This window comes from Allobosea sp. 10N428 (genome assembly GCF_056394545.1).
The window spans coordinates 1,353,037-1,408,332 of sequence record NZ_JBFTIC010000001.1; the positions used below are offsets into that span (position 1 = coordinate 1,353,037).

The window sequence follows — 55,296 nt, forward strand, 5'->3', positions numbered from 1 at the left end:
CGGGCTCCCGTATCGAACCCGCCGAACGAACGCGCAGCAGATAGGCGCGGACAGCGCGAGGACGCGCCTCGATTTCAGCCACCGTCTTGCCGATGAACTGCTCGTTCGTAACGCGATATGTCCTTACGTCGAACAGACGCGCCGCCGAGACCACGCCTTCGACCTCGGCAACGGGCCCGGATGATTGCGAAGCCATCTCTGCGGCGGCTGCCTTGAGATCGATGCCCATCAGCTTTGGACCGATCTTCGGCAGGAACCAGACCAGGGATGCGGTGCCGACGAGATAAGTGACGGCATAGGCAACGGGGATGTTGTTGATCAGCGCAGTCCGTTCGGACTGGGGAAGGTCGAGCCGCTGGATCGCCTCACCTGCGGTCCCGATCACGGTCGATTCCGAAAAGGCGCCGGCGAGCAGGCCGGCGGCTGTGCCGATGTCGTAGCCGAGGAGCTTTGCGAACACCAAAGCCGTGAGAAGACAGGCCACGCAAAGCAGGACCGTCAGGGCGACCTGCGGGACCGCATCGCGCTTCAGGGCGCGAAAGAACTGAGGGCCGACCTTGTAGCCGGTGGTGAACAGGAACAGGTCGAAGAACACCGCTTTCACGGCCGTGGGCACCTTGACGTCGAGCTGGCCGATCAGGACGCCGGCCAACAGGCAGCCGACGACCGTTCCGAGACTGAAGCTGCCGAACTTGAACCGGCCGATCAGGAAGCCGAGTGCGATGGTCAGGAAGATCGCGAGCTCGGGATTGCCGCGCAACGCATCGACGACGAAACTCATGCTCGCCTCCCCGCAGATGCGCTCTCGCATTCAGCGGAGCGACTCGATGGCGCCGATCGGCCTTCAAGCCCGCGCCGCAGCACGGTCAGGCCTTCTCCTTGAGCGCGAGATTGTAAGCTTCGAAGGCCTGCCGATATCCGCGCGCCACCGCACGCGTCGCGCGGCCGATCTGGCCGTAGACCTCGTCGTCGAGATTGGCGAAGGAGACGCGCACCGACCAGTCCGGCGCATGGAAGCCGCCCCCATTGAGCAGCACGATGCCGTGGTCCTCGGCCAGCCTGAACACGATGTCGAGCGGGTGGATGTGCTGCTTCATATAGGCCACGACCTCGGGGCCGACATATTTGTTGGCCCAGAACTCGAAATCGACCAGCCCGTAATAGCGGTCGTGAAGCGGATTGTCGGGCACCTCGATGCCCAACCCCTCGATCATCCTGTCGGCCCGGGACCTGACGATGTCCATGCAGGTCTTCTGATAGAGCTTGGCCTCGTCCATCATCTCGGACAGCGAGAACAGCGACATCATCACCTGCTGCGGTAGCGAGAGACCAGCGGTGTGATTGAGCGCGATGTCGCGGCTGTCGGCGACGATGCGGTCGATCAGCCGCATCTCCCGCGGCTTCAGCGTCAGCGGCCCGTAGCGCTTGTCGAGCACCGTCAGGATCTTCTCGGGATGGTTCGCGATCGCCTTGTCGAAGATGTTGTCGCGGTGGATGGCGATGACGCCGAGCCGCCAGCCGGTGCAGCCGAAATATTTGGAGTAGGAATAGACGCCGATCGTATTGCGCGGGAGAGCACCGAGCAGGCCGCGGAAGCCTTTCACGAAGGTTCCATAGACATCGTCGGTCAGGAGCAGCAAATCGGGGCGCTTCGTGGTGACGAGCTTGACGATCTTGGCGATCGTCTCCTCGCTCAGCGCGACAGCGGAGGGATTGCCGGGATTGACCACGAAGAAGGCCTTGACCTTCGGGTCCTCGAGCTTCTTCAGCTCCTCGTCGGTGAACTGGAAACGGTTCTCCTGCGGCGCCGCCACGGTGACGACGTTGAGGCCGTAATCCTCGAGATGCGGCATTTCGAGGTAGGGGGTGAAGATCGGCGTTGCCAGAGCGATCGTATCGCCGGGGTTCAGCAGCCTATTGGCCTTGAGCGACTTGAAGATGTAGCACATCGCCGCCGTGCCGCCCTCGACGGCATAGAGGTCGAACTGGCCGGGAGGGCGCGGCTCGCCGCACATCGCCCACATCAGATATTCGTGCACGATGCGCTCGTTGTGGACGAGCATGCGGTCCGGCACCGGGTAGTTGTCGCCGATGATCGAGTCGACGAGTTCGTGCACGAACGCATCGGGCCTGAAATCGAATTTCTTGACAGCGAAGGCGACCATCTCGCGGAGAAAGGTGGCGCCAGGAGAATCCTTGTGCCCGACCAGCCATTCCTCGAGGCGCGCGGCGATTCCGTCTGCCTTGGGCATGCCGCCGATGCCGGCGGGCTTGTTCATCACGCGCCGGCTCTCGGTGATCGCGAATTGCCCGAGCAGGAAGAAGCCCTCGCGCGGCGTCATCGCCACCCAGTTCGGGTTGCCGCGGCCGGCGTTGAGCATCGCGATGGACGAATTCTGCGACGTCAGCTTGGCAAGGCGGATGAGCTCGTCCTTGATCTCGAAGGGGCTGAGTTTCTCGAAGCTCCGCAGAGTGACAGGATCCATGGCAAACCCCTGATATGAGCCTGAAATCGGATGGTTTCGTCTCGTTTGGTCAAGTCATCAGAATGATGATCACCATGCCCCAGATCGTCAGAAGCGTGTTCCCGACCGCATAGGTGACGGTGTAGCCGAGCGCCGGAACCTGGCTGCCTGCGGTCTCGCAGATCATTCCGAGAGCGGCCGTCGTGGTGCGGGCGCCAGCACAGGCGCCCAGCAGGATCGCCGGATCGAACCGGAAGACGTATTTGCCGGCGAACATCGCCAGGATCAGCGGGATGGCAGTCGCCAATGCGCCCCAGAGAAAGAGGCCGACGCCCTGCGTCTGCAGGCCTTTGACGAAGCCCGGCCCTGCCGAGATGCCGACGACGGCGATGAACATGTTGAGGCCGACCGAATTCATGAACCAGACGGTCGAACTCGGGATCCGGCCAAAAGTCGGGTGCACCGAACGCAGCCAGCCGAAGACGAGGCCGGAGATCAGCGCGCCGCCGGCGGTCGACAGCGTCAGCGGGACGCCTCCGACCTTGAACACCAGGGCTCCGATGAGCGCGCCCAATACGATCGCCCCACAAATAAAGGCGACGTCGGCGACGTCGCTCGGCCGGTCGGCGTGGCCCAGGGTCTTGGCGACCGCGGCGATGTCCTGGGTGCGGCCGACCACGGTCAGAATGTCGCCGCGATGGATCGGGGTTTCCGGCAGGATCGGGATGCTGACGGCGGTCGCCCCGCGGACGACCTTGCGGAGGAAGACGCCGCGCGCGGTCGGCATCCGGGAGAGCTCGGTCAGCGTCTTGCCGTCGGCCTCCTTGCTGGTGACATAGATATCGACGCCTTCGGCCTTCAGATCGAGCAGTTCGGGGTCCTCGACCTCTTCGGCATTCTGGCCGATCAGGTTGACCAGCGTCTCGCGCGGGCCGGCGAGAGCGATGATGTCACCCTCCCGCAGGATCGTGTCTGCGGTCGCGTCCTCGATGACGCCGTTGCGGCGGATGCGTTCGACGAAGACGCGTGCGTCCGGCACGAGCGCCTCGGCTTCCGCCGCGCGCATGCCGGCGACCCTGGCGCCCTCGCGCAGGCGAAAAGCCCGTAGTTCGAAGCGCCGCCACACCGAGCCCGGGCCGCCGATCTCCTTGCCGCCGCCAAGCCGGGCCTCGTAGTCCAGGCAGGCCTTGGCGATATCGATACCGAGCAGCTTGGGACCGAGCTGGGCGAGGATGACGGCCGAACCGACGGTGCCGAAGATGTAGGTCACCGCATAGGCGACGGGCATCGCATCGAGGTATTCCTTGGTCTGCTCGGGTGACAGCCCGAGGCGATTGATGGCGTCGGTCGCCAGACCCATCGAGGCCGAGATCGTCTGAGAACCGGCATAAAGGCCAGCGGCGTAGCCCGGATGATAGCCTGCGATCTTCGCGATCGCGACGGGAGCCGCGAGGCAGAAGACGGTGACGACGACCGCAAAGATCGCCTGCGGCGCGCCGTCCTTGGCAATGCCGCGGACGAACTGCGGCCCGACGCCGTAGCCGACGGCGAACAGGAACATCAGGAAGAAGGTCGATTTCACATTGGGCGAGATCGTGATGCCGAGCTGTCCAATGATCACCGCGGCGATCAAGGTCGAGGTCACCGCGCCGAGGCTGAAGCCCTTATAGGCGAAGCCGCCGACATAGTATCCGATCGCCAGCGACAGGAAGAGCGAGATCTCCGGGTAGCTTCTCAGGGTGGCAGCGAACCAGTCGAACATTTCACTCCCCCAATTGCTGGCGTTCAGGCGCGGCCGTCCCTCAGGCCGCCCGCGCCTTCTTGTTTCCCTTCTCGGAATTCACATCCTGTTTGGCGGAAAGCGCGTCCGGTCTCAGCAATTTGAGACCCTTTGCTTTCTCGTATCCGTGGATCTCCTTCACATCGAGCTTGCGCATGAAGGTGATCGTTTCATGCGTAACAACCTGGCCCGGCACCAGGATCGGGAAGCCGGGTGGGTAGGGGATGACGAAATTGGCCGAGATCAGCGCCGGGCCCTTGTCGATGCGACGATCGCATTCTGGGCTGTCGATCGGCAGATACTCGCATTTGTCCTCGGCATAGGCGCAGAAGAACGCCGTGCGGATATCGCCTTCCGGCGTATTCTTGCCGGCATCGCCGCGAAAGGCTTCATGGAAGCGGCTGAAGTCGGGGAGCTCGGGCACATCCTTCATCAGGCTGCGCACACGGGCTTCGAAGGCGCGTTGTTCGCCTTCGCCGCCCTGACGCAGGCGCGTCTCGATCTCGTTGCAGATCTTGAGCAGGACGCTGATCAGCAGTGCGACGTCGCTGCGTGTATTGTTGATATTGGACTGGAGGAGCACCGAGTTGCGCGAGGTCTTGTTGACCTGAATGTTGTACTCGGAAGCCAGCAAGCCCTTGAACGACGTGCCATCGAAGCCCGCCGTGCCGCAAACCAGGGTCATGCGCGTCGGGTCGAGGCAGAATTCATCCTCGCGCATGCTGCGCAACTGATCGTCCCAGCGCGTCTCGGGAGCGAGGAAATCGACGAAGCCGCTTGTGCGGTATTGGGCGGGCACCATCCCATCGGCGCCGACGACCTTGAAATATTTGGAGATCAACGGGTGGATGGCGATCTCCCGCCTGATGTCGAGCGCCACCTCGATGGCGTTCATCACCAGCCCGTAACCCTCGAGCTCCATCTGCCGGCGGGCGACATCGAGACTGGCGATCAATTGCTGGTTCGGGCTGGTCGAGGCATGGGTGAAAACCGCCTCGTGAAACTGCGCCTCGATCTTGTGGAAGTCGACGTCCTTGACCAGCACCATCGATCCCTGCCGGATCGCCGACATGGATTTGTGGGTCGAACTGGTCTGGTAGACACGCAGCCGTATGGCGCGCGGATCGGGAATGAGGCGCGTGTCCAGCAGGGTTTCCACGGACGGTGCCGCGCCGAGTTCCTTGCGCTGCCGCTCATGGCGGTCGACGGCCTCGGGATCCTCCATCCAGGCTTCGATGTCGGCCGCCGCCCCCATCGCCGTCCGCGGCCTGAGGAAGGGCGACCAGCGTGCGAAGCCGAACCAGGCCTCGTCCCAGAGGAAGATCAGGTCCGGCTTGATGGCGAGGCATTCCTCCATCACGCGCCGGGTGTTGTAGATATGGCCGTCGAAGGTGCAGTTGGTCAGGTCGACCATCTTGACGCGATCCAGGCGCCCCTCCGCCTTCAGGTCGAGCAGCGCCTTCTTGATGGTGCGTAGCGGCACTGCGCCGTACATCGAGTATTCCGCCATCGGGAAGGCCTCGACATAGAAGGGCTGCGCGCCGTTCAGCACCAGGCCGTAATGGTGCGACTTGTGGCAGTTCCGATCGAGGATGACGATGTCGCCGGGCGCGATCAGCGCCTGCAGAACCATCTTGTTCGACGTGCTGGTGCCGTTGGTGACGAAGAAGACGTGGTCGGCACCGAAGGCGCGCGCCGCCATGTCCTGGGCGCGCTTGATGTTGCCGGTAGGCTCCAGCAGGCTGTCCAGGCCGCCCGTGGTGGCACTGCTCTCCGCCAGGAAGAGATTGATGCCGTAGAACTGGCCCATGTCGCGGATCCAGGGCGAGCGGAACACCGACTTACCGCGCGCGATGGGAAGCGCATGGAAGGTGGCGATCGGCCTCTGCGCATAGAGCTTGAGATTGTCGAAGAAGGGCGTGTCGTAGCGCGCCTTGATGCCCTCCAGCACCGACAAATGCAGCTCCAGCGGTTCCTCGACCTGATACATCACGCGCCGGATCATCGCGGCACGCGGATCGCCCGCCAGCTTCTCGACGCGCCGATCGGAGAGCAGGTAGATGTCGAGCTCGGGCCGGATCGCCTTCAGCCCGGCGGCGAGGCGCAAGGCCATATCAGCCTCCTCCGCGTTACGGAGCAGGGGCTGCTGGGCAGCGAGCACGCTGCGCAGGATCGGGGCGTCATGCCGGGACCTGAGTGCGAAGCCTTCATAGATGGCCACCGCGGCGATATTCGTGTTCAGCACGGCCGCACAGATCGCATCTTCAAGACTGCCGACCAGCACCACTTCGTAGACGAACGCATCCTCGGGACGTCTCAGGCGGCGAAACTCCGCGGCGATATGCGGCCAGCGCCCCGCAGGCGCGGGCGTCACCATCAACATCTCGAAATACGGACGTTGCGCCGCGCTGTCTCCGAGCGATGACGGGATGACATCCACCGGCTCCGCCAGCGACAGGTCGGCCGACTGCCATTCCTTCGGATCATGCTTGTAATTGCTCGTGATGATGGCGAGCGAAATGCGCTTGGCCAGCGACAGGAAACCAGTGGCGTCGTCATTCTGCAGGAGGCCCCGCAGCGCGGCGAGCAGCTCCGCCCCCGGGAATGCATGAAACTCCTCGATGACGCCGAGCTCATTCAGCGCAACCTCAACCGCCCGGCGGCTCTTGCCACCTGTCGACCAGGAGCGCGCGGCGGAATGGAGATCCCGCCAGCGGTCGGCCCGGCCCGAGGGAGCCGAAAAGAAGTGGTCGATGGTGTGCGGTTCCTGAACTGGAGAGGCCATCGTGAATCCTTCCCTCAGGTTGCACGATCCGTGAGGCGCCAGCCGGCCGCCAAATTCAGCACAATGAGAGAGGGCGGCGTATTGTCCTTGGGGACAGGTTCCGGCTTCTCAAGATCGGAGTATTCGTTAGGCCAATCGATGTTTTCAGCGCGCGTGACGAGAAGCCGCGGCACGCGTTCAAGTCGTGCGCGAGCACCGGCGGAACGGACTTGCCTTTGCCGTGTTCAATGCCTCGGCGTGGAGCCCGCCACATGGATAGAAAAATCCTCACCCTTGCCGGGATAGCGGCGGCTGGCGCGGCGATTTACCTGACCGTCGGTTCCCCGCCGGCGAGGGCCTGCAATCGCACTGCCGGCTGCACCATGGATGTGCTGCAGGAGGGCCACGACATGATGCAGGACGGGCGCGCAGCCGAAAACATGCGTGCGGGTCAGGAGAACATCGCCGCCTTCAAGCGCCAGCAGGCCGCCGACGAGGCCGCGATCCGGGCCCGCGCGGCGAGACAATGAGCAGCGGCGCAGCGTGATAAGCGGGCGAACCGCCAGATACGAAAAAACCGGCCGCTTTGGCCGGTTTCTGAATGCCGGCGAGCGCCAGCGGATATGAAAGTGGTGCCGCTTGAGGGATTCGAACCCCCGACCCCCTCATTACGAATGAGGTGCTCTACCAGCTGAGCTAAAGCGGCAATGGGTGGCGCTGTACCAGCAGGCGCCGGCCTTGGCAAGCCAATCTCGACGTCATGCACAGTGCCTCCACACGGCATCGTGCGGCAGACGTCAATCCTTGCGCAGCTTCTCCGTCTCCGGCTTCTCCTGACCGAGCGCGACGATGCCGCGGCGGATCGCGCGGGTGCGGGTGAAGTGCTTGTGCAAGGTCTCGCCGTCGCCATAGCGGATCGCGCGGGTGAGCAGAGCGAGGTCCTCGTTGAAGCGGCCGAGCATCTCCAGCACCGCCTCCTTGTTGTGCAGGAAGACGTCGCGCCACATCGTCGGGTCGGATGCCGCGATGCGAGTGAAGTCGCGGAAGCCGCCAGCCGAGAACTTGATCACTTCGGACTGCGTCACCGCCTCCAGATCCTCGGCCGTGCCGACGATGTTGTAGGCGATCAGATGCGGCAGGTGGCTGGTGACGGCGAGCACGAGGTCATGATGCTGGGCGCTCATCACCTCGACCAGCGCGCCCATGCCCTCCCAGAGCTGGCGGGTCTTGGCGGTCGCGCTCGGATCGGTGCCCTCGGGCGGGGTCAGGATGCACCAGCGGTTGAGGAAGAGGCTGGGGAAGCCGGCATCGGGGCCGGAATTCTCGGTGCCCGCGACCGGATGGGCCGGCACGAAGGAGACGCCCTCCGGCAGATGTGGCAGGACGGCGTCGACGACCGAGCCCTTGACCGAGCCGACATCAGAGAGAACTGTGCCCGGCTTCAGAACCGGCGCGATCTCCTCGGCAACCGCTCCGCAGGCACCGACGGGCACGCAGAGGATGATGTGATCGGCGTCGGCAGCTGCTTCGGCCGCCGTCTCGACGACGGCATGGCCGAGATCGAGTTCGCGCGCCCGCGTCCGCACCGCCTCATCCCGATCCGACAGCACGATCGTTCCGGCGAGGTTCAGCTCCTTCGCCGCCCGCGCGATGGAAGAGCCGATCAGCCCGATGCCGATGATGGCGAGGCGGGCGAAGATCGGCTCGGACCGACGCGGGGCGAAGCTTTCCGCCATCTGCGTCACGCCTTGGCCGCGACGAAGTCGGCGAGCGCGGCGACGACGAGACGGTTCGCCTCCTCGGAACCGATGGTCATGCGCAGCGCGTCCGGCAGGCCATAGCCGCCGACCGCACGCAGGATGAGGCCACGTTGGGTCAGGAAGGCGTCGGCCTCCTTCGCGGTCTTGCCTGGCGTCTTCGGGAAGTGGATGAGAATGAAATTGCCGACCGAAGGCGTGACGATGAGGCCGAGCTTCTCGACCTCCGCCGTCGTCCAGGCCAGCCATTTCTCGTTGTGCTCGAGCGCGGCAGCGACATGAGCCTCGTCGGTGACGGCGGCGGCGCCCGCCTCGATCGCGGCACCATTGACGTTGAACGGGCCGCGGATGCGCTCGAGCGCATCGATGATATGAGCCGGCGCATAGATCCAGCCGATGCGCAGATTGGCGAGGCCGTAGATCTTCGAGAAGGTGCGGGTCATCACGACATTCTCGCTCTCGGCGACGAGCTCGATGCCGGAAGCGTAGTCGTTCCGGCGGACATATTCGGCATAGGCCGCGTCGAGCACGAGCAGGACATGCGGCGGCAGGCCGGCCTGCAGGCGCTTGACCTCGTCGAAGGGCAGATAGGTGCCGGTCGGGTTGTTGGGATTGGCGAGGAAGACGATCTTGGTCTTCGGCGTCACCGCGGCGAGAATGCCATCGACATCGGCGGTGTAATTTTTCTCGGGCACGATGACCGGCTTGCCACCGGCGGCGAGGATGGCGATGCGGTAAACCAGGAAGCCGTACTGGCTGTAGATGCCCTCGTCGCCCGCCCCGAGATAGGCCTTGGTGACGAGTTCGAGCAGTTCATCAGAGCCGTTGCCACAGATGATGCGCGCGGGATCGAGGCCGTAGCGGCCGGCGATCGCCTGCTTGAGCTTGGTCGACGTGCCATCGGGATAGAGTTCCAGCTTGGCGGCGAGGCCTTCGAAGGCTGCTATGGCCTTGGGGCTCGGGCCGAGCGGCGTCTCGTTGGAGGACAGCTTATGCAGTTTCACACCGGCAGGCGCAGCGGATTTGCCGGGGACGTAGGCCTCGATGTCGAGGACGCCGGGACGGGGAACGGGGCGGGAGGCGGTCGCCATGATGATTGACCTTGCAGCGGGAAGCGGTTCGGGCCCGTTCAGCGGGCAGATTTGACGGCGAAACGGGCGGCGTGGCTGCCGACCTCTGAGAAATCGCTGAGGCCGGCGGGCACAAGGGCCTCGCGGATCACGGCCTGGTCGACCTCGCCGGAGGCAGCGACCAGCAGCGACAGATGCGAGCCGTCGGCGGCGGAGGCCGAGACCTCGGCCAGATGCTCGGCGAGACCGTGTCGCAGGTTCTCGGACCAGCGCTCGACGCGGGCGGCATAGAGCACGATCTCGCGCACGGCGGCATCGGTCAGCGGCTTGGCGATGCAGTAGACCGGCGTGCCGGCGGGATGATCCGGCCGCTCGATAAAGGGCAGACGTGCGATGATCTTGGGCTTGTCCGCCCCGATCAGATCGCGCCACCAGATGCCGGCGCTGGCGCCCTGATCCATGCGGAAGATGCCGAGATCGCCGGCCGACTCGGCGACGGCGTGAATGACCGCGCGCGCATCCTCATGCGGGACGAAAGGCACGGTGAAGCCGAAATGGAAGCGGGCGGAATCACGCATTGCCGGGTCGCCGCCGGAGACATCGGCGTGGACCGAGTAGTTCGCCTGCACATAGGTGAAGGTCGCGATGATGATGCGCCAGATGCTCTCGACCGTGTCGAGTGGCAGAAGCCCCTTATGGCGCAGCGCGAGGCGCTTCATCATGTCGGCCTCGCGGCCGGGGCGGAAGGCGGAGCCGGAGGCCTGCGTCTTCTTGACCGAGATCAGCGTCTCGATGATCTGCGAGCGCTCCATCAGCAGCGCATGCATCTCGCTGTCGATGCGATCGATCTCGGAGCGCAGATCGGCGAGGGTCGTGGGGGCGGCTTCGGTCATGGCAGCAGGGTGCGCTTCTCGACGAGGACCTGTGAACCCTCACCTGAGGAGCAGCCGCAAGGCTGCGTCGCGAAGGATGCTCCAGGAGGTGCCGGAACCCGCTGGATCATCCTTCGAGACGCCGCGTTCCGCGGCTCCTCAGGATGAGGGCTTTAGGAGTTGCCACGCTCCTTAGCGCTCCCGCTACGCCTTGGCAAAGCCGGCTGCGCAGTCCCGCGTTGACAGACGCGTCAGGGCACGGCATCGCTAGGGTTCGATTTTCCGAACACTTGGACCGGCAAGACAAATCATTCTGCCGAAACGGACGATATGAGCGACCTTTCCCCCAGCTTGGCCGACCCGCTGAAGGAGGCGAACGAGCCTTCGAGCCCGGTCGCGCGCTTCGGGCCCGACACGCCGCTGCTGATGGATTGCGGCGTGGTGCTCGACCACTGGCAGATCGCCTATCAGACCTATGGTGAGTTGAATGCGTCTCGGTCGAACGCGATCCTGGTCTGCCATGCCCTGACCGGCGACCAATATGTGGCGAGCCGTAACCCGATCACCGGAAAGGGCGGCTGGTGGACCGCGATGATCGGGCCGGGCAAGCCTGTTGATACCGACCGCTTCTTCGTGATCTCAGCCAATGTGATCGGCGGCTGCACCGGCACGACCGGCCCGGCCTCGACCAATCCAGCGACGGGCAAGCCCTGGGGCCTGTCCTTCCCGGTCGTCACCATCCGCGACATGGTGCGGGCGCAAGCCGCCCTGGTCGACTCGCTTGGCATCGACACGCTGTTCTGCGTCGCGGGCGGTTCGATGGGCGGCATGCAAGTGCTGCAATGGGCGGCGAGCTATCCGGGCCGCGTGTTCTCGGCGCTGCCGCTGGCGACCGGCGCCAAGCATTCGGCCCAGAACATCGCCTTCCACGAAGTCGGCCGGCAGGCGGTGATGGCCGATCCTGACTGGCGACAGGGACGCTATCTCGAAGAGGGCACACGGCCCTCCAAGGGGCTCTCGGTCGCCCGCATGGGCGCGCACATCACCTATCTCTCCGAGCAGGCGCTGCACCGCAAATTCGGCCGCAAGCTGCAGGACCGGGAGGCGCCGACCTTCTCCTTCGACGCGGATTTTCAGGTCGAAAGCTATCTGCGCCATCAGGGCTTGAGCTTCGTCGAGCGCTTCGACGCCAATTCCTATCTCTACGTCACGCGCGCGATGGACTACTTCGACCTCGCTGCCGACCATGACGGCGTGCTGGCACGCGCGTTCACCGGCACCAAGACGCGCTTTTGCGTGGCCTCCTTCACCTCGGACTGGCTGTTCCCGACGGCTGATTCCCGGGCCATCGTGCACGCGCTGAACGCGTCCGGTGCCTCGGTTTCCTTCGTCGAGCTGGAAAGCGACAAGGGGCACGACGCCTTCCTTTTGGAAGAGCCTAATCTCTTCGCCACGACGCGCGGCTTCATCGGTGCGGCCGCCCGGGCACGGGGCCTGTGATGAGTGCCGCCCTCTGTCATTCCGGGGCGGCCCCGAAGGCCGAACCCGGAACCCACAACCGGGTGAGCCCTCTCCCGTTGCAGCTGCATAAGACCGAGCCCAGCCGTGGGTTCCGGGTTCTTCGCTACGCGAAGCCCCGGAATGACGAGGGGCGAGCCCGAGCATGACGAGCTGACCGCCATGACCCTCCCCGACAACCAGACCAACCGCATCGACCTGAAGCTCGTCGCCGAGATGGTGCAGCCGGGCACGCGCGTGCTCGATGTCGGCTGCGGCGACGGCGCGCTGCTGGCGCTGCTCGCCGAAACCCGGAGAGTCGATGCGCGCGGCATCGAACTCTCCCGCGAGGGCGTGGCCGATTGCGTGGCACGAGGGTTGTCGGTGATCCAGGGCGACGCCGACACCGACCTCGCCGACTATCCCGACGACAGCTTCGACTACGTCATCCTCTCCCAGACGATCCAGGCGACGCGCAATCCCCGGCTTGTGCTGGAGCAGATGCTGCGCATCGGCCGGCACGCCATCGTCTCCTTCCCGAATTTCGGACATTGGCGCATGCGTGGCCAGGTGTTCTTCCAGGGGCGGATGCCGGTGACAGACGCCCTGCCCTATTCATGGTGGGACACGCCCAACATCCATTTCTGCACGATCCGGGACTTCGTCGCGCTCTGCGAAGTGATCGGCGCCAAGAAGGAGCGCGCCGTCGCGCTCGACGCCGCCGGCGGCAAGGTCGGCGTCAACGCCCCCTGGTGGTTCTGGAACCTGTTCGGCGCGCAGGCCGTGTTCCTGCTGAAGCGGGGGTGAATCCTTCTCCCCATCAAAGTCGGCTGTTGCCGACTTTGACATCTTAAGCTGCCCATCTCGGGCAAGCCCGAGATGGGGCGGGAGAAGGTGGCGCGCGCAGCGCTGACGGATGAGGGCAGCGCTTCGACCAAAAGAAAAGGGCCGCTTGCGCGACCCTTCCCTCATCCGTGTGTTCTGCAGGCACCTTCTCCCCCCATCTCGGGCTTGCCCGAGATGCGCAATCTTGGGTGTCAAAGTCGGCAACAGCCGACTTTGATGGGGAGAAGGAAGCCAACCACGTCAGTTCAGCGCGACGCCCGCAGGCCGCTTCTCCTTCACGGCGGGGACCTCGCCGAGCATCAGCGAGCCCGGCCCGACGGTGACAGGCACCGTCTCGCCGTCGACGATCTCGCCGGCCAGGATGGCCTCGGCAAGAGGGTCCTGCACCGACTTCTGGATCACGCGCTTGAGCGGGCGCGCGCCATAGGCGGGGTCGTAGCCCTTGTCCGCCAGCCACTCGCGCGCCTCCTTGGAGAGCTCGAGCGTGATCTTGCGGTCGGTGAGCAGCTTCGCGAGGCGGGCCATCTGGATGTCGACGATCGCGCCCATGTCCTGCCGCCGCAGGCGGTGGAACAGGATGATGTCGTCGATCCGGTTCAGGAACTCCGGCCGGAAGGCGTGGCGGACCACCCCCATGACCTCGTCGCGAACCGCATCACTGTCCTGCCCCTCGGGCTGGTTCACCAGATACTCCGAACCGAGGTTCGAGGTCATGATGATCAGCACGTTGCGGAAGTCGACCGTGCGGCCCTGCCCGTCGGTCAGGCGTCCGTCGTCGAGAACCTGCAGCAGGACGTTGAAGACATCCGGATGCGCCTTTTCGACTTCGTCGAAGAGCACGACCTGATAGGGCCGGCGCCGCACGGCTTCCGTCAGCGCTCCGCCCTCCTCATAGCCGACATAGCCGGGAGGCGCGCCGATGAGACGGGCGACCGAATGCTTCTCCATGTATTCGGACATGTCGATGCGCACGAGCGCGCTGTCGTCGTCGAACAGGAACGCGGCCAGCGCCTTGGTCAGCTCGGTCTTGCCGACGCCCGTGGGGCCGAGGAACATGAAGGAGCCGATGGGGCGGTTCGGATCCTGCAAGCCGGCGCGCGCGCGACGGACCGCGGTCGAGACCGCTTCCACCGCCTCGCGCTGCCCGACGACGCGGGAGCCCAAGACCTCCTCCATGCGCAGCAGCTTCTCCTTCTCGCCCTCGAGCATGCGATCGACCGGCACGCCGGTCCAGCGGCTGACGACCTGCGCGACATGGTCCGGCGTCACGGCTTCTTCGACCATGCCGGTGCTCTCGCCCTTCTCCTCGATCTCGGCCAGCCGCTTCTCGAGCTGCGGGATCTCGCCATAGGCAAGCTCGCCCGCCCGCTGGTATTCGCCCTTGCGCTGGGCCTGGGCGAGCTCGTTGCGGGCGTTGTCGAGCTTGGTCTTGATCTCAGCCGCCTGCCCGAGCTTGTCCTTCTCGGCCTTCCACTTGGTGGTGATCGCGTCGGAGCGCGCCTCCAGATCGGCCAGTTCGGATTCAAGCCGCTTCAACCGCTCCTTCGAACCGGCGTCGTTCTCCTTCTTGAGCGCCTCCTGCTCGATCTTGAGCCGGACGATCTCGCGGTCGATCGAATCCAGCTCCTCGGGCTTGGAATCGACCTGCATGCGCAAACGCGCCGAGGCTTCATCGACGAGGTCGATCGCCTTGTCGGGCAGGAAGCGGTCAGTGATGTAGCGGTTCGAGAGCGTCGCGGCCGAGACCAGTGCCGAGTCGCTGATGCGGACGCGGTGGTGCTGCTCGTATTTCTCCTTCAGGCCGCGCAAGATCGAGATGGTATCCTCGACCGTCGGCTCGTCGACGAAGACGGGCTGGAAGCGCCGCGCCAGCGCGGCGTCCTTCTCGACATACTTGCGATACTCGTCGAGCGTGGTCGCGCCGATGCAGTGCAGTTCGCCGCGGGCGAGCGCCGGCTTCAGCAGGTTGGACGCATCCATCGCGCCGTCGGTTTTACCGGCGCCGACGAGGGTGTGCATCTCGTCGATAAACAGGATGACGCCGCCATCCGAGGACGAAACCTCGGTCAGCACAGCCTTCAGCCGCTCCTCGAACTCGCCGCGATACTTCGCGCCGGCGATCAGCGAGCCCATGTCGAGGGCGAGCAGTTCCTTGTCCTTGAGGCTCTCGGGCACGTCGCCATTGACGATGCGCAGGGCAAGGCCCTCGGCGATGGCGGTCTTGCCGACGCCGGGTTCGCCGATCAGGACGGGGTTGTTCTTGGTCCGACGCGACAGCACCTGGATGGTGCGGCGGATTTCCTCGTCACGGCCGATCACCGGATCGAGCTTGCCCTCACGCGCCGCAGCGGTCAGGTCGCGGGCATATTTCTTCAGCGCGTCATAGGCCTGCTCGGCGGACGCGGAATCGGCGGTGCGGCCCTTGCGGATCGCCTCGACGGCGGCGTTCAGCGCCTGCGGCGTCACGCCGGCCTTGGACAGGGCCTTGCCGGCCTCGGTGTCCTTCTCGATCGCGAGAGCGAGCAAAAGCCGCTCAACCGTGACGAAGCTATCGCCGGCCTTCTCGGCCGCTTTCTCGGCGGTGTCGAAGACGCGGGCCAAGCCCGGCGTCAGGTTGAGGCCGCCCGAGCCGCCCGACACCTTCGGCAGCTTCGCCAGCGCCTGATCGACAAGCTGCAACGCGACGCGCGACTGGCCGCCGGCCCGATCGATCAGGCCCGCCGCCATGCCTTCGTTGTCATCAAGCAACGCCTTCAGCAAATGCTCGGGCGTGAACTGCTGGTGCCCCTCCCGCAACGCGATCGTCTGCGCCGCCTGAAGAAAGCCCTTCGCACGATCCGTATATTTTTCAATGTTCATTCACATCACTCCGCCCGCGGAACGCGCCCCGTGGCGACGTGCTCCGCTGCCCTTTCATCAAGATGGGGCGCCACAATAAGCCGCCCCTCGCTCTCCAACATAGTGTGACATTGGCGCAACGGAAGAGGTGGCGAGCCACAATTGACCTGACGCAAGCGCCAGGCCCAGATCGGGCATGGCCGGGACCAAGCGACAGCAGGCGATTCGTCGGGCGTTGAGGGCGATTGCGCCTGGCATCCCGCTCTCCGACGCTGAGGCTGTAGTCACACTGGCCGAGCGGCGGCACATGAAGGACCTGCCGCCTTCGACCGCGCTCTGGCTCGCGCTCGGCAGCCATGTCCGCCACGTCCATACCGACTACGAACGCCTGCTGTCCGAAGGCTATGACCGCGACGCCGCCCGCTTCTTCGTCGCCGATGAGACCGACGCCGTGCTCGCCGGCTGGGGCTGCCAACGCTCGGTCAGCGACGGCGAAGACGACTAATGCAGCGTCGGCTATGCCCAAAACCGGTTCCCATGCCGGCGGATTGATCGAAACGGATACAAGATTTGATCTGTCAGGACGGCGTGGCAAGGCTATGGTCCGCCATCTTTTGCCTGCTCAGGTCGGACCATGCGCATCGAAACGCTCTATCGCTACCCTGTGAAAGGCCTCTCGCCGGAGCCGCTTCAGCGCGCCGACCTGCCCACCGAAGGCTATTTTCCCGGCGACCGGCTGTTCGCCATCGAGAACGGCCCCTCCGGCTTCGACCCGGCCGAACCTCTGCATCAGCCGAAGATCAAATACCTGATGCTGATGCGCAACGAGTCGCTGGCCCGGCTGCGCAGCCGCTATGACGATGCGAGCGGAGATCTCGTCATCCACGAGGGAGGCCGGGAAGTGCTGCGTGCAGCGACCGCCAGTGATGACGGCAGGGCAGCGATCACGCGCTTCTTCGAGGGCTTCATGCCCGACGAGCTGCGCGGCGAACCGAAACTGCTGACGGCGCCCTCGACCTATCGCTTCACCGATTCCCGTTCCGGCTTCGTCTCGATCATCAATCTCGCCAGCGTTGCCGATCTCGAAAGACGCCTCGGGCGGCCAGTCGATCCGTTGCGCTTCCGCGGCAATCTGATGGTGAGCGGTCTCGAGCCCTGGGCAGAGAACGAGTTGGTTGGCCGCGATCTCGACGGGCCGGATGGCCTGCGGCTGCATGTGATCAAGCGGATCGAGCGCTGCGCGGCGACCAATGTCGACCCGGAGACCGGCGCGCGCGACATGCAGATCCCGAAGGCGCTGATGCAGAACTACGGCCATGTCGATTGCGGCATCTATTGCCGCATCGTCGCCGGCGGGAGCCTACAGGCAGGCGACGTGCTGACGCCGGCGGAAGCGACGGTCGAACTCGGCATCGCCTGAGAGCGCAGACCAATAAAAAAGGGCCCTTGCGGGCCCTTTTTCAAAGCTGTCAGCAAGCTCCGCCACTCACTCGGCGGAACCATCCGTCTCAGAACCCAACGCGTCCATGACCTCGCGCGGCGAGCGGCGACGGCGGGTGCGCTTGGGCGCCGCCTCCGCAGCGACTTCCGCAGCCGCCTCAACCGGAGCCGCCACCGGCTCGGCCGGGGCTGCCTCGACCGGCTCCGGCGCCGAGACGCGCACGGGGTTGGTCAGGAAGGACGGCAGGGCCGCGGCGACATCCTCGCCCGCATCCGCCTCGATCTCGCGCTCGCGGCGCGGACGACGCTCGCGCTGGGGACGCTCGGCCCGCTCGAAGCGGCGCTCGCCCTGAGGCTGCTCGGGAGCAACCTCGGCCGAGCCCTCGCCGGCGACCGGGATATCGGAACGCGGCGCGTCGGGGCGCGGTGCGTAGCCGCCCGGAGCGCCCTGATTGCCTTCCGCATTCCGATCAAAACGGCGCTCGCCGCGGTCCTGGCGGTCGAAGCGGCGGTCGTTGTTGAAACGCTCGCGGCGATTCTGGCGATCGAAGCGCTGGCCGCCTTGCTGCTGGCCCTCGCCGCCCTCGCCCTCAGCCCGCTGGCCGCCATGGCCGTTGTAGCCGTTGGGGCCGACATAGCCGTTCTGCCCACGAATCTCGGGCTGCGGCCCGGTGCCGGGCTGGAACGACATGGCCTCCTCGTCGCCCTCCTCGTCACCCTCATCCGCATCCTCGACGAAGGCGCGGTTCGGCGGGAAGGAATGGCCGAACTGCTGGGCCATCTGCTCCTGCGCCGCTAGCAGGATGCGATAATAATGCTCGGCATACTGGAAATAGCTCTCGGCCGCGACCGTATCCCCAGAAGACTGGGCGTCGCGCGCAAGCTGCAGATATTTCTCGGCGACATTCTGCGCCGTGCCCCGGACCTTTACGTCCGGACCGTTGGATTCGTAGCTACGTTGCAGCGGATTTGGAGATTTGCGATTGCCGTTGTTGTTGCCGTTATTGTTACGGCCGCGCATACGCCGGTTCTGACCTGGTCTCATTCGCGTCTGTCTCGCGCTTCTGTGCTCAAAGCAACCGTGGTGCCGTCATACGCGTTGCGACACACAGCGGGTTGCGACGCTGTGCCGGACTGAGTTGACCCGAAGGGGCGATACGCCGTTTCTGGTCTTCACGCGCTCTTTTCCAAAACGGGGCTCCGCCCCAAAAGGGGCCTCAACCCCATGAGCCGATCGGCGCCACGCGCCTTCGGGGCTCCACCCGGCTTGTCAGCTGCATCGCCTCAGGAACATGCCTGCAAACGATGCCGAACTCGAGCAAATCCTGCAAAAACGGAAACTGCCCTGAGGCCCGGCTCTGACGCCACCAGCTTCGGCTGAATGCTGCATAGCGGCTTTTGACTGCTTCTCCAAGCGAAATCAACCAAAAGCCCGTGCATTTCAGGCGAGCGCGAAGATCAGCGCCCGCTCATGCCCTCCCAGATCGTTCCGGCTGCCGCGGAATTCAAGCCCACCGGCGCGCATCAGCGCGATGACGTCGGGGCCCTGCCCGGCACCGATTTCAAAGACGACCAGGCCGCCGGGTGCCAGCAAAGCGGGCAAGGACCGAGCAAGGATGCGATAGGGCCCGAGCCCGTCTTCACCGCCATCGAGCGCCAACAACGGGTCATGCTCTCGCACCTCGACGGACAGGCCGGCGATCTCTGACGAGGGGATATAGGGCGGGTTGGACAGGATCATGTCGAAGCGGCCGCCCAGCCCTTCCGTCCAGTTGCCTCGCCGGAAGCTCGCACGCGCGGCCACTCCGTTCAGCTCGGCGTTGCCGGCCGCCGTGAGGATAGCCTCTTCCGACAGATCGATCCCGATGCCCGTCGCCAGCGGCAGCTCGCTCAGCAGCGCGATCAGCAAGCAGCCGGTGCCGGTTCCGAGATCGAGCAGCTTCAGGGCCTCGCCCCGGCGATCGGCCAGTTCCCTCAAGGCGGCTTCGACGATGGTCTCGCTGTCCGGCCGCGGCTCCAGTGTGGCGGGCGACAGCCGAAATGCGAGGCCCCAGAATTCGCGTTCGCCGAGAATGCGCCAGACAGGCTCGCCCGATATCCGCCGCAGCGCAAAGTCGCGCAGCCTGGCAAGCGCCTGCGGCGGGAAAGCCATGTCGGGATCCGGATTCTCGACTCCCAGGCTTCCCTCGACAAGGAGGCGGGCGTCGAGCCCTGCACTCGGAGAACCAGACTGGATCAGGCGCCGCGCAAGGAAACGCCGCGCTTCCCTGACGGTCGGCACGGCGCCCTCCCCTGACCAATCGATCGCCGAAGCGCTCGGGTTCGCGCGGTCGATCAGCTGTTGCCCTGCATCTTCTGGTCGATGCACAGCTTCATCTTGGTATTGATCGAGGCCTTGCTCTCGCGCGCCCCCTTCATCTCCATCTGGCAAGCCTTGCGCGCCTGCGACTGGGTCATTGCCCCCTGCAAGGCCGCCGGCGGACCGGAGGTGACTTTCCGAAGCGCCTTCTCCTGCGCCTGCGAGGCTCCGCTCATCGCCAGCGCCATCAGGCCGGCCATCGCTACCGTGGACATCGTCTTGATCATGGGAGGATCCCCCCTTTGCTGGTGTCAACACATCACCAACGTGGAGGGGGCGATTTGGTTTCATCGCCACGGGCTTACGCCGCTCCTTCCTCTGCCAGGAGCTTTGCCTGATGCTCGGCGGTCAGGGCATCGACGATCTCGTCGAGCACCAAGCCCTGCATCATTTCGTCGAGCTTATAGAGCGTCAAGTTGATCCGATGGTCGGTGACGCGACCTTGCGGGAAATTATAGGTGCGGATGCGCTCCGAGCGATCGCCCGAGCCGACCTGCGAACGCCGGTCCGCCGAGCGCTCGGCATCGATGCGCAGGCGCTCCATGTCGTAGAGCTTGGCGCGCAGCAGTTCATAGGCCCTGGCCTTGTTCTTGTGCTGAGAGCGCTCGTCCTGAACCAGCACGACCGTATTTGTCGGAATATGGGTGAGGCGCACCGCCGATTCCGTCTTGTTGACGTGCTGCCCCCCGGCGCCGCCGGAGCGCAGCGTGTCGACCCGGATATCGCCATCGTTCAGCACGACGTCGACATCACTCGCGAGCGGCAGGGTCGCGACCGTTGCAGCGGAGGTATGGATGCGCCCGCTCGCCTCGGTATCCGGCACGCGCTGGACACGGTGAACGCCGGATTCGAATTTGAGCCGGGCATAGACGCCGCGGCCGTTGATCTCGGCGATGGCTTCCTTGTAGCCGCCGACGGTTCCCTCGCTTTCCGAAAGCATGTCGACGCTCCAGCCCTTCTGGGCGGCATAGCGCTGATACATGCGCAGCAGATCACCGGCGAAGAGCGAAGCTTCGTCCCCCCCGGTTCCCGCCCGGATTTCAATGATGACGCCGCGCTCGTCGGCGGCGTCCTTCGGCAGCAGCGCGATCAGGATCTCGCGGCCACGCACTTCGATCTCGGCGCGGGCGGCATCGCGCTCCTCATAGGCGAGATCGCGGAATTCCGGGTCGGTAGCGGGATCTGCGATCAGGCCCTCCGCCTCCTCCAGCGAGACCTGAGCCTGGCGCCAGGACGCGATCGCTGCAACGACGGGATCGAGCTCCGAGAGTTCCTTCGCCAGTTCGACGGTTCGGACCGGATCGCTCGCATGGTTGATCTCGTCCATCGTGGCGGCATGACGCGCCACGATGGTGTCGAGACGATCCTGAGGAAGCTGAAGGGACATTGGATAACTCTGCGAATGACGAGAAGGCCGGGTGTGCGAGCGAGCGTCGCTAGACCGGGACCTTGAATTCAGCCGCGAAGGCGGCGAGGTGCGGGCGCAGGCTGGCGGCTCCTTCCGGCGAGGCGAGCATCCAGTCCATGCGTTCGCGGAGCTTGCGGACGTCGAGCGCACGCAGCATCGCCTTGACCGGGCCGACCGAGGCGGCCGACATCGAGAAACCGCGATAACCCAGACCGATCAAGGCCATCGTCTCGAGCGGCTTGCCACCCATCTCGCCGCAGACCGTCACCGGGCAGTCGGTTTCCGACGCCGCATCGATGATCCGGCGCAGCGCCCTCAAGGCTCCGACACCGAGCGGATCGAAGCGATCCGCCACGCGTTTGTTCTCGCGGTCGGCGGCAAAGAGGAACTGCATCAGGTCGTTCGTGCCGATCGAGAGGAAATCGGCCTCGCGGGCGATTTCCGGCAGCTCGAACAGAAGCGAAGGCACTTCCACCATCACCCCGACGCGCAGATCATGCGGCGGAGCGACGCCCTGTTTCTCCAGCATTGCCTGCTCGCGGCGGATGATCATGCGGGCGCGGCGGAACTCGTCCGTCGTCGCGACCATCGGCAGCATGATCTTGAGATCGCGCCCGGCTCCGGCACGCAGCATCGCGCGCAACTGCGCCCTGAGCAGGCGGGGCTTGTCGAGCCCGATGCGAATCGCCCGCCAGCCGAGCGCCGGATTCTCCTCCTCGACCCGCTCCATATAGGGCAACACCTTGTCGCCGCCGATATCGAGCGTGCGGAAGGTCACGGAGCGCTCGCCAGCCGCATCCAGCACCGCCGTATAGAGCGCCTGCTGCTCGGCGGTGGTCGGCATATGCTGTGCCACCATGAACTGGAGCTCGGTGCGGAACAGGCCGATGCCGGACGCCGCCGTCGCCTCGATATTCGGCATGTCGACGATCAGGCCGGCATTGATCTGCAGCGTGATCGCGACGCCATCCCTGGTCGCCGCCGGCAGCTCCTTGAGCTTCTCGTACTGCTTCTGCTTGCGGGCACGCAGCCGGGCCTTGTCCTTGTAGGCGTTCTCGACATCCGGCTGCGGGCGGATCTGCACCTCGCCCGCCTGGCCGTCGACGATGATGGCGTCTCCCGCCTGGACGAGCGCAGTCGCATTCGCGACCTCTCCGACTGCGGGAATGCCGAGCGCGCGGGCAACGATGGCGATGTGACTGGTCGGGCCGCCTTCTTCCAGGACGAGGCCGCGCAGATGCGCGCGCTCATAGTCGAGCAGAGCGGCCGGCCCCATGGAGCGCGCGACGAGGATCGCGTTCTCGGGCAATTGCTCATGCGCAACGCCATTGGCCTTGCCCAGCAGGGTGCGCAGCAGCCGGTTGGCGAGATCGTCCAGGTCATGCAGCCGTTCCCGCAGATAGGGGTCGGTCTGGCGCAGCATCTTCGCGCGGGTGTCGGACTGGACGCGCTCCACTGCCGCCTCGGCAGTCAGACCGGTCATCACGACTTCGCGCATCCGGCGCAGCCAGCCCTGGTCATGGGCGAACATGCGGAAGGTTTCGAGAACGTCGCGATGCTCGCCGGTGTGAGCGACGTCGCCCCGCTCGATCAGTTCGTCGATCGATGCGCGCATCTCGCCGATCGCGGCTTCGAGGCGGCCGACCTCCGCAGCCGGATTCTCGGCAATGAGGTTGCTGATGGCGACGCGGGGCTCATGCAGCACCGCATGGCCAAGCCCGACGCCGTCAGCCAGGATCACGCCGACACTGTGGATCGGCCGGTCGAGACCGATGGAGGCCCCGGGCGCTGCCAGCGACTTCAACCCGCCGGCCGCGATCATCTCCGCCATCAGCATGGCGGTGGTCTGGAGGCTCTCGACCTCCTCTTCGGAATAGATGCGCGAGGCGCGGTTCTGGATGACGAGCACGCCCATCACGGCGCCGCCACGCAGGATCGGCACGCCGAGGAAGGAGCGATAAACCTCTTCGCCCGTCTCGGGCCGGTAGGAGAAGGAGGGATGCGCCTGCGCATCCGAAAGCGCCAACGGCTCAGCCTCGCTCGCGATCAGACCGACGAGGCCTTCGCCCGCGCGCATGGTCGTGAGGTGAACCGCCTCCCGGTTGAGGCCCTCGGTGGCGTAAAGCTCGAGCGAGCCGTCCTCGCGCAGAACGTAGACGGAGCAGACCTCCGCGACGAGGTTGCCGGCGATCAGGACGACGAGCCGATCGAGCCGCTCCTGCGGGCTGATCGATGCGGCCATGACCTCGCGGAGGCGGCGCAACAGAACGCCCGGTCCTCCGAGAGCACCTCGCATCGATCTCAGCCCTCCGCCCGCCTCCTCAGCCATCGACGATACGATGCCTGTCCGACCCGAGTCGCCCAACCCGGCCATGCTGCCTTCTAGCGACCAAAGACCTTATTCGGCAAGGGCTGTGAACAGGCCTTGGAACATCCCCCCAAGATTTCGACCGTCTTCGTCGCGATTGAGCCAAGGTCTCATGGTCGAACCACCGCCAGATGAGACGCCGCGAGGGCCTCCGGCTTCCGCGGTGATTCTTTCGAGACCTTGCGGCTCTTGCCATCCTGGGACGGCCGCTTCGTGATGACGGCGGTCCGCGCAGGGCGCCGGGTCCCGGTCCTCGGTTTCTCGCGCTCGGCTTCCACGCCCGGCACGCCAGCACGGCCCGTCAATGCGTCGAGATATCGCTGCGTCCACCAATCGATGTCCGCAGCGGCGATCGTAGTGTAAAGCGCCTCGAAGCGGCGGATGCGCTCGGTCTTAGGCATAGCGAGCGCGGTGCGGATCGCGTCCGCCACCTCATGGGCATCATAGGGATTGACGATCAGCGCCTCGCGCATCTGCTGGGCGGCGCCGGCGAAGCGCGAGAGGACGAGGACACCCGGATCCGCGGGATTCTGGGCCGCGACATATTCCTTGGCGACGAGGTTCATCCCGTCCCGCATCGGGGTGACGAGCCCAACCTCCGCGCGGCGATAGAAGCCGGCGAGCGCATTGCGGGAATATGCCTTTTTCACCACCCGGATCGGCGTCCAGTCGAACTCGCCGAGCTGGGCGTTCAGCCTGCCCGCAACCTCGTCGGAAAGGCGGTCCAGCTCGGCATATTCGGGCACGTCGCTGCGCGAAGGCGGGGCGATCTGCAGGAGGCTCACCTTGCCGCGATGCTCGGGATGGCTGCGCAGGAACTCTCCGAACGCCTCGAGACGCTGCACGATGCCCTTCGAATAGTCGAGCCGATCGACGCCAACGACGAGCTTGCGCTCACCGAGCGATTCCCGCGTGGCCCGCAGCGGTGTCGGCGCCTGACGCGTCGAGGCCGTGGCGAGGCGGCGGAACCCCTCGACGTCGATGCCGATCGGGAAGGCTTGCACCTCAGTCTCGCGCGTACCGACGCGCACGCGCTGCCCGTCGCGGCGCCCGCCGCACAGCGCCTCCAGCCCGCCGATCAGGTTGCGGACATCGAGCTCCGTCTGCATCCCGACCAGATCATAGGCGGCGATGGTGCGGATCAGTGTCCCGCTGAACGGCAAGGCCCCGATCACATCGGCCGAGGGCCACGGGATATGGTGGAAATAGCCGATGCGGTTGGTCACACCGCGCCGGCGCAGTTCCGCCGCCAGCGGGATCAGATGATAATCGTGGATCCAGATGACGTCGTCGGGCTGGATGAGACTCGCCAGCGCCCGGGCGAAGCGGCGATTGACGCCGAGATAGCCCATATAATCGCTGCGCTGGAAATCGGTCAGCCCGAGCCGGTAATGCATCAGAGGCCAGAGAGCCCGGTTCGAAAAGCCGAGATAGTAGCTCTGCCGCTCGGCCTCGCTGAGGTCGGTCACGGCATAGGTCACGTTGCCGCGCTGGATCTGCCGGACGTCATGGACCGCCGCGTCGCTGACGCCGCCGCTCCAGCCGAACCAGAGGCCACCATGCTGCTCGAGCGCCTCGCGCAGCGCCACCGCCAGCCCGCCCGCCGTCGCCTTTTCCTGACGATCGGGGATGGTGACGCGGTTCGAAACGACAATGAGACGCATAGCGACGAATTTCTCCAGGAGGGCCGCCCGATTTTTGCCATCGGCGGCAGGAACAGAACGCTCAGGCAAGCGTAATGTTTCCGGGGTGCAGGGCTGGCCGCATGGCGAAGCGGTGGCGGTGCTGCGATGAAATCGTGATCGCCACTATCGGGCGAACAGTAAAATGAGACAACCCCGATGACGATTTTTCCGCGCTGGTAGCCGCCCGCCGGCCATGAGAAAGGATTGCCAGCGAGGACAGCCGTTCTTCTGCCGTCTTCCCTGCCCAAATAGAAAGCGATGACGACATTGATCGAACCGGAAACTGTCCACAGCACCCGTGATATCGCTACGAAGGCGGAGCAGATCGCGCTGTTCCTGGATTTCGACGGAACACTGGTCGAGATCGCGCCCTCCCCCGAGGATGTCCAGCTCGACCGGCGCGTCGCCCCGGCGCTGGAAAGCCTGCGCAGCCAGCTTGGCGGCGCGCTGGCCCTGGTCTCGGGGCGCCCGATCGCCTTTCTCGACGAGATGCTGGCACCTTACCGCTTCGACATCGCCGGGTTGCACGGCGCCCAGATTCGGATGGGGGGCGAGCTCCGCTCCCAATCCGCCCCCCCCGAACACATGCGGGAGGCGGTGCGTGACCTCGTGCGTTTCGCCAATAGCCATGTCGGCATCATCGTCGAGGACAAGCGGATTTCGGCAGCGCTGCACTGGCGGCTTGCGCCCGAGCTCAAGGACGAGGCGCTGGATCTGATGCGAAAGGCCGCTGCGAAGCTTGGGCCCGGCGTGCGCCTCCAGGAGGGCAAGTCCGTCGCTGAGCTGGTTCCGGCAGGCGCGAGCAAGGGCAGCGCCATCGCCTGGCTGATGGCCACGCCGGCCTATGCCGGCCACCGCCCCGTCTTCATCGGCGACGACATCACCGACGAGGATGGCTTCGAGACCGTCAACGCCATGGGTGGGCTTTCGATCCGGATCGGCGCGGATCGAGAGAGCCTGGCGACGATCCGCCTCGCCTCGCCGACCGCCTTGCGGCATATCCTGCTCGAAGCCGCCGAGAATGGCGGCCTGACCGCCTCCAGTTTTTCCCAGAACTAAGGGCCTAGCCATGAGCGCAACGACCACGGCTGCGGGGCAGCACTCCGCCTCGCTCGACCTCGGCGTGATCGGCAATTGCTCGATCGCCGCGCTCATCGACCGACGCGCCCGCATCGTCTGGGGCTGCTTCCCGCGTTTCGACCGCGATCCGGTGTTCTGCTCGCTGATCAACAACAAGGCCGATGACGGCAATGATGAGCTCGACAAGGGCTTCTTCGCCATCGAGCTCGTCGGCATGACGCGCTGCGAGCAGGGCTATCTCGACAACACCGCGATCCTCTCCTCCGTGCTGTCGGACGATCAGGGCAACGCCATCGAGATCCTCGATTTTGCGCCGCGCTTCGTGCGCTACGAGCGCTTTTTCCGTCCGCCGCAGCTCGTGCGCCGCGTGCGCCGCATCTCGGGCCGTCCGCGCATCCGCGTACTGCTCAAGCCCTGCCTCGGCATCGGAGAAGAGCCCGACGAGATCACCCGCGGCTCCAACCATATGCGCTTCGTTGGCGCCGACCAGACGATCCGGCTGACGACGAATGCGCCGATCTCCTATGTGATGGAGAGCACGCCCTTCGCCGTGGATCAGACCTATTCCTTCGTCATTGGCTCGGACGAGGCGCTGCGCGCGGAAATCGAAACAGCATCACGCGAATTCCTCGACAAGACGACCGATTACTGGCGCGACTGGGTGCGCTCGCTCTCGATCCCGTTCGAGTACCAGAAAGAGGTGATCCGCGCGGCGATCACGCTCAAGCTCTGCTCCTTCGAGGAGACCGGGGCCATCGTCGCGGCACTGACCACCTCGATTCCGGAGGCGCCTGGCACGCAACGTAACTGGGACTATCGCTATTGCTGGCTGCGCGACGCCTATTTCGTCGTCCATGCGCTGAACCGGCTCGGCACGACGCGGACGATGGAGGATTATCTCGGCTTCATCACCAATATCGTCGACACCTTCTCGGAGAGCGGCGCCGAGCACCTGCCGCCGCTCTACCCGATCACGCGCGGCGGCACGCTGATCGAGTTCGAGGCCACGAACCTTTCAGGCTATCGCGGGCACCAGCCGGTGCGCTTCGGCAACGGCGCGGCGGTGCAGATCCAGAACGACGGCTACGGCGCGGTTGTGCTGGCGGCGACGCATTCCTTCTTCGACCGTCGCCTGATCCAGCCCGGCAAGGATACGCTGTTCAGCCAGCTCGAACGGATGGGCGAGCTGGCGATCTCCGTGTTCGACAAGCCCGATGCCGGCCCCTGGGAGCTGCGCGAGAAGGAAGCCGTGCACTCCTTCTCCAGCGTGATGTGCTGGGCGGCCTGCGACAGGCTCGCCCGCATCGCCGGCACGCTCGGGCGCGCCGATCGCAAGGAATACTGGAAGGGCGAGGCGAAGCGGCTCAAAACCATCATCGCCGAGCAGATCTGGAACGGCGAGAAAGGTCATTTCGTCTCGACCTTCGACGGTCAGGAACTCGACGCGACGCTGCTGCTCCTCGCCGAGATCGGCTTCGTCAAGCCGGATGACGCCCGCTTCATTGCCACCGTCGAGGCGATTGGCCGCGACCTGAAGCGCGGCGACCTGCTGCTGCGCTACGCGGTACAGGACGATTTCGGCTACATGCACACCGGCTTCCTGATCTGCGCTTTCTGGTATGTCGATGCGCTGAATGCGATCGGGCGCAGCGAGGAGGCCAAGGAGCTGTTCGAGCGCATCCTGAAGCGGCGCAACAGCTTCGGCCTGCTTTCGGAGGATGCCGACCTCGAAACCGGCGAGCTCTGGGGCAATTTCCCGCAGACCTATTCGATGGTCGGGCTGATCAACTGCGCGATGCGCCTCAGCCGAGACTGGGAAGAGGCGTTCTGAGCCATGCTTCAGCGGGGCGAACCGAAACGGAACGCGATCGGGATCACACCGTAGACCATCGCCAGCACCATCGGCGGCACGGCCAGGGCCGTGACGCCAAGCGTCGGCCACCCCTGCGTCAGCGGCGCGAGCAAAGCCAGCAGGAGATTGATGGCGCCATAGGCGCCGGCAGTCGCAACCGCCAGGAAGCGCAGGCGTGCCGCAAGGCGCGAGAAGGAAGAAGGCGTGCCCATGTGATGGCCTTATTCATAACGAAACGGACCGTTTCGATTGGTTGATCTAAACGGTCCGTTTCGTTATGTCAAGGAGAGACCGCGAAGCGACAAGGACGGGATTGCAATGGAACCGCACGTGAAGCGGCGTGCCTCGATCGGCGCGCGGCGCAGCCCCGAGACGGAGGCGGCCGTGAAGGCGGCAGCGCGGGATCTGCTGGCGGAGAAGGGCTATGCCGGCTTCTCGATCGAGGAGGTCGCCCGCCGTGCCGGCGCCGGCAAGCCGACGATCTACCGCTGGTGGCCGAACAAGGCCGATCTGTTCATTGACGTCTACGGCGCGGAAAAGGACGCCGCGATCCCCGTGCCCGACGAGGGCTCATTGCGCGCCGACCTTCTGCGCTACACCAGGGATCTCTGGCGGTTCTGGCGCGAGGATACGGCGGGGCGCGTCTTCCGGGGTTTGATCGCCGAGGCTCAGAGCAGCGAAAGCGCGCTCGCCGCGCTGCGCTTCAAGTTCATGCCGGAGAGGCTGGCGGCGCCACGGCAGATGTTCGTGCGCGCCGCCGAGCGCGGCGAGTTCGCGCCTGAGGAGATCGACGACCGGCTCGAGCTCTGGGTCGGCTTCAACTGGCTGCATGTGCTGACCGACCGGCTGAGCGAGGACGAGCCTTCGCTCAGCCGCAAGATCGATCTGCTCTGCCGCTGAACCGCTCTCAGCCGACCTTCGCGGCAGCGCGCATCACGGCAAGCGCCAGCACCTGCGCCGCCGGGACCAGGCTCTCGACCTCCAGGAACTCGTCCGGCGTATGGGCCATGCCGCCGATCGGCCCGACGCTGCACAAGGTCGGAGTGCCCTGCGCGGCGGTGAAGCCTGAATCGGCGCAACCGCCGGTGAATTCCGCGGTCACCCCGATGCCGAAAGCGCCCGCGGCCTCGCGATAGACGTCGTAAAGCGCGGCCGATTCCGATGAACGCTCCAGCGGCAGGAACTCGCCCTTGATCGAGAGCACGGCGCTGGTGCCCGGCACCTGCGGCGCCTCGACGATCGCCTTGATCTTGCCGACCATCTCGTCGCGCTGGGCAGCGGTGACATAGCGCAGATCGATCTCGCACCAGGCGTGCGGGGCGATGGTGTTGACGGTCTGGCCACCGCCGATCAGCCCGACATTGACGGTGACGCCCTTCTCCAGATCGGTGAGGCCCTGGAGTTGCGGGATCTTGTGGCCGAGATCGACGATGGCCGAGGCGCCCTTCTCGTAATTCGCGCCGGAATGGGCGGGTTTGCCGGTGAATTCGGCGCGCATGAAGACGCCGCCCTTGCGGCCGCTGGTGACCGACTGCTTGTGGTCCCTGGCGAAATCGGTTCCGGCAGGCAGCCGGCTGGGCTCGGCATTGAAGACGCAGCGCGACTCGCGCGCCGCTTCCTCGATCACCGGCCGGGAGGACGGCGAGCCGATCTCCTCGTCGCTGGTCGTCAGCATCATGAGCGGCGAGGCCAGGCCGCCGCATTCTGAAAACGCCGCGGCGACGAAGGCCGAGATCACGATGCCGCCCTTCATGTCGGCGACGCCCGGCCCATAGGCGCGCGCGCCCTTGATCGTGAACGGCCTGCGCGTCGGTTCGCCCTGCGGGAAGACGGTATCGCGATGGCCGAGCAGCAGCACGGGTCGCTGGTCATTGGCTGTCGGATTGCGCAGGCGCGCCTTGACGGCATCGCCGAAGCGGGCGTCCGGCAAAGCCTCGACGTCGAGCCCGTTCGCCTTGTGGAAGCGCGCGACGACCTCTCCTGCCCGGTCGACGCCGGCCTTGTCGTAGGAGCCCGAGTCGGTATCGACCAGTTCGCGCAACAGCGCGACCATGCCTTCCTTGCGGCTCGCCAGCCACTCCGTGACCTTCTGCTCCTCGGGGGTCAAAGCGCTCATCGGCTCACTCGCATTCGTTCCGGATGGGACAATGCCGGTCAGCTTATAGGCTGGGCCTTTCGCGGCAACGGCAAACCGCAGCGGAGATCCCATTCACCGCGCGCATGCCAGCCGGGCGCCGCCGAGACGGGCTCAATCGGCCCATTCGGGATCTGTGGTGAAAACGATGGTGAGCCAGCGGTCAGGCGTATCGTCCCCGATCGCCTCGCCGATCTCATCGCGGATCCGGTCCCATTCCTCCAGCTTCTTCGCCGGCCCGTCCTTGGGCACGATGAAATAGAGCTCGATCTGCCGTCCGCGGCCGACCCGCGCGACATAGGAGCGGTAGGTGGCAAAGCCGTAGCGACGGACGATGTCCTCCGCGACGCTGTCGGCATGGCGCTTCAGATCGGCCGGCGTTACCAGCAGAATGTCGGCGAGGGCCTGCTTGATCGTTCCGATCGGCATGGGGATCACGACGATGCAGACCAGCGCGAGCGCGACCGGATCGACATAGGGCAGCATCCAGGCGAACCGCGTCCCCTGGATCGCGTAACCGAAGACGAAGGCGACGAGCAGCGCGCCACTGAGGCCGCCCGACATCGCCCATGCCTTGGCATCCAGCGCGACGAAGTTCGAATGGAGGTCCCGGTTGGCCCGCTTGCCGTAAACCGCCATGGCGAAGGCGATCAACATCGTCAGCACCGCATAGACGATGGCGTAATCGAAGGCGAGATGCCGCCCACCGGCCATGATGCTGCCGATCGCGTTGATCAGCGCATAGATCCCTGCTCCCGTCAGGAGGATGCCGTTGAGGCCGAGGACCATTGGCTCCAGGTGCCAGAAGCCCATGGTGAAGTGCTTGACCAGCCTGCCGCCGACAGCGCCGTCAGCCGTCGAGGACGTGATCAGATTGGCGACCAGCAGCGCGACGATCGTCATGGTCGCGTCCGTCAGAGCGTAGACGCCGTCGAAGACGATCGCGAAGGAGCCGGAGAGGAGGCCGAAGGCAATGCCCGCCGCTGCGAGGAGGAAGGTGACGGCGATCGAGACGCGCAGAACGTTTTGCTCTGTGTTCACGGAGTTGGCCCTTCGCTCCGCCGCCCTCCCCGGACGCTACAGGCCGGGCGGCCGAAATGCCATTCCCCCACATTGGACGTGAGGCCGTGCCGCCTAATAAAAAAGGCCCGCCTGCGAGGCAGGCGGGCCTTTTCCTATCTCGCAGAGGATCAGCCGATCACTCGGCCGCTTCCTGCGGCGTGTTCTCGGTCACCGAGATCGCCGGCCGGGCCCGGCCGTCGGATTTGGCGAGAGCGCGGCGCACACCGTTGCCGTAATCCGGGTGGACCTTGTCGAAATGCGCCAGTTGGCGCTCCTCGATCTCCTGCGGGATGCCCCCCATCGCCGCGGCGATGTTGGAGAAGAGGCGCTCCCTCTGGCCGGCATCGAACAGATTGAACAGCGCGCGCGGCTGGCCGTAGTCGTCATTGCCGATGCGGTGGTTGTAGCGATCGGCATCGCCCGAGATCTTCAGCGGCGGCTCCTTGGCCGAGGGCTGCTCGACGGGGCCGTTGAAGGAATTGGGCTCGTAATAGGCGTTCGGATGACCGGTGCGGATGCCGCCATAGGTGTTCATCTGGCCGTCGCGGTGATAGTGGTGCACCGGGCATTTCGGCTGGTTGACCGGGATGTTCTCGTAATGCGTGCCGAGCCGGTGGCGATGGGCGTCGGCATAGGAGAAGATGCGGGCCTGCAGCATCTTGTCAGGCGAATAGCTGATGCCAGGCACGATGTTCGACGGCGAGAAGGCGGCGTTCTCGATCTCGGCGAAATAGTTCTCCGCGTTGCGGTTGAGCTCCATCACGCCGATGTCGATCGGCGGATAATCCGCATGCGGCCAGACCTTGGTGAGGTCGAAGGGGTTGTAGGGGGTCTTCTCGGCGTCCAGCTCGGGCATGATCTGGACCTGGACCTTCCACTTCGGGAACTCCCCGCGCTCCAGCGCATTGAACAGGTCTTCCTGCGTGGACTCACGCGTCCTGCCGATGACCTTCTCCGCTTCCTCATTGGTCCAGTGCTTGTGGCCCTGCATGGTCTTGAAGTGGAACTTCACCCAGTAGCGCTCACCATTGTCGTTCCAGAAGGAATAGGTGTGCGAGCCGTAGCCATTGATGTGGCGAACATCGGTCGGCAGGCCGCGATCCGACATCAGGATGGTGACCTGATGCAGGCTTTCCGGCGAGAGCGACCAGAAATCCCACATAGCGGTGGGCGAGCGCATATTGGTTTTGGGATGGCGCTTCTGGGTGTGGATGAAGTCGGGGAACTTCACCGGATCACGCACGAAGAAGACCGGTGTATTGTTGCCTACGAGATCCCAGTTGCCTTCCGGGGTGTAGAACTTGATGGCGAAACCGCGCACGTCGCGCTCGGCGTCGGCGGCGCCCATTTCACCCGCCACCGTCGAGAAGCGCAGGATCAGCGGGGTCTCGGTGCCGGGCTGGAGCGCCTTGGCCTTGGTGTATTTCGAAATGTCGCCGGTGATTCTCAGCGTGCCATGCGCGCCCCAGCCCTTGGCGTGGACGACGCGCTCGGGAATGCGCTCGCGGTTCTGGTGAGCCAGCTTCTCGATCAGCTGATAATCCTGCAGGAGGACCGGGCCGCGCTCGCCGGCAGTGATCGAATTTTGGTTGTCCGGGATCGGCGCTCCGGCCGTGGTCGTCATCGCGACGCCGGTCTGCGGGTTCTTCGGATCGTTGGCTGACATGGCTCATTCCCTCCTGAACGGTCGACCGCCCGCGTGACGGGCACGGCCGGTTTGGAATTGGAGGAAGTAACAGCGCCATGTGACGACAATGTCCAATACCGTTTACGGCAGGGCACGATAAGTTTATCAAATCGACATGGTCACGCTGAAGCAGCTCCGCTATTTCGTCGCCCTCGCCCGGCACCGTCATTTCGGCCGCGCCGCGCAAGAATGCCATGTCAGCCAGCCCGCCTTGTCACTGCAGATCCAGGAGTTCGAGGCCTTTCTGGGCTGCCAGCTGGTCGAGCGACGGCGCGGCGCAGTCGCCTTGACCGAGATGGGCGCCGAGATCGCCGAGCGCGGCCGCCGCATCCTCCTGGAGACCAGCGATCTCGTCGACCACGCCCGCCACCGTCGCGGCCTCCTTGGCGGCGAGCTGGACCTGGGCGTCATTCCCTCGATCGCGCCCTATCTGCTGCCGACGACCCTGCCGCTGCTGCAGCGGCGCTTCCCGGCGCTGGATTTGAGGCTGCGAGAGACGCAGACCGCGACGCTGCTGGAGGAACTGATCGAAGGGCAACTCGACGTCGCCCTGCTGTCATTGCCGATCGAACGCGCGGGAATCGAGACCCTGCCGCTGTTCGACGACCCTTTCCTGCTCGCCGTCCCCGCCGAAACGCAACACAATGCCCCGCCCTTCCGGCCCGACGCTCCGTTCGCGGGCGAGAATCTGCTGCTGCTCGAGGAAGGCCATTGCCTGCGTGACCAGGCGCTCAGCTTCTGCCGCACCACCGCGGGCGGCTCGCGTCGGCAATATGGCGCCTCCAGTCTCTCCACGATCATGCAGATGGTCGCCAACGGCTTCGGCACCACGCTGATGCCTGCGATGGCGCTGCCGATCGAATTCAGACCGGACATGCCGGTGCGGCTCTTCCGCTTCGCCGCACCGGCGCCGAGCCGCTCGATCGGCCTCGCCTGGCGCCGAACCTCACCCCGCAAGGCTGATTTCGAGGCACTTGGTGCTGTTCTCACGGAAATCGGCGAAGCCCTGACGGCAAATCGCCTCCCTGCGGCCGAGCCGGGAGCGATCAACCTCGCGGCCGCCCAGCCGGAACGTCAGACGAGGCCGGCGTACCAGGCTAGGACATAGACGACGGTGCCCGCCGCCATCGGCACGAGCGGATTGAGCTTCGAGCGATAGGTCACCGCGGCCGTTGCAGCCGTGATCACGAAGCCGAAAAACCCGGCGTCGGCTGCCAGCGTCGCGACGGCACCGCTCGCGAGCATCAGGCCGAGCGCGATCGGCACCAGCGCGAGCGTCACGATCCGAACGATGCTGTTGTCGCTGAAGCGTTGCAGGCCACGGCTGCAGGCGAGCGCCAGCACGGAGGACGGCAGCAGCATCGCCGCGGTGGCGACGAGCAGGCCACCCGTCCCGGCGACATGCCAGCCGACAATGCTGGCGAGCATCACGTTCGGCCCCGGCGCGGTCTGGGCGATGGCGAAGAGGCGGGCGAAGGTCGGCGCGTCCATCCAGCCGAGAATGTCGACGATCTGGCGGTGGACCTCCGGCACCACGGCGTTGGCGCCGCCAATCGCCATCAGCGAGATCGTGCCGAAGGTGACGATCAACTGGCCGAAGATGCCGCGCTCCATCAGACCCGCCGCGCTCCCAGAGAGGCGGCGGCCAGGCCGAGCGGCACGAGCACCAGCAGGGTCGGCAGCATGGGCAGCCGCAGCACGCCAACCGCCGCGAAAGCGGCCATGGCCATGATCCAGGCCCAGCGAGCAAGCCCGGCCTTTGCGAGCAGCCGTGCGGCCGTGCCGAGGATCAGCCCGGCTGCGCTGGCAGCAGCCCCCGTCAGCGCGACCTGCGCCAGCGGATGGTCGGAAACCGCGTTATAGATGTTCGCGATCGCAACGAGCGCGAGCAGCGGCATCGCCATCAGGGCGAAGACGCAGGTCAAAGCACCGGCCGCGCCACGAAAGCGGTCTCCGAGCATGACGGCGGCGTTGACGGTATTTGCGCCCGGCAGCGCCTGGCAGATGCCCATCAGCTCGGCATAGCCGCGATCGTCGAGCCAGTTGCGCTCGGCGACGATGATATGGCGCGCCACGGGGCCGACGCCGCCGAAACCCATCATCCCGATCTTGAGAAAGCCGGTGAACAGGGCCGGCAGGGAAGGCGGAGGCGCGTCCGTCGCGGTTTCGAGGGCTGACATTGACGATTGCTAGCGCCGCGCTTCCATCGCCATGCGCAAGGCGAAGCCGGCGAGCACGGTGCCCATCAGCCAGCGCTGGACCAGCGACCAGAACGGACGCGTGCGCAGGAAGAGCGCGATGCTGCCCGCCGCCGTCGCGATCAGGGCGTTGACGCTGCCGCTGATCGCGATCTGGACAAAGCCGAGCACGACCGACTGGGCCAGCACATCGCCGGCGGCCGGGTCGATGAACTGCGGCAGCAGCGCGAGATAGAACATCGCGATCTTGGGATTGAGGAGGCTGGTCAGGAAGCCCATGGCGAAAAGCTTGCGCGGCCCGTCATGGGGCAGGTCGCGGATGTGAAAGGGCGAGCGCCCGCCCGGCCGCACCGCCTGCCAGGCCAGCCAGAGCAGATAGGCAGCACCGCCGAGCCTGAGCGCGTCATAGGCATAGGGCACGGCGAAGAGCAGCGCCGTGATGCCGAAGGCGGCGCAGAACATGTAGACGAAGAAGCCGAGGATGACGCCGCCGAGCGAGATCAGCCCCGCCCCCCGGCCCTGCGCGATCGAGCGCGAGATCAGGTAGATCATGTTGGGTCCGGGCGTCAGCACCATGCCCAGCGCGATCAGGGCGAAGGTCACGAGGGTGGTCGTCTCGGGCATGGCTCAGCGCTCCGCGGAACTCAGCGCTTGGACCATGGAACTGGGTAGCCGGCAATCGCATTGCCGCGGGAGCCGCCATGCAAGCCTTCGATGCGCCCGCGGCGGCCCCGGAGGCACAGGAACGGAACCGGCCGCCTCGACGGTGGTTGTCGCCAGCAAGCGGATTGGGGGGAGACATGACGCTGTTCAGCCGGCTGCTCTACACCATCATCGCCTTCGCGCTGCTCGGCGCCTCGATCATCCTGATCGGCGTCGCGGTCTGGCGGACGTCGCACGGCTTCTGGACCGGCGACGGCGCGCTCGACACGATGCTCGACGCGATCGGCCTGGTGATCATCGCGGTGGCTGTCGCCGATGTCGGCAAGTTCCTGTTCGAGGAAGAGGTGGTGGCCGATCGGGAGATGCGCCGGCCCGCCGAGGCACGGGGATCGCTGACCAAGTTCATGTCGATCATGATCGTGGCGCTCTCGCTGGAGTCTTTGGTGCTGATCGCCAAGACCTCGCGCGAGACGATGCGAGACCTCGTCTATCCCGGCCTCCTGATGTTGCTGGCAGTGCTGGCGCTGGTGGGTCTCGGCCTCTTCCAGAAGCTCAGCCAGAACGCGACGGCGTCGGTTCCGCCGGAGCATGAAGAGGATGAGGAAGGCGCGAAAGGCAGGGGACCAAAGGGACATGCGGGCACACCCTCCTCCGTCGCAGGCGAAGGATAAGCGGTCGCCTCGCGTCATTCTCGGGCGCCGCGAAGCGGTGACCCGAGAATCTCCGACAGGAAGAGCACTGGAGCTTCTTTCGGCAGGAGATGCTCGGGGCGAGCCCGAGCATGACGGCGGTTGCCCTCACCGCGGCTCATCAACCAGGAAGAGATCGGTATCGTCGGGCCTCGCACCGGCCGCCGTGAGCATGGCGTGGATTTGGCCGCGATGGTGAGTCTGATGGTTGAAGAGATTGGCGATCAGGAAGGCGCGAGGCTTGCCCATCTCGCGGCCGGCTGCGCCGGAATACCAGATCAGCGTGCCGCGCAGCCAATCCGCCTCGACGCTCTCCGCCCAGTCGAGAATGGCTTGGTCGCGCAAGCGGCGGCGCGCGCAGAACTGCGCCCAGTCCTCGAAATAAACAGCCGAATCGCGGCCGCCGACTGACGGCTTCTCGCTGCCCGTGAGACGGCTGAGCCAGATCTCGTCACCCCAGAGAATATGGTTGAAGGTGCCGTGGATCGACTTGAAGAAGGCGCCGCGATCGAGCTTGCGCGCCTCGTCTGTCAGCCCGTCCGCCGCCTCCATCAGGCTGCGGTTCTGCCAGGCGTTGTAGCGGGCCATGGTCTGGACATAGGCGGGATCGACCATGGTGGGGCCTCCTCGTCAGATGACGTTGGCCTCCTTGAGCGGCCTTCCCGCAACGATGCGCTCGTGGCCGAGATCGGCAAGGTCGAGCGAGCGATAGCGGCCATGCGCGACATGCTCGGCGAGCCCACGGCCAACCGCCGGCGACTGCTGCAGGCCGTGGCCCGAGAAGCCATTGGCGAGATACAGATTGGGCACCCCGACCGCCGGGCCGACGATGGCGTTATGGTCGAGCCCGCACATGTCGTAAGGACCGGCCCAGGCGCGGCCGGGCTTGATCTGCTCGAAGGCCGGGATGCGGTGGGCGAGCGCGGGCCAGACGACCTCCTCGAAGAAGCCCCAATCGACGTCCTCGGCGGAAGGATCAGTCTCGATCCATTCGACATCCTGCTCGGGCGTCAGCGGCGAACAGCTGCCGATGAAGAGCTGGCCCTCCGCCGTGCGCTTGCCCTCCTGCCGGCACCAGGCGCCGGTGGTGTCGATCAGCAGCGGGCAGCCATCGACATCGCCCTTGCAGGTGAAGGTGAAGACGTAGCGCTTCATCGACTTCACCGGGATGGAAATGCCGGCGGTGGCGGCGAGCTTCGCGCCATGGGTGCCGCTGGCATTGACTACGGCGCCGCAGGCGATGCGGCTGCCATCGGCGAGTTCGACAGCGGTCACCCGGCCACCCTCCGCAACGTAGCCCGCGACCTCGCCCTGCCGGTACTCGACGCCGAGGCTGCGCGCCTTCTTACGGAAGGCCTGGAGCAGCGCCCAGCCGTCGAACCAGCCTTCGCCGCTGACGCCGAAGGTGCCGCAAGAGAGATCCTCGGTGTTGAGCCAGGGGAAGCGCTGCTTCAGCACGGCCGGGTCATAGAGGGCGATATCGGCGCCTTCAGCCGCCTGCAGCTTCTGGTTGGCGGCAAGGACCGGCGCGCCGGCCGCGCTCGCGAGATAGAGATAGCCGCCTTCATGCAGGTCGATCGCCGGCACTTCGCCATCAACCGCGAGATGTGCGCCGATATTGCGCAGGAAATCGACGCCGAAGAGCGAGATGCGGATATTCACCGCGCTGGAGAATTGCTGGCGGATCGAGGCGGCCGAGAGCGCCGAAGCGGAGAAGCGATAGGTCGGATCCTTCTCGATCACCACGACCTTGCCGGAGAAGCCGGGATCGGCGGCGAGATGATAGGCGACGGAGGAGCCGATCGCGGCGCCTCCGCAAATCACGACATCGGCGGTTTCGGAGACGGACGACATGGCGGCCCTCGCGCGACGGTTCGGCTCAAGAGCCGGGTTGGTGAATTCCGCGCATGAATGACGCGACCGGAGCCGCTTGTCGAGAGGGTCAGGGCGCGGGCACGCACTCCGCCAGCAGCCAATCGCGGAAGGCGGCGACCGCTGGCAGCCCCGCCTTCTCCTCGGGATAGACGAGATAATAGCCTTCCTGCCCGACCAGGGAGCGGTCGACCGGGATGACGAGCGCGCCAGAGCGCAACTCCTCTTCGACCAGGAAACGCGGCACGATGGCGAGGCCCAGGCCCGCCACGGCCGCTTGCGAGACCATAGCGAACTGTTCGAAGCGCGGCCCCATCAGCGCGCGCTGCGGCGGCAGGCCCTGCTGTTCAAGCCAGTTGGCCCAGGCACGCGGCCGCGTCGATTGCTGCAGCAGTGGCGCCTTGAGCATGTCAGCGGCGGTGGCCAGCCCGAAGCGGGTGACGAGGGCGGGCGAGGCCACCGGCACGATTTCCTCGCCCATCAGCCGGTGAAGCCGGGCGCCGGGCCAGACCGGGTCGCCGAAATGGATGGCGGCATCGAGCGGCTCGCGCGTGAAGTCGAAGGGCACGAGCTTGGTGGCGAAATTGATGGTGATGCCGGGATGGGCTTCGATAAAGCGCGGCAGGCGCGGAATCAGCCAGCGCGTGCCGAAAGTCGGGAGGATGGCGAGATTGAGCACGCCGGCCGCGCCCCGAAAAGCCATGGTCGAGACGGTGGCGGCGGCGAGCCGCGACAGCCCCTCGCGCACCTCCGCGGCATAGGCCGCGCCGGCGGCGGTGAGGCTGACGCGCTTCTTGACGCGCTCGAACAGGCTGACGCCAAGCGCCCCTTCGAGATGGGCGACCTGCCGGCTGACGGCTCCCTGCGTCAGATTCAGCTCCTCGGCCGCGCGGGTGAAGCTGCCATGCCGGGCCGCCGCCTCGAAGGCTGCGAGCGCGGACAGAGAAGGCACCGTAAGGCGGCCGGGGATCAGACCATCATCCATGATAATAACTCACCAAGTGGTGAGAACATATCGGTTGCCCCGGCGATGGGAAAGAGGGCATTCTCCGCGACCAAAGGGCGACTACGGTCTCCCGAGCCCTCATCCCGAGGAGCGGGCGCGAGCCTGCGCCTCGAAGGATGCTCCAGAAGACGCCGCTCACTGGACCATCCTTCGAGACGCGCCTTCGGCGCTCCTCAGGATGAGGGCTGTGGTTCACTGGCATCGGCGAACAGGCAGACACATGACCTCTCTCCCCAACGACACCCTCGCCCTGCTCAAGCGCCTCGGTGTCACCGATGGCGCCTTCGCCGAGACCGGGCTCTCGGCCGGCTCACCGATCACCGGCGAGAAGGTCGCGACGCTGCGCGAGACCTCGCCGGCCGAGGCAGAGGCCGCGATCGGCCGGGCGCAGTCCGCTTATCTCGCCTGGCGCAAGGTGCCGGCGCCGCGGCGCGGCGAGTTCGTCCGCCTGCTCGGCGAGGAACTGCGCGCCGCCAAGGCCGATCTCGGCCTGCTGGTGACGCTGGAAGCCGGCAAGGTCACCTCCGAAGGCCTCGGCGAAGTCCAGGAGATGATCGATATCTGCGACTTCGCGGTCGGCCTGTCGCGCCAGCTCTACGGCCTGACCATCGCGACCGAGCGTCCGAACCATCGGATGATGGAGACCTGGCATCCGATCGGCGTCTGCGGCGTGATCTCGGCCTTCAACTTCCCGGTCGCGGTCTGGTCGTGGAACGCAGCACTCGCCTTCGTCTGCGGCGACAGCGTCGTCTGGAAGCCTTCCGAGAAGACCCCGCTGACCGCGCTTGCCGTGCAGGCCATCGTCGAGAAGACGATGAAGCGCTTCGGCCCCGAGGCCCCCGTCGGCCTCTCGGAGATCCTGATCGGCGGCCGCGAACTCGGCGACATCCTGGTCCAGGACCATCGCGTCCCGGTCGTCTCGGCCACCGGCTCGACCCGCATGGGCAAGGAAGTCGGCCAGAAGCTGGCGGCTCGCTTCGCCCGCGCCATCCTGGAGCTCGGCGGCAACAACGCCGCGATCGTCGCTCCCTCGGCCGATCTCGACATCGCGCTGCGCGGCATTGCCTTCGCGGCGATGGGCACCGCCGGCCAGCGCTGCACCACGCTGCGCCGCCTGATCGTACATGAAAGCGTCTATGACGCGCTCGTGCCGAAGCTCGCCAAGGTCTATGGCTCGGTGAAGATCGGCGATCCGCGCGAGGCCGGCGTGCTGGTCGGTCCGCTGGTCGACGAGGCCGCCTATCAGGGCATGCAGAAGGCGCTCTCCGAAGCTAAGGCAGAGGGCGGCAAGGTCCATGGCGGCGAGAAGGTCGATGTCGGCGCAGGCGGCTTCTATGTCCGTCCGGCGCTGGTCGAGATGCCCAGCCAGTGCGGCCCGGTCGAGCGCGAGACCTTCGCGCCGATCCTGTATGTGATGAAGTACAAGTCCATCGACGAAGCCATCGCGATCCAGAACGCCGTCGGCGCCGGCCTGTCCTCCTCGATCTTCACGCTGAACATGCGCGAGGCCGAGCTGTTCGTCTCGGACGAGGGTTCCGACTGCGGCATCGCCAACGTCAATATCGGCCCGTCCGGCGCCGAGATCGGCGGCGCGTTCGGCGGCGAGAAGGAGACTGGCGGCGGCCGCGAGGCGGGCTCCGACGCCTGGAAGGCCTATATGCGCCGCGCCACCAACACCGTGAACTACGGCACCACGCTGCCGCTGGCGCAGGGCGTCAGCTTCGACGTGGATGCGTGAGGCATAAGCCGTCCTTCTCGGGTGCCTGATAGCGGTGACCCGAGAATCTCATGACGAGAAGATGCTGGTTTTCGAGATGGTCGGGTCAAGCCCGACCATGACGGCCAGACGATGAGGGAGACGAAGACCATGGCCGGCAGCCACAAACTCGCTGAGTTCACCTGGGACGATGCCTACCTGCTCGACGAGCAGCTCACCGAGGACGAGCGGCTGATCCGCGACACGGCCCGCGCTTACGCGCAGGAGAAGCTCGCCCCGCGCATCCACGACGCCTATCTCGACGAGAAGACCGACCGTTCCATCTTCAACGAGATGGGCGAGCTCGGCCTGCTCGGCGTCACCGTCCCCGAGGAATATGGCTGCGCCGGCGCCAATTACGTCTCCTACGGGCTCGTCGCCCGCGAGGTCGAGCGCATCGACTCGGGCTACCGCTCGATGATGTCGGTGCAGTCCTCGCTGGTGATGTTCCCGATCTATGCCTATGGCAGCGAGGAGCAGCGCAAGAAATACCTGCCGAAGCTCGCCAGCGGCGAGTGGGTCGGCTGCTTCGGCCTGACCGAACCGGATGCCGGCTCCGACCCCGGCGGCATGAAGACCCGCGCCGAGAAGGTCGCCGACGGCTACAGGCTGAGCGGCTCGAAGATGTGGATCTCGAACTCGCCGATCGCCGACGTCTTCGTCGTCTGGGCGAAGTCATCAGCGCATGACAACCAGATCCGCGGCTTCATCCTCGAAAAGGGCATGAAGGGCCTTTCTGCGCCGAAGATCGGCGGCAAGCTCTCGCTGCGCGCCTCGATCACCGGCGAGGTCGTCATGGACGGCGTCATCGTGCCGGAGGAGAACCTGCTACCGAACGTCTCGGGCCTGAAGGGCCCGTTCGGCTGCCTCAACCGCGCCCGCTACGGCATCTCCTGGGGCGTGCTCGGCGCCGCCGAGGACTGCTTCCACCGCGCCCGCCAGTATGGGCTCGACCGCAAGCAGTTCAACAAGCCGCTCGCCCAGACGCAGCTCTATCAGAAGAAGCTCGCGGACATGCTGACCGAGATCACGCTCGGCCTGCAGGGCAGCTTGCGCGTCGGCCGGCTGATGGACGAGGGCAAGATGGCCCCCGAGATGATCAGCCTCGTCAAGCGCAACAATTGCGGCAAGGCGCTCGATATCGCCCGCCAGGCCCGCGACATGCATGGCGGCAACGGCATCCAGATCGAGTATCAGGTGATGCGCCACGCGGCGAACCTCGAGACGGTGAACACCTATGAGGGCACGCATGACGTCCATGCGCTGATCCTCGGCCGGGCCATCACCGGCCTGCAGGCGTTCTTCTGAGCGCCGTCAGACGTCATGCCCGGGCTTGACCCGGGCATCTCGTCCCACGCGAACCTCCCCGGAGATGGTCGGGTCAAGCCCGACCATGACGCCCGAGTCGAACCCGCCATGACGACCCCTCCCCTCGCCGGCCTGCGCGTCCTCGAACTGGCGCGCATCCTCGCAGGCCCCTGGATCGGCCAGCTCCTGGCCGATCTCGGCGCCGACGTCGTCAAGGTCGAGGCGCCCGAGGGCGACGACACCCGCAAATGGGGCCCGCCCTTCGTCGAGGGCGCCGGTGAAGAGCATCTCTCAGCCGCCTATTTCCACGCGGCCAATCGCGGCAAGCGCTCGATCACGGCCGATTTCCGCACCCCGGAGGGTCAGGCACTGGTCAGGCGGCTCGCCGCGCATGCCGATGTGGTGATCGAGAACTTCAAGGTCGGCGGCCTCTCGAAATACGGGCTCGACGCAGCCTCGCTGCGCAAGGAATTCCCGCGCCTCGTCTATTGCTCGGTCACCGGCTTCGGGCAGGACGGCCCTTATGCGCCGCGCGCCGGCTACGACTTCCTCGTCCAGGGCATGGGCGGGGCGATGTCGATCACCGGCGAGCCTGCGGGCGCGCCGATGAAGGCGGGCTATGCGGTCGCGGACATCTATACCGGGCTCTATGCCTCTGTCGGCATCCTCTCCGCGCTGCGCCAGCGCGATACGACGGGCGAAGGCGCGACGCTCGATCTCGCCTTGCTCGACTCGCAGGTCGCGGTACTCGGCAACCAGGCGATGAACTATCTGGTCTCGGGCAGCCCGCCGCCGCGGCTCGGCAACGCCCACCCCAACATCGTGCCCTACGACGTGTTCCCGGTCGCAGACGGCCATATCATCATCGCCACCGGCAATGACGGCCAGTGGCGCAAGCTCTGCGACGTTTTGGGCGATGCGGCGCTGGCCGACGACCCCGACTATGTCGACAACAAGTCGCGGGTGAAGAACCGCGTCGCGCTGACCGCACGGCTGCACACGCTCTGCCAGCGCTACGGCAAGGCCGATCTGCTGGCGGCTCTGGAGAAGGTCGGCGTTCCCGCCGGGCCGATCAACGACATCGGCGAGGTCTTCGACGATCCGCAGGTGATCGCACGCGGCGTCAAGGTCGCGCTGCCGAGCGCAGCCGCCAAGACGGGCAGCATTCCGACCGTCGCCTCGCCCATCGTCATGAACGGTGTGCGGCAGGTGGCGAGTCGGCCGAGTCCGCGGCTCGGCGAACATGCAGACGACATCTTGAACGATCCGGCCTGGGGCGGAGTCTCCACGGCACCATGACACTCAGCCGTCATCCTGAGGGGCCGCGATGCGGCGTCTCGAAGGATGAGGGCTCGAAAAAGGGCAGCGAACATGGCTAATCGTACCGGCGGGCAGATCCTCGTCGACCAGCTTCTGATCCATGGCGCCACCGACGCCTTCTGCGTGCCGGGCGAGAGCTATCTCGCCGTGCTCGACGCGCTGCACGATGCCTCGATGAAGGTCACGATCTGCCGCGCCGAAGGCGGCGCCTGCATGATGGCCGAGGCCGCCGGCAAGCTCACCGGCAAGCCCGGAATCTGCTTCGTGACGCGCGGCCCCGGCGCCACCAACGCCTCGCCCGGCATCCATATTGCCGATCAGGACTCGACCCCGCTCATCCTCTTCGTCGGCCAGATCGAGCGCGGCATGCGCGAGCGCGAGGCCTTCCAAGAGCTCGACTACCGCGCCGTCTTCGGCACCATGACGAAATGGGCGACCGAGATCGACGATGCCGCGCGCATCCCGGAGATCATCAGCCGCGCCTTCCATGTCGCGACCTCGGGCCGCCCCGGTCCCGTGGTGATCGCGCTGCCCGAGGACGTTCTGACCGATCTCGCGGATGTCGCCGACGCCGAGCCCTACAGCATAACCGAGCAGCACCCTTCGCCGGTGCAGATGGACGATCTCGCCAAGCGCTTCGCCGCGGCCAAGTCGCCGATCGCGATCCTCGGAGGCTCGCGCTGGAGCCCAGAGACGATCGCCGATTTCCAGGATTTCGCCGAGCGTTTCGACCTGCCGGTTGCGGTATCCTTCCGGCGGCAGATGCTGTTCCCGGCTGATCATCCGAACTTCGCCGGCGATCTCGGCATCGGCCCGAACCCGAAGCTGCTCGCCCGTATCCAGGAAAGCGACCTCGTCCTGCTCGTCGGCGGCCGCCTTTCGGAGATGCCGAGCCAGTCCTACAGCCTGTTCGGCATTCCCAATCCGGGCCGGCCGCTGGTGCATGTTCATCCCGACCCGGAAGAGCTCGGCCGGGTCTATCGCCCGACACTGGCGATCAACGCCTCGCCCGCTGGTTTCTGTGCCGCGCTGGCGACGATCGAACCGCCGAAGGCTCCGGCCTGGGCTGGCGCGAGCGCGGCCGCGCATGAGGCCTATATCGCCTGGAGCGAGCAGCCGGCGCCGGTGCCGGGAGAATTCCACCCCGGCGAGATGGTGCGCTGGCTGAGGAGCCAGTTGCCCGACGACGCGATCATGTGCAACGGCGCCGGCAACTACGCCACCTGGGTGCACCGCTTCCACCGCTTCAACAAGTTCGCGACGCAGCTTGCGCCGACCTCGGGCTCGATGGGTTACGGTGTGCCGGCGGCGATCGGCGCCAAGCGGATCTTCCCGGAGCGGACCGTCATCGCCTTCGCCGGCGATGGCTGCTTCCTGATGAACGGCCAGGATTTCGCGACGGCCGTGCAATACGACCTGCCCGTGATCGTCGTCGTGGTCGACAACGGCATGTACGGCACGATCCGCATGCATCAGGAGAAGCACTATCCGGGCCGCATCTCGGCAACGACGCTGAAGAATCCCGATTTCGCTGATTATGCCAGGGCCTTCGGGGGCCATGGCGAGCGCGTCGAAACGACAGCGGAGTTCGCGCCGGCCTTCGAACGGGCGGTAAAGAGCGGCAAGCCCGCGATCATCCACTGCCTGCTCGACCCGGAAGCGATCACCCCGGCGAAGTCGCTCTCGACGATCCGGGCCGAGGCCTTCGCCGCGCAGGGCAAGCGCTGATCGCGCCCAAGCGAGAAATTCGCCACTGCGCCTGAACCGGAGCCGAACCTTTCGCGACCAACCGTCGTTGAGGAAACGACGATGCGGAGGGCTCGGCGATGAAGCACGGATTTGCGATCCGATTCGGGATGGCGGCTTTGCTCGCCGTCGCGGCGGCGCCTGGTGCGGAGGCCGCAGGCTTCTTCGACAATCTGGCGCGGGCGATCTTCGGCCCGCCGCGCCTGCGGGCCTCGCCGATCTATGAATTCGACGAAGCGCCGCGGGCCAGGCCGCGTCCGCGTGCGCCCGAGCCAGCGTCAAAGCCGAAGCCGCCCGTCGTCAAGCTCGACCCGCAGACCGACCGGAACTGGCACCTGAAGGACCCGACGCTGCGGCGGGGCGATATTGTCGTCACCGCGAGCGGAGTGCTGGTTTATCAAGGCCGCGACAGCGATGCGACGCATCCCGGCGATTTCGTTGCCCTGGGCGGCAGCGACCCCAAGGGCTGGAAGCAGACGTTGCAGACCGCAGCCGCCGGCGGCCGCAACATGTTCCATATCGACCCGGTCAGGGCGGGAGCCGCGACGACCGAAGCCGGCGAAAACAACCAGGCGACGGCCCGCTAGACATTTCGGCCATCAACGCGGCCAAACCACATCCGGCCAAGCAGGCCATCGCGCCAGACCAGCATATGGACGGCGACAGCCGCCACATGTGCAGTACCGAGAGCGATCAGGATGTTGCCGAGCTGATCGTGAAGCCAAAGCATCTGCTTGTAAATGGCGGGGTTCGGACCGATCGGGTGCGGCACCGGAAACAGCCCGAAATAGAGTGTCGGGATCTGGATCGGAGCGGCTGCCGCCATGAGCAGCCCGGTGACCGGGAGTGCCAGCAGGCAAAGATAGAGCCCGGCGTGGACAGTGCCGGCCGCGGCGCGCAACCACCGGTTTTTCTCGAACGACTCGGGCTGCGGAACAGCCAGACGCAGCGCGAGACGCAGCACCACGAAGAGCGCGATCGTCAGCCCGACGGATTTGTGCCGCTGATAGAGTTCGAAGCGGGCGATGAGGTCGCGGCTCTCGTCCCGCATCGGGCCGGATATCCAGAACTGGAACAGCACGAGCAGCAGCGTCAGCCAGTGCAGCACGACACTGGCCGGATGCCAGCGGGCCGGCTCGCTCATCGCTTCAGGCGCCCTCTGATGACGATCTCCATGCGATCGTCGACGACGTTCACGTCGCGGCCGATACCGTAGACCGGCCGCAGGAAACTGCCGCTGGCCTGGAAAGGCAGCATTTCGCCGCGCCTCGCCCGCTCGATATCACCATCCACGGTGGCCCTCACGTCGAAAGGCTGCGTCACGCCCTTGATCGTCAACCTGCCGCGGATGTCGAGGCTGTTCTCGCCTGTGCGCGAAACGTGTTCGGAAACGAAGCTCGCCACGGGATAGTGAGCCACATCGAGCATGCTCTCCCCGGCGATGAAGCCGTCGACCAATGGCGAGCCCGCCTTGATCGACGCGGTCTCCAGCGTCACCCGGACGCGGCTTCGCTCGGGATGGTCGAAATCGATGGCGAAGTTGCCGTCATAGCGCTCGAAGCGCCCATTCGTGACCACGGCCCCGAAACGGTGCCCGATGAAGCCAACTTCGGTCGCACCGCGATCGAAGGTCCAAGTGGATTGGGCCTGAGCCTGCGATGCGGCCAGCAGGGCGGCGAAAGCGAAGGCACGAATCCTGATCATCATGGCACCCGGAAGCTGCCGGAGAAGAAGTGACCATCCGCCAACTTGAAGGAAATGCCATGGCCGCGTGAGCCGGAACACGGAAAGGTGATTCAAGATCGATCTATCAAGGTTGACGGCGCCTTCGCGCGGGCGCGGGCGCTTGACCAGTCGTTAAGCGCGCCCGTGTCGTGTCGTTGAAACTTTGCGGAGAGTCGTCAGTTGTTGTTCCGGCAGGGAGGCCGGCGAGATGGCAAGACGGTTGCGTAAAGTCGTGTGTGTCGCAGCCGTGGCGACTATCGCCGCCACTATGCCGGCGGGCGCCGCCGGCCTGCTCGACGATCTGGCCAACGCCCTGTTCGGGCGGCCGAGACCCCGCCCGGTGATCGAATACGAGCCCTATGATCCGCTGAGCGTCACCGTGAAGCCTCACCGGAAACGCGCTTCGGCCGAGGTCGCCTCCAAGCCCAAGCCGCCTGTGGTCAAGCTCGACCCCCAGCGCGACCCCGATTGGTATCTGAAGGACCCGACATTGCGCCGCGGCGATGTGGTCGTCACGGCGCGCGGCGTGCTGGTCTATCAGGGCCGCGACAGCGATCACATGATCGACGGGGACTTTACCGCGCTAGGCGGCAAGCCCGGCGAGAAGAGCTGGAAGGGCCAACTTCAGGCAGCCGCGGCCGGCGGCCGCAGCTTCTTCCGCGATTTCCGCGACGCGCCGCCCAGCCCCGCCGACATCTCGCTGGCTCAGCCGGCGGCGCAACGCGAACCCGCCCTGCCCTGACCTTGCTGCATCAGGCCTTCGAGCGGACACCGTCGAAGGTCGAGCGAATGGCGCGCGCCAGTGCGATCGCCGCCCAGCCCTGGAAGATCAGCTCGATCGCCAGGAAGGTGCCGAGCACCCAGAGGCTAGAGCCGGGCCATTGCGCCAGGATCATGCCGCCGAGCAGCAGCGAGAGCGCGCCCGAGAAGGCGACCCAGCCCCAATAGGGCAGTTCCCGGTTCTGGAAGGCCATGATCAGACGGAGCACGCCCGTCGCGACCAGGGCCGCACCGGCCAGAAGGGTCAGCGACGCCGTGGCGACCAGCGGATTGACGAAGGTCATCACACCGACCGCAACGTAGAGCACGCCGATCAGGATGTGCCAGAGGCGGCTTTTCCAGGCTTGATGGCGGAAGGCGTCGATCAGCACGACGATGCCGCCGACAAAGATCATGGCGCCGAACCAGATGGCACTGGCGAGGCTGAGCAGCGCCACGGCGCCGAGGCCGAGAACGCCGAGGATGATGAGGATGATCCCCTCCGCCATCAACCAGCCCCAGCTACGCCGGAGCGGAATGAGATGCGTACCGAGAGAGGGAGGGTTGGAGACTCCAGACGGTGTGCTCATGGCGACCGACTCCATTCCGGGCAGCCGCGACAGCCGGGCTACCTCGTTCGACGGCGCGTATGAGAAACCCACGCAGCGGTTGCGTCAATGATCTGACGCAAGCCCGGCGTCAGTAGGTGGCGCGCCCGCCCGAAAGACCGAACACCGCACCGGTCGCGAAGCTGCAGCGCTCGCTCGCAAGCCGGGCGGCCGGCCCCGGCCCGCTCCGAGACGGCCCCGAGCCGCTTCGGCGGGCTTTTGGCCACCATGGCCGCGATCCACGGAGACGCGGTGTCGCAGATGACGGTGTCAGGCCGTCCTGTTCCAGCCGGTTCGCGGGCGCGGCGGCGATCCGCCGCTCCGCCGCTCCGCCATGACGGCTTTAGCCCAGCTTTTCGGCGACGAGCTTGCGCAGGCCGCGCAGGTCCTTGACGAAGCCGCGGATGCCCTCGGCGAGCTTTTCGGTCGCCATCGCGTCCTCATTCATCGCGAAGCGGAAGGCCTTCTCGTCGAGCACGAGCTTTTCCGGGGCCTTGCCGGGCGCGTCCGGCTTCAGCTTACGCGGCAACTTGCCGGTCGCGCCGGCAAGTTCATCGAGCAGGCCCGGGCCGATCGTCAGCCGGTCGCAGCCGGCCAGCGCCTCGATCTCGCCGGTGTTGCGGAACGAGGCCCCCATCACCACCGTGTCGATGCCGTAGGTCTTGTAATAGGCATAGATCGACCGGACCGAGACGACGCCGGGATCGGTCTCGGCCGTGTAGGGACCGCTGCCGGCCTTGACGTGCCAGTCGAGGATGCGCCCAACGAAGGGCGAGATCAGGAAGGCCTTCGCATCGGCCGCCGCAACCGCCTGCGGCAGCGCGAAGAGCAGGGTCAGATTGCAGTCGATCCCCTCGCCCTGCAGCACCTTGGCCGCCTGCAGACCCTCCCAGGTCGAGGCGACCTTGATCAGGACGCGGTCCTTGTCGACGCCGCGCTCCTTGTAGGCGGCGATGATGGCACGGGCTTTCTCGATGCTCGCCTGCGTGTCGAAGGAGAGATCGGCATCGACCTCGGTCGAGACGCGACCGGGCACGATCTTGGACAGTTCGGTGCCGAAGGTCACGGCGAGGCGATCGCAGACGGCATGGATCGCCTTCTCGCCACTGCCCTGCTTCTTGCCCCAGCCGATCGCCTCGTCGACGAGATGGGCATAGGCCGGGGTCTCGACGGCCTTGAGGATCAGTGTCGGATTCGTGGTGCAGTCGACCGGCTTCAAGCGGCGCACGGCCTCGATGTCGCCGGTGTCGGCGACGACGGTGGTCATTTCGCGGAGCTGGTCGAGCTTGGAAGCGGTCATCGTCTTTTCCTGGAAATCGTCTTCGTCAGGCTAACGCCTGCAATGTGACGCCTGTTCGGCATGATTGCGAGAGGGGCGAAGCAAGTCGGCCATGCATGGCCGGCTCCCATCATGCTCGGGCTCGACCCGAGCATCTCTTTCAGGAGATTCTCGGGTCTCCGCTTCGCCGCGCCCGGGAATGACGGGCGGCGGCAACCGGGCCCTCAGCTCTTCACCGCGCCCGATGTCAGGCCGGCAACCATGTTCTTGCGGAAGCCGTAATAGATCACCGCCGGCGGGATGGCGTAGAGCAGGCCCGCCGCCATCAGCAGGTTCCAGGGCGCATCGTCAGCCGAGAGGAAGAGACCGAGGCCCACCGCCAGAGGCACCGCCTTCTCCGAGGAAAGCAGCAGGAAGGCGTAGAGATACTCGTTCCAGGCCAGCAGCAGCGCGTAGATGCCGATCACCACCATCGAGGGCTTCATCAGCGGCAGATAGACCAGCCGGAAGATCTGGAGCGAGGTGGCGCCGTCCATCACCGCGGCCTCGTCGAGTTCCTTGGGCAACTTGTCGGAGGCCTGCTTCAGAACCCAGATCGCATAGGGCGAGGCAAGCGCCACCATGGCAAGGATCAGCGAGGCCTGCGTGTTGAGCAGCCCGTATGAGCCCATCGCCTTGTACATGGGTATGGCGAGGAAGGCGGCTGGGATGAGATAGGTCGCGAGCGCGAGATTCATCATCGTGCGCCCGCCCTTCACTTTAAGCCGGGCGATGGCGAAAGCGGCCAGCGTCGCGACGAACAGCGTGATCGTCCCCGTCGCGATCGCGATGAAGAAGCTGTTGAACAGCTGCCGCCAGAAATTATGCAGGTAGTAGTGCTGCTGATTGAAGACGATCTGGAAGTTCTGCAGCGTCGGATTGTCCGGCCAGAGCTTTCCGGCCAGCATCGATTCCTGGTTCGAGATCGACAGAACGAAGAGGTGGTAGATCGGCAGCAGCGTCCAGATCAGCACGGGAATCGCGATCAGGATCAGCTTGCCTTCGTCGAGGAACTTCCTCATGCGTCTGCTCCCTTCGACAGGCGCTTCACCATCACGAAGACCATCGGCAGGATCAGCGGCATGGCGACGATGATCGAGGCGATGCCGAGATCGAGATTGTTGTTGCGCATATAGCGGATGCCGAGCGTCGAGAGGACGTGGTTGAGATCACCGGGGCCGCCGCTGTTGAGCAGGTAGACGCTGTTGAAGTCGCCCAGCGTCCAGATCATCGAGAGCATGGTCGAGGTGATGTAGAGCGTCGCCAGCGAGGGCCAGGTGATGAAGCGGAATTGCTGCCAGCGATTGGCGCCGTCGACGCTGGCGGCTTCGTAGAGGTCCTGCGCGATGGCGAGCCGGCCGGTGATCAGGATCAGCGTCCAGAACGGCAGCGACTTCCAGATGTGGACGACGATCGACATGGCGAAGGCGAGCGTCGGGTCGGTCAGCCAGCCCGGCCCCTCCATGACGCCGAACCATTGGAAGAGCTGCTGGTTCACCATGCCGTTCTCCGAGTTCAGCATCACCCGGAAGGACAGGATGGTCGGGATCGAGGGCACCGCCCAGGGCAGGATGAACAACACCAGCACGAAGCGAATCCAGGCCCGCTGCTGCACGAAGAAGCCGGACAGCCCGAGCGCGATCAGGAACTTCAGGTTCACCGCCACGAACAGGAAGATGACCGTGTTGACGACCGTGCGCAGGAAGATCGGATCGGCGAAGAGCGCCTTGTAGGAGTTCCAGTTGAGGCCGAGCCAGAGCCCATAGCCAACCGGGTAGACCACCATCACAGCGAAGACGAGCACATAGGGCGCCAGCATGATCACACCCCAGATCGCGCGGTCGCGCGTGAAGCCCGATTTATCCTCGCGCGGTGCCGAAATCGGCGCTGTCATGGTGGCAGTGCTCATGGACTCTCCCTGGAATTGTCACCCGGTGAAAGATCCGCCGCGGCAATCCTTGCCGCGGCGGATCGAGGAGGCAAGCGAAGCGAACGCGGGTGTCAGCCGGCGATCTGCTTGATGCGGGCAATCATCTCGTCCACGGCCTGCTCAGCCGGGATCTTGTCCTGAACCACGCGATTCACGGCCTTGGCCCAGACGTTCTCGGCGTTCACGGTCGTGAAGTTGTAGTTGTAGACGAACTGGAACGGCACGGTGCCGTCCTTGTACTGCTTGTAGACGACCGCGCGGTGCGGGTCCTTGCCGTCAGACCAGAATGGCGCCTCGATGCCCTTCAGCGTCGTCGGGACCCAGCGGCCGGCAGAGCCCTCGACGAAGGGCCGCAGGTTCTCGTCCTTCATGAAGAAGGCCATGAATTCCTTGGCGCGCTTCTTGTTCTTGGCATCGGCGAAGATGACCGCCGTCTTGACCGCGGCGAGGTTGGTCATCTTGCTGCCGTCGGCCTTGAGCGGGAACTCGGCCGTGCGGATGTTGTCCTCGTAGTTCTTTTTGGCCTGCGCCCGCTGCTCGGCTGTGAGCGAGGGGTTGTTCATGTCGTCCATGTGCTTGCCGGCGATCGAGATCGTGGCGTTGTGCGTGGCGACGGTGGTGCGGTTGTGGAAGGCGACGTTGTTGTCCGGGTCGAGCCAGTTGACCGAGGACGGCGGCGTGCAGCCACGCTGGAAGATGTTGGCGTAGGACTTCACCGCCTCGACCATCGCCTTCTTGTTCTCGGGCTGGTCGAGCACGATCTTGCCGTTCTCGTCGACGACCTTGGCGTTATAGGCGTTGGCGAAGGTCAGGAAGGAGTAGAAGGTGTCGGAGGCGGCGATGCCCATCGGATGGCCAATGCCGTAGATGCGCTTGCCCTTGGCGCGCAGCGAACCCTGCACCTTGTCGCACCAGAAATCCCAGTAGCCGTTCCAGGTCTTCGGGATGTCGGCCTCCTTGAAGCCGGCCTCCTCTAGCATGTCCTTCCAGTAGGTGATGTGCATCATCTGCTGCTCGACCGGGAAGGCATAGTATGACTTCTTGCCGACCTTGCCGTTCATCAGGAAGGTGGTCGAGAGCGCCATCGGCTGGATCTCGGCCTTCAGCGGCTCGAGCACGTCCGAGACGTCCTCGAGCTTGCCGTCATAGGCCCATTTGCCGGTCGTGCGGAAATCATAGGTGGTGCAGAAGCCGACATCCGGTGGCGTGCCGGCATCGACGGCGCCAACCGACTTGGTGACGCAGTCCTCGGTCGCATAGAGCGAGAGCTCGACCTTGACGCCCGTGGCTTTCTGGAACTTGTCGACGACCGCCAGCAGCGCGTCGTCCTCGCCCTTGTAGAAGCCCTTGGTGAACCAGGCGGTCAGGACTTCCTGCCCCGAAGCCGTGCCGGACCAGCCTGCGAGAACCGCGGCCACAGCCGTTCCCAGGGCGAGATGACGAGCCAATTTCATCAGATAACCTCCCGTTTAAACCGTTTTAATCCGACGTTTTAATCGCCTTGCGGCGACCCTAGTCGAAAAACCCCGGAGGAAACAAGCCGGCCCGCCGGTCTCCAAATAGTATTTTTAATTCCGATCCAGGCGGGTCCGCGCGCCCACTTGCGGTCCGCTTTCACCGAACCGTCATCTGTACAGTCTACGCGCAACGCCATCTCGCAATCGCGATTCAGAGACGGAGAGTTCCATGCAGCGCAAGGCCTTGAACGCCTTCATCATTGCGGCCGGCCTTGCCGCCGCATCCGGCGCGCTCGCGGCCGAAGGCAAGCTCGTGCTCTACACCAGCCAGCCGAACACCGACGCCCAGCAGACGATCGACGCCTTCAAGGCGAAATACCCGAAGGTCGACGTCACCTTCGTCCGCGACGGAACGCCGCGCATCATGGCGAAGCTCAAGGCCGAGTTCGAGGCCGGCGCCCCGCAGGCCGACGTCCTCCTCATCGCCGATTCGGTGACGATGGAAGGCCTCAAGAAGGACGACCGGCTGCTCGCCCACGACAAGGCAGATGTCTCCGCCTATCCGGCCGGCGTCCATGATCCCAAGAAGATGTGGTTCGCGACGAAGCTGATCACCACCGGCATCGTCTACAACACCAAGGCGGCGATGAAGCCGACGAGCTGGGCGGATCTCGCCAAGCCGGAAGCCAAGAACCAGCTGGCGATGCCGAGCCCGCTGAACTCCGGCGCCGCGCTGATCCACACGATCACGCTGACGAGCAACCTGAAGGACGGCTGGAGCTTCTATGAGAAGCTGAAGGAGAACGGCACGCTGGCCGCCGGCGCCAATGGCGATATCCTGCGCCAGGTCGCCACCGGCGAGAAGCTCTACGGCATGATCGTCGACTTCATGCCGATCCGCGAGAAGGCCAAGGGCGCGCCGGTCGAGTTCGTGTTCCCGAGCGAGGGCGTCTCCGCCGTCAGCGAGCCGGTCGCGATCCTGAAGAGCACGAAGAATCCGGAAGCCGCCAAGGCCTTCATCGACTTCCTGCTGTCGAAGGACGGCCAGGAGCTCGCGCTGAAGCAGGGCTATGTCGCGGCCCATCCCGATGTCGCCCTCCCGGCCGGCTATCCCGCCCGCAGCGCGATCAAGCTGATGTCCTTCGACGCCGCCAAGGCGCTCGCCGACGAAGCCGCGGCGCGCAAGCGCTTCAGCTCGATCTTCGAGTAAGGTCGCTTCCATGCTAAAGGCGCCGGCGCCATGACGCTGGCCATCGACCGAAACACGAAGCGGGAGCCCGCGCTTGCGGCCCCGCCTCTGCTGCAGCTGCCGGACGGCCTCGGCCTGCCGGCACTCGTCGTCGCGGTCGCGCTGCTGCTCGGCGGGCTGCCCTTTTTCCGGCTCGTCGTGGCGGCCTTCGCTCCCGGCTGGCAATTCTCGCCGGACGCCGCCTTCGCCGAGATGGCGAGCCGTTCCGCCGTCGCAGCGACCTGGCATACGCTGGAAACCGCCTGCCTCTCCGCTCTCGGCGCTCTTTTGGTCGGGGGCATCGTCGCGCTGGCGCTCGGCGTGACCGATGTGCGCGGCAAGCGCCCCCTCGCCTTCTTCTTCGTCTTCTCGATGATGATCGCGCCGCAAGTGGCCGCGCTCGCATTCCTCAGCCTGTTCGCGCCGAATTCGCCGATCCTGTCGCTGATCGGCCTCGCGCCTGCGCCCGGCACGCCGAATCCGTTGCTTGGCCGTGGTGGCATCATCCTGGTGATGGCCCTGCACCATGCGCCGCTGGTCGCGATCACGCTCTGGACGGGGTTGCGCAGCATCCCGCAATCCCTGATCGAGGCAGCGCAGATGGAGGGTGCCTCGAACGCCACCATCACGGCGCGGATCGTCGTCCCGGTGCTGCGGCCGCAGATCATCGCCGCCGGGCTCATCGCCTTCGTCGCGGGCGTCGGCAATTTCGGCATCCCTGCCCTGCTCGGCCTGCCAGTGAACTATCT

Annotated in this window: 49 protein-coding genes and 1 tRNA gene (1 of these 50 only partly in view); 18 read left to right on the top strand and 32 right to left on the bottom strand. The window is 65.7% G+C overall.

Going from position 1 to position 55,296, the window contains the following annotated elements:
- The 4 genes from aspT (AC1DDA_RS06250) to AC1DDA_RS06265 all read right to left on the bottom strand — a co-directional run.
- Positions 1-781: the beginning of an aspartate-alanine antiporter gene (aspT, locus tag AC1DDA_RS06250; RefSeq protein ID WP_441510769.1), read on the bottom strand. It extends 905 nt beyond the left edge of the window; 781 of the gene's 1,686 nt are visible here — the first part of the coding sequence; its start codon is at positions 779-781; the stop codon falls past the left edge of the window.
- A gap of 85 nt (positions 782-866) precedes the next feature.
- Positions 867-2,486 carry a bifunctional aspartate transaminase/aspartate 4-decarboxylase gene (locus AC1DDA_RS06255; protein ID WP_476795062.1) on the bottom strand — a complete coding sequence of 540 codons (1,620 nt, stop codon included), beginning with the start codon at positions 2,484-2,486 and terminating at the stop codon, positions 867-869.
- 49 nt (positions 2,487-2,535) lie between these two features.
- Complete coding sequence (aspT, locus tag AC1DDA_RS06260) at positions 2,536-4,227, bottom strand: aspartate-alanine antiporter (protein WP_476795063.1); 1,692 nt, start codon at positions 4,225-4,227, stop codon at positions 2,536-2,538.
- A 40-nt stretch (positions 4,228-4,267) separates the two neighbouring features.
- Positions 4,268-7,030 (bottom strand): decarboxylase, encoded by a 2,763-nt coding sequence (locus AC1DDA_RS06265; RefSeq protein ID WP_476795064.1) that lies wholly within the window; start codon positions 7,028-7,030, stop codon positions 4,268-4,270.
- A 251-nt stretch (positions 7,031-7,281) separates the two neighbouring features.
- Between AC1DDA_RS06265 and AC1DDA_RS06270 the strand changes: the two genes are divergently transcribed.
- On the top strand, positions 7,282-7,539 hold the full coding sequence (locus AC1DDA_RS06270; RefSeq protein ID WP_476795065.1) for a hypothetical protein: 258 nt from the start codon (positions 7,282-7,284) through the stop codon (positions 7,537-7,539).
- Between the two features lie 100 nt (positions 7,540-7,639).
- Here the strand turns inward: AC1DDA_RS06270 and AC1DDA_RS06275 are convergent.
- The 4 genes from AC1DDA_RS06275 to AC1DDA_RS06290 all read right to left on the bottom strand — a co-directional run bounded on the left by AC1DDA_RS06275 (position 7,640) and on the right by AC1DDA_RS06290 (position 10,729).
- Positions 7,640-7,715 (bottom strand) — tRNA-Thr (locus AC1DDA_RS06275).
- A 91-nt stretch (positions 7,716-7,806) separates the two neighbouring features.
- The gene (locus tag AC1DDA_RS06280) at positions 7,807-8,745 is read right to left on the bottom strand and encodes a prephenate/arogenate dehydrogenase family protein (protein WP_476795066.1); all 939 of its coding nucleotides are present in this window, start codon (positions 8,743-8,745) and stop codon (positions 7,807-7,809) included.
- Positions 8,746-8,750: 5 nt separating this feature from the next.
- A complete protein-coding gene (gene hisC, locus AC1DDA_RS06285; protein ID WP_476795067.1) occupies positions 8,751-9,857 on the bottom strand; it encodes a histidinol-phosphate transaminase in 1,107 nt (368 codons plus the stop codon).
- A gap of 38 nt (positions 9,858-9,895) precedes the next feature.
- Entirely contained in the window at positions 9,896-10,729 is an 834-nt protein-coding gene (locus tag AC1DDA_RS06290) for a chorismate mutase (RefSeq protein WP_476795068.1), read from the bottom strand.
- Between the two features lie 309 nt (positions 10,730-11,038).
- On the opposite strand from AC1DDA_RS06290, the gene metX reads away from it, so the two are divergent.
- Both metX and metW read left to right on the top strand, forming a co-directional pair.
- Positions 11,039-12,208, top strand: a complete 1,170-nt coding sequence (metX, locus tag AC1DDA_RS06295) for a homoserine O-acetyltransferase MetX (protein WP_476795069.1) — start codon at positions 11,039-11,041, stop codon at positions 12,206-12,208.
- Positions 12,209-12,388: 180 nt separating this feature from the next.
- Positions 12,389-13,012, top strand: coding sequence for a methionine biosynthesis protein MetW (gene metW / locus AC1DDA_RS06300; protein WP_476795133.1), 624 nt, complete (start codon positions 12,389-12,391; stop codon positions 13,010-13,012).
- 279 nt (positions 13,013-13,291) lie between these two features.
- Here metW and clpB read toward each other — a convergent pair whose 3' ends face one another.
- The gene (gene clpB, locus AC1DDA_RS06305) at positions 13,292-15,910 is read right to left on the bottom strand and encodes an ATP-dependent chaperone ClpB (RefSeq protein ID WP_476795070.1); all 2,619 of its coding nucleotides are present in this window, start codon (positions 15,908-15,910) and stop codon (positions 13,292-13,294) included.
- 175 nt (positions 15,911-16,085) lie between these two features.
- On the opposite strand from clpB, the gene AC1DDA_RS06310 reads away from it, so the two are divergent.
- The gene (locus AC1DDA_RS06310; RefSeq protein ID WP_441510760.1) at positions 16,086-16,394 is read left to right on the top strand and encodes a DUF2293 domain-containing protein; all 309 of its coding nucleotides are present in this window, start codon (positions 16,086-16,088) and stop codon (positions 16,392-16,394) included.
- Positions 16,395-16,523: 129 nt separating this feature from the next.
- Positions 16,524-17,309 (top strand): MOSC domain-containing protein, encoded by a 786-nt coding sequence (locus AC1DDA_RS06315; RefSeq protein ID WP_476795071.1) that lies wholly within the window; start codon positions 16,524-16,526, stop codon positions 17,307-17,309.
- Between the two features lie 66 nt (positions 17,310-17,375).
- On the opposite strand, the gene AC1DDA_RS06320 is transcribed toward AC1DDA_RS06315, so the two are convergent.
- The 6 genes from AC1DDA_RS06320 to otsA form a co-directional block, all read right to left on the bottom strand.
- Positions 17,376-18,350, bottom strand: coding sequence for a DUF4167 domain-containing protein (locus AC1DDA_RS06320; protein WP_476795072.1), 975 nt, complete (start codon positions 18,348-18,350; stop codon positions 17,376-17,378).
- A gap of 420 nt (positions 18,351-18,770) precedes the next feature.
- Complete coding sequence (gene prmC, locus AC1DDA_RS06325) at positions 18,771-19,610, bottom strand: peptide chain release factor N(5)-glutamine methyltransferase (protein ID WP_476795073.1); 840 nt, start codon at positions 19,608-19,610, stop codon at positions 18,771-18,773.
- 53 nt (positions 19,611-19,663) lie between these two features.
- Complete coding sequence (locus tag AC1DDA_RS06330) at positions 19,664-19,915, bottom strand: hypothetical protein (RefSeq protein WP_476795074.1); 252 nt, start codon at positions 19,913-19,915, stop codon at positions 19,664-19,666.
- Positions 19,916-19,989: 74 nt separating this feature from the next.
- Positions 19,990-21,075 carry a peptide chain release factor 1 gene (gene prfA, locus AC1DDA_RS06335; protein ID WP_476795075.1) on the bottom strand — a complete coding sequence of 362 codons (1,086 nt, stop codon included), beginning with the start codon at positions 21,073-21,075 and terminating at the stop codon, positions 19,990-19,992.
- Between the two features lie 49 nt (positions 21,076-21,124).
- Entirely contained in the window at positions 21,125-23,392 is a 2,268-nt protein-coding gene (gene ptsP, locus AC1DDA_RS06340; RefSeq protein WP_441510754.1) for a phosphoenolpyruvate--protein phosphotransferase, read from the bottom strand.
- A 182-nt stretch (positions 23,393-23,574) separates the two neighbouring features.
- Positions 23,575-25,128, bottom strand: a complete 1,554-nt coding sequence (otsA, locus tag AC1DDA_RS06345; protein ID WP_476795076.1) for an alpha,alpha-trehalose-phosphate synthase (UDP-forming) — start codon at positions 25,126-25,128, stop codon at positions 23,575-23,577.
- Positions 25,129-25,407: 279 nt separating this feature from the next.
- Here otsA and otsB point away from each other — a divergent pair, with 279 nt between their 5' ends.
- Both otsB and AC1DDA_RS06355 read left to right on the top strand, forming a co-directional pair.
- Positions 25,408-26,208: a trehalose-phosphatase gene (gene otsB, locus AC1DDA_RS06350; protein WP_476795077.1), complete on the top strand. Its 801-nt coding sequence runs from the start codon at positions 25,408-25,410 to the stop codon at positions 26,206-26,208.
- 10 nt (positions 26,209-26,218) lie between these two features.
- Positions 26,219-28,060: a glycoside hydrolase family 15 protein gene (locus AC1DDA_RS06355; RefSeq protein WP_476795078.1), complete on the top strand. Its 1,842-nt coding sequence runs from the start codon at positions 26,219-26,221 to the stop codon at positions 28,058-28,060.
- Between the two features lie 8 nt (positions 28,061-28,068).
- Here the strand turns inward: AC1DDA_RS06355 and AC1DDA_RS06360 are convergent, their stop codons facing one another.
- Positions 28,069-28,293, bottom strand: a complete 225-nt coding sequence (locus AC1DDA_RS06360; protein ID WP_441510750.1) for a hypothetical protein — start codon at positions 28,291-28,293, stop codon at positions 28,069-28,071.
- Between the two features lie 106 nt (positions 28,294-28,399).
- Between AC1DDA_RS06360 and AC1DDA_RS06365 the strand changes: the two genes are divergently transcribed.
- Positions 28,400-28,981: a TetR/AcrR family transcriptional regulator gene (locus AC1DDA_RS06365; RefSeq protein WP_476795079.1), complete on the top strand. Its 582-nt coding sequence runs from the start codon at positions 28,400-28,402 to the stop codon at positions 28,979-28,981.
- Between the two features lie 7 nt (positions 28,982-28,988).
- Here AC1DDA_RS06365 and AC1DDA_RS06370 read toward each other — a convergent pair whose 3' ends face one another.
- The 3 genes from AC1DDA_RS06370 to katA form a co-directional block, all read right to left on the bottom strand.
- On the bottom strand, positions 28,989-30,197 hold the full coding sequence (locus tag AC1DDA_RS06370; RefSeq protein WP_476795080.1) for a M20 family metallopeptidase: 1,209 nt from the start codon (positions 30,195-30,197) through the stop codon (positions 28,989-28,991).
- Between the two features lie 132 nt (positions 30,198-30,329).
- Positions 30,330-31,256, bottom strand: a complete 927-nt coding sequence (locus AC1DDA_RS06375) for a cation diffusion facilitator family transporter (RefSeq protein ID WP_476795081.1) — start codon at positions 31,254-31,256, stop codon at positions 30,330-30,332.
- 157 nt (positions 31,257-31,413) lie between these two features.
- Positions 31,414-32,901 (bottom strand): catalase KatA, encoded by a 1,488-nt coding sequence (katA, locus tag AC1DDA_RS06380; protein WP_476795134.1) that lies wholly within the window; start codon positions 32,899-32,901, stop codon positions 31,414-31,416.
- A 178-nt stretch (positions 32,902-33,079) separates the two neighbouring features.
- Between katA and AC1DDA_RS06385 the strand changes: the two genes are divergently transcribed.
- A complete protein-coding gene (locus AC1DDA_RS06385) occupies positions 33,080-34,072 on the top strand; it encodes a hydrogen peroxide-inducible genes activator (RefSeq protein WP_476795082.1) in 993 nt (330 codons plus the stop codon).
- Here the strand turns inward: AC1DDA_RS06385 and AC1DDA_RS06390 are convergent.
- Genes AC1DDA_RS06390 through AC1DDA_RS06400 form a run of 3 tightly spaced genes read right to left on the bottom strand, consistent with a single transcriptional unit; the run spans position 34,039 to position 35,786 of the window.
- The gene (locus AC1DDA_RS06390; RefSeq protein ID WP_476795083.1) at positions 34,039-34,578 is read right to left on the bottom strand and encodes a chromate transporter; all 540 of its coding nucleotides are present in this window, start codon (positions 34,576-34,578) and stop codon (positions 34,039-34,041) included. The two genes, AC1DDA_RS06385 and AC1DDA_RS06390, sit on opposite strands and share 34 nt — an antisense overlap.
- Positions 34,578-35,144: a chromate transporter gene (locus tag AC1DDA_RS06395; protein WP_441510744.1), complete on the bottom strand. Its 567-nt coding sequence runs from the start codon at positions 35,142-35,144 to the stop codon at positions 34,578-34,580. Before AC1DDA_RS06395 ends, AC1DDA_RS06390 begins: the two co-directional genes overlap by 1 nt.
- A gap of 9 nt (positions 35,145-35,153) precedes the next feature.
- On the bottom strand, positions 35,154-35,786 hold the full coding sequence (locus tag AC1DDA_RS06400; protein ID WP_476795084.1) for a LysE family translocator: 633 nt from the start codon (positions 35,784-35,786) through the stop codon (positions 35,154-35,156).
- 176 nt (positions 35,787-35,962) lie between these two features.
- Here AC1DDA_RS06400 and AC1DDA_RS06405 point away from each other — a divergent pair, with 176 nt between their 5' ends.
- Complete coding sequence (locus tag AC1DDA_RS06405; RefSeq protein ID WP_476795085.1) at positions 35,963-36,496, top strand: GNAT family acetyltransferase; 534 nt, start codon at positions 35,963-35,965, stop codon at positions 36,494-36,496.
- 126 nt (positions 36,497-36,622) lie between these two features.
- Here the strand turns inward: AC1DDA_RS06405 and AC1DDA_RS06410 are convergent, their stop codons facing one another.
- The 3 genes from AC1DDA_RS06410 to AC1DDA_RS06420 all read right to left on the bottom strand — a co-directional run bounded on the left by AC1DDA_RS06410 (position 36,623) and on the right by AC1DDA_RS06420 (position 39,371).
- Positions 36,623-37,129, bottom strand: a complete 507-nt coding sequence (locus AC1DDA_RS06410; protein WP_476795086.1) for a DinB family protein — start codon at positions 37,127-37,129, stop codon at positions 36,623-36,625.
- A gap of 15 nt (positions 37,130-37,144) precedes the next feature.
- Entirely contained in the window at positions 37,145-38,368 is a 1,224-nt protein-coding gene (locus AC1DDA_RS06415) for an NAD(P)/FAD-dependent oxidoreductase (RefSeq protein WP_476795087.1), read from the bottom strand.
- A gap of 88 nt (positions 38,369-38,456) precedes the next feature.
- Positions 38,457-39,371, bottom strand: a complete 915-nt coding sequence (locus AC1DDA_RS06420; RefSeq protein ID WP_476795088.1) for a LysR family transcriptional regulator — start codon at positions 39,369-39,371, stop codon at positions 38,457-38,459.
- A gap of 241 nt (positions 39,372-39,612) precedes the next feature.
- Here AC1DDA_RS06420 and amaB point away from each other — a divergent pair, with 241 nt between their 5' ends.
- The 5 genes from amaB (at position 39,613) to AC1DDA_RS06445 (ending at position 46,109) form a co-directional block, all read left to right on the top strand.
- Entirely contained in the window at positions 39,613-41,130 is a 1,518-nt protein-coding gene (gene amaB, locus AC1DDA_RS06425) for an L-piperidine-6-carboxylate dehydrogenase (RefSeq protein ID WP_476795089.1), read from the top strand.
- A 129-nt stretch (positions 41,131-41,259) separates the two neighbouring features.
- Entirely contained in the window at positions 41,260-42,456 is a 1,197-nt protein-coding gene (locus tag AC1DDA_RS06430) for an acyl-CoA dehydrogenase (RefSeq protein WP_476795090.1), read from the top strand.
- Between the two features lie 108 nt (positions 42,457-42,564).
- Positions 42,565-43,755, top strand: coding sequence for a CaiB/BaiF CoA transferase family protein (locus AC1DDA_RS06435; protein WP_476795091.1), 1,191 nt, complete (start codon positions 42,565-42,567; stop codon positions 43,753-43,755).
- 72 nt (positions 43,756-43,827) lie between these two features.
- On the top strand, positions 43,828-45,504 hold the full coding sequence (locus AC1DDA_RS06440; protein ID WP_476795092.1) for a thiamine pyrophosphate-binding protein: 1,677 nt from the start codon (positions 43,828-43,830) through the stop codon (positions 45,502-45,504).
- 98 nt (positions 45,505-45,602) lie between these two features.
- On the top strand, positions 45,603-46,109 hold the full coding sequence (locus AC1DDA_RS06445; RefSeq protein WP_476795093.1) for a hypothetical protein: 507 nt from the start codon (positions 45,603-45,605) through the stop codon (positions 46,107-46,109).
- Here AC1DDA_RS06445 and AC1DDA_RS06450 read toward each other — a convergent pair.
- Positions 46,106-46,666: a cytochrome b gene (locus AC1DDA_RS06450; RefSeq protein ID WP_476795094.1), complete on the bottom strand. Its 561-nt coding sequence runs from the start codon at positions 46,664-46,666 to the stop codon at positions 46,106-46,108. The genes AC1DDA_RS06445 and AC1DDA_RS06450 overlap by 4 nt on opposite strands.
- Complete coding sequence (locus tag AC1DDA_RS06455; protein ID WP_476795095.1) at positions 46,663-47,226, bottom strand: YceI family protein; 564 nt, start codon at positions 47,224-47,226, stop codon at positions 46,663-46,665. Before AC1DDA_RS06455 ends, AC1DDA_RS06450 begins: the two co-directional genes overlap by 4 nt.
- A gap of 268 nt (positions 47,227-47,494) precedes the next feature.
- On the opposite strand from AC1DDA_RS06455, the gene AC1DDA_RS06460 reads away from it, so the two are divergent.
- The gene (locus AC1DDA_RS06460) at positions 47,495-47,989 is read left to right on the top strand and encodes a hypothetical protein (protein WP_441510731.1); all 495 of its coding nucleotides are present in this window, start codon (positions 47,495-47,497) and stop codon (positions 47,987-47,989) included.
- A gap of 10 nt (positions 47,990-47,999) precedes the next feature.
- Here AC1DDA_RS06460 and AC1DDA_RS06465 read toward each other — a convergent pair whose 3' ends face one another.
- From AC1DDA_RS06465 to AC1DDA_RS06485, 5 genes are all read right to left on the bottom strand, one after another.
- Positions 48,000-48,596 (bottom strand): HdeD family acid-resistance protein, encoded by a 597-nt coding sequence (locus AC1DDA_RS06465; protein ID WP_476795096.1) that lies wholly within the window; start codon positions 48,594-48,596, stop codon positions 48,000-48,002.
- Positions 48,597-48,957: 361 nt separating this feature from the next.
- Positions 48,958-49,914, bottom strand: coding sequence for a transaldolase (tal, locus tag AC1DDA_RS06470; RefSeq protein ID WP_476795097.1), 957 nt, complete (start codon positions 49,912-49,914; stop codon positions 48,958-48,960).
- A gap of 203 nt (positions 49,915-50,117) precedes the next feature.
- The gene (locus AC1DDA_RS06475) at positions 50,118-50,954 is read right to left on the bottom strand and encodes a carbohydrate ABC transporter permease (protein ID WP_476795098.1); all 837 of its coding nucleotides are present in this window, start codon (positions 50,952-50,954) and stop codon (positions 50,118-50,120) included.
- Positions 50,951-51,751, bottom strand: a complete 801-nt coding sequence (locus tag AC1DDA_RS06480; RefSeq protein WP_476795135.1) for a carbohydrate ABC transporter permease — start codon at positions 51,749-51,751, stop codon at positions 50,951-50,953. Before AC1DDA_RS06480 ends, AC1DDA_RS06475 begins: the two co-directional genes overlap by 4 nt.
- Before the next feature lie 182 nt (positions 51,752-51,933).
- Positions 51,934-53,316, bottom strand: a complete 1,383-nt coding sequence (locus AC1DDA_RS06485) for an ABC transporter substrate-binding protein (protein ID WP_476795099.1) — start codon at positions 53,314-53,316, stop codon at positions 51,934-51,936.
- Between the two features lie 232 nt (positions 53,317-53,548).
- Here AC1DDA_RS06485 and AC1DDA_RS06490 point away from each other — a divergent pair, with 232 nt between their 5' ends.
- Both AC1DDA_RS06490 and AC1DDA_RS06495 read left to right on the top strand, forming a co-directional pair.
- Positions 53,549-54,529: an ABC transporter substrate-binding protein gene (locus AC1DDA_RS06490; RefSeq protein ID WP_476795100.1), complete on the top strand. Its 981-nt coding sequence runs from the start codon at positions 53,549-53,551 to the stop codon at positions 54,527-54,529.
- A 30-nt stretch (positions 54,530-54,559) separates the two neighbouring features.
- Positions 54,560-55,296: ABC transporter permease (locus AC1DDA_RS06495; protein WP_476795101.1), on the top strand; the 737-nt coding region annotated here is incomplete at its 3' end.

Coding starts and splice junctions, on each gene's coding strand:
- AC1DDA_RS06445 (WP_476795093.1), top strand. CDS start 45,603: ATGAAGCACGGATTTGCGATCCGATTCGGGATGGCGGCTTTGCTCGCC.
- AC1DDA_RS06435 (WP_476795091.1), top strand. CDS start 42,565: ATGACGACCCCTCCCCTCGCCGGCCTGCGCGTCCTCGAACTGGCGCGC.
- AC1DDA_RS06390 (WP_476795083.1), bottom strand. CDS start 34,578: ATGGAGCGCGGCATCTTCGGCCAGTTGATCGTCACCTTCGGCACGATC.
- AC1DDA_RS06315 (WP_476795071.1), top strand. CDS start 16,524: ATGCGCATCGAAACGCTCTATCGCTACCCTGTGAAAGGCCTCTCGCCG.
- AC1DDA_RS06475 (WP_476795098.1), bottom strand. CDS start 50,954: ATGAGGAAGTTCCTCGACGAAGGCAAGCTGATCCTGATCGCGATTCCC.
- AC1DDA_RS06320 (WP_476795072.1), bottom strand. CDS start 18,350: ATGCGCGGCCGTAACAATAACGGCAACAACAACGGCAATCGCAAATCT.
- AC1DDA_RS06330 (WP_476795074.1), bottom strand. CDS start 19,915: ATGATCAAGACGATGTCCACGGTAGCGATGGCCGGCCTGATGGCGCTG.
- AC1DDA_RS06270 (WP_476795065.1), top strand. CDS start 7,282: ATGGATAGAAAAATCCTCACCCTTGCCGGGATAGCGGCGGCTGGCGCG.
- AC1DDA_RS06440 (WP_476795092.1), top strand. CDS start 43,828: ATGGCTAATCGTACCGGCGGGCAGATCCTCGTCGACCAGCTTCTGATC.
- amaB (WP_476795089.1), top strand. CDS start 39,613: ATGACCTCTCTCCCCAACGACACCCTCGCCCTGCTCAAGCGCCTCGGT.
- AC1DDA_RS06310 (WP_441510760.1), top strand. CDS start 16,086: ATGGCCGGGACCAAGCGACAGCAGGCGATTCGTCGGGCGTTGAGGGCG.
- AC1DDA_RS06455 (WP_476795095.1), bottom strand. CDS start 47,226: ATGATCAGGATTCGTGCCTTCGCTTTCGCCGCCCTGCTGGCCGCATCG.
- AC1DDA_RS06465 (WP_476795096.1), bottom strand. CDS start 48,596: ATGAGCACACCGTCTGGAGTCTCCAACCCTCCCTCTCTCGGTACGCAT.
- metX (WP_476795069.1), top strand. CDS start 11,039: ATGAGCGACCTTTCCCCCAGCTTGGCCGACCCGCTGAAGGAGGCGAAC.
- otsA (WP_476795076.1), bottom strand. CDS start 25,128: ATGCGTCTCATTGTCGTTTCGAACCGCGTCACCATCCCCGATCGTCAG.
- AC1DDA_RS06410 (WP_476795086.1), bottom strand. CDS start 37,129: ATGGTCGATCCCGCCTATGTCCAGACCATGGCCCGCTACAACGCCTGG.
- tal (WP_476795097.1), bottom strand. CDS start 49,914: ATGACCGCTTCCAAGCTCGACCAGCTCCGCGAAATGACCACCGTCGTC.
- AC1DDA_RS06365 (WP_476795079.1), top strand. CDS start 28,400: ATGGAACCGCACGTGAAGCGGCGTGCCTCGATCGGCGCGCGGCGCAGC.
- AC1DDA_RS06370 (WP_476795080.1), bottom strand. CDS start 30,197: ATGAGCGCTTTGACCCCCGAGGAGCAGAAGGTCACGGAGTGGCTGGCG.
- AC1DDA_RS06360 (WP_441510750.1), bottom strand. CDS start 28,293: ATGGGCACGCCTTCTTCCTTCTCGCGCCTTGCGGCACGCCTGCGCTTC.
- otsB (WP_476795077.1), top strand. CDS start 25,408: ATGACGACATTGATCGAACCGGAAACTGTCCACAGCACCCGTGATATC.
- AC1DDA_RS06420 (WP_476795088.1), bottom strand. CDS start 39,371: ATGGATGATGGTCTGATCCCCGGCCGCCTTACGGTGCCTTCTCTGTCC.
- AC1DDA_RS06430 (WP_476795090.1), top strand. CDS start 41,260: ATGGCCGGCAGCCACAAACTCGCTGAGTTCACCTGGGACGATGCCTAC.
- AC1DDA_RS06265 (WP_476795064.1), bottom strand. CDS start 7,030: ATGGCCTCTCCAGTTCAGGAACCGCACACCATCGACCACTTCTTTTCG.
- katA (WP_476795134.1), bottom strand. CDS start 32,901: ATGACGACCACGGCCGGAGCGCCGATCCCGGACAACCAAAATTCGATC.
- ptsP (WP_441510754.1), bottom strand. CDS start 23,392: ATGCGAGGTGCTCTCGGAGGACCGGGCGTTCTGTTGCGCCGCCTCCGC.
- AC1DDA_RS06400 (WP_476795084.1), bottom strand. CDS start 35,786: ATGCCCGAGACGACCACCCTCGTGACCTTCGCCCTGATCGCGCTGGGC.
- AC1DDA_RS06355 (WP_476795078.1), top strand. CDS start 26,219: ATGAGCGCAACGACCACGGCTGCGGGGCAGCACTCCGCCTCGCTCGAC.
- aspT (WP_476795063.1), bottom strand. CDS start 4,227: ATGTTCGACTGGTTCGCTGCCACCCTGAGAAGCTACCCGGAGATCTCG.
- metW (WP_476795133.1), top strand. CDS start 12,389: ATGACCCTCCCCGACAACCAGACCAACCGCATCGACCTGAAGCTCGTC.
- AC1DDA_RS06415 (WP_476795087.1), bottom strand. CDS start 38,368: ATGTCGTCCGTCTCCGAAACCGCCGATGTCGTGATTTGCGGAGGCGCC.
- AC1DDA_RS06405 (WP_476795085.1), top strand. CDS start 35,963: ATGACGCTGTTCAGCCGGCTGCTCTACACCATCATCGCCTTCGCGCTG.
- AC1DDA_RS06450 (WP_476795094.1), bottom strand. CDS start 46,666: ATGAGCGAGCCGGCCCGCTGGCATCCGGCCAGTGTCGTGCTGCACTGG.
- AC1DDA_RS06485 (WP_476795099.1), bottom strand. CDS start 53,316: ATGAAATTGGCTCGTCATCTCGCCCTGGGAACGGCTGTGGCCGCGGTT.
- AC1DDA_RS06385 (WP_476795082.1), top strand. CDS start 33,080: ATGGTCACGCTGAAGCAGCTCCGCTATTTCGTCGCCCTCGCCCGGCAC.
- AC1DDA_RS06490 (WP_476795100.1), top strand. CDS start 53,549: ATGCAGCGCAAGGCCTTGAACGCCTTCATCATTGCGGCCGGCCTTGCC.
- AC1DDA_RS06290 (WP_476795068.1), bottom strand. CDS start 10,729: ATGACCGAAGCCGCCCCCACGACCCTCGCCGATCTGCGCTCCGAGATC.
- clpB (WP_476795070.1), bottom strand. CDS start 15,910: ATGAACATTGAAAAATATACGGATCGTGCGAAGGGCTTTCTTCAGGCG.
- prfA (WP_476795075.1), bottom strand. CDS start 21,075: ATGTCCCTTCAGCTTCCTCAGGATCGTCTCGACACCATCGTGGCGCGT.
- AC1DDA_RS06255 (WP_476795062.1), bottom strand. CDS start 2,486: ATGGATCCTGTCACTCTGCGGAGCTTCGAGAAACTCAGCCCCTTCGAG.
- hisC (WP_476795067.1), bottom strand. CDS start 9,857: ATGGCGACCGCCTCCCGCCCCGTTCCCCGTCCCGGCGTCCTCGACATC.
- AC1DDA_RS06280 (WP_476795066.1), bottom strand. CDS start 8,745: ATGGCGGAAAGCTTCGCCCCGCGTCGGTCCGAGCCGATCTTCGCCCGC.
- AC1DDA_RS06395 (WP_441510744.1), bottom strand. CDS start 35,144: ATGTCAGCCCTCGAAACCGCGACGGACGCGCCTCCGCCTTCCCTGCCG.
- AC1DDA_RS06480 (WP_476795135.1), bottom strand. CDS start 51,751: ATGCTGGCGCCCTATGTGCTCGTCTTCGCTGTGATGGTGGTCTACCCG.